64 protein-coding genes and 1 pseudogene (2 of these 65 cut by a window edge) are annotated in these 53,623 nt (G+C 67.0%); 31 read left to right on the plus strand and 34 right to left on the minus strand.

Going from position 1 to position 53,623, the window contains the following annotated elements; translation table 11 throughout:
- Window positions 1–29, minus strand: partial view of a hypothetical protein gene (locus tag AC5Y7E_RS11705; protein ID WP_499919525.1) — the start only. Its footprint begins 505 nt before the window's first position; 29 of the gene's 534 nt are visible here — the first part of the coding sequence; the start codon lies at window positions 27–29; its stop codon lies beyond the left edge, outside the window.
- A gap of 175 nt (window positions 30–204) precedes the next feature.
- On the opposite strand from AC5Y7E_RS11705, the gene AC5Y7E_RS11710 reads away from it, so the two are divergent.
- On the plus strand, window positions 205–504 hold the full coding sequence (locus tag AC5Y7E_RS11710; protein ID WP_499919827.1) for a DUF732 domain-containing protein: 300 nt from the start codon (window positions 205–207) through the stop codon (window positions 502–504).
- A complete protein-coding gene (locus tag AC5Y7E_RS11715; protein WP_499949031.1) occupies window positions 504–836 on the plus strand; it encodes an excalibur calcium-binding domain-containing protein in 333 nt (110 codons plus the stop codon). The genes AC5Y7E_RS11710 and AC5Y7E_RS11715 overlap by 1 nt, the downstream gene beginning before the upstream one ends.
- Before the next feature lie 2,079 nt (window positions 837–2,915).
- Here the strand turns inward: AC5Y7E_RS11715 and AC5Y7E_RS11720 are convergent.
- The 4 genes from AC5Y7E_RS11720 to AC5Y7E_RS11735 all read right to left on the minus strand — a co-directional run bounded on the left by AC5Y7E_RS11720 (window position 2,916) and on the right by AC5Y7E_RS11735 (window position 5,126).
- Window positions 2,916–3,374: a hypothetical protein gene (locus tag AC5Y7E_RS11720; RefSeq protein ID WP_499919521.1), complete on the minus strand. Its 459-nt coding sequence runs from the start codon at window positions 3,372–3,374 to the stop codon at window positions 2,916–2,918.
- 683 nt (window positions 3,375–4,057) lie between these two features.
- Window positions 4,058–4,441 (minus strand): hypothetical protein, encoded by a 384-nt coding sequence (locus AC5Y7E_RS11725; RefSeq protein WP_499919520.1) that lies wholly within the window; start codon window positions 4,439–4,441, stop codon window positions 4,058–4,060.
- Window positions 4,438–4,779, minus strand: coding sequence for a DUF732 domain-containing protein (locus AC5Y7E_RS11730; protein WP_499919519.1), 342 nt, complete (start codon window positions 4,777–4,779; stop codon window positions 4,438–4,440). Before AC5Y7E_RS11730 ends, AC5Y7E_RS11725 begins: the two co-directional genes overlap by 4 nt.
- Before the next feature lie 5 nt (window positions 4,780–4,784).
- Window positions 4,785–5,126 carry a hypothetical protein gene (locus tag AC5Y7E_RS11735; RefSeq protein ID WP_499919517.1) on the minus strand — a complete coding sequence of 114 codons (342 nt, stop codon included), beginning with the start codon at window positions 5,124–5,126 and terminating at the stop codon, window positions 4,785–4,787.
- A gap of 637 nt (window positions 5,127–5,763) precedes the next feature.
- Here AC5Y7E_RS11735 and AC5Y7E_RS11740 point away from each other — a divergent pair.
- Both AC5Y7E_RS11740 and AC5Y7E_RS11745 read left to right on the plus strand, forming a co-directional pair.
- Window positions 5,764–5,958 carry a hypothetical protein gene (locus AC5Y7E_RS11740; protein WP_499919515.1) on the plus strand — a complete coding sequence of 65 codons (195 nt, stop codon included), beginning with the start codon at window positions 5,764–5,766 and terminating at the stop codon, window positions 5,956–5,958.
- Between the two features lie 245 nt (window positions 5,959–6,203).
- Window positions 6,204–6,497, plus strand: coding sequence for a DUF732 domain-containing protein (locus tag AC5Y7E_RS11745; protein WP_499919513.1), 294 nt, complete (start codon window positions 6,204–6,206; stop codon window positions 6,495–6,497).
- Between the two features lie 258 nt (window positions 6,498–6,755).
- Here AC5Y7E_RS11745 and AC5Y7E_RS11750 read toward each other — a convergent pair whose 3' ends face one another.
- The 3 genes from AC5Y7E_RS11750 to AC5Y7E_RS11760 all read right to left on the minus strand — a co-directional run bounded on the left by AC5Y7E_RS11750 (window position 6,756) and on the right by AC5Y7E_RS11760 (window position 9,230).
- Window positions 6,756–7,427, minus strand: coding sequence for a hypothetical protein (locus AC5Y7E_RS11750; RefSeq protein WP_499919510.1), 672 nt, complete (start codon window positions 7,425–7,427; stop codon window positions 6,756–6,758).
- Window positions 7,428–7,933: 506 nt separating this feature from the next.
- Window positions 7,934–8,719, minus strand: coding sequence for an SDR family NAD(P)-dependent oxidoreductase (locus tag AC5Y7E_RS11755; RefSeq protein WP_499919507.1), 786 nt, complete (start codon window positions 8,717–8,719; stop codon window positions 7,934–7,936).
- A gap of 175 nt (window positions 8,720–8,894) precedes the next feature.
- On the minus strand, window positions 8,895–9,230 hold the full coding sequence (locus AC5Y7E_RS11760) for a hypothetical protein (RefSeq protein ID WP_499919503.1): 336 nt from the start codon (window positions 9,228–9,230) through the stop codon (window positions 8,895–8,897).
- A 299-nt stretch (window positions 9,231–9,529) separates the two neighbouring features.
- Here AC5Y7E_RS11760 and AC5Y7E_RS11765 point away from each other — a divergent pair, with 299 nt between their 5' ends.
- A complete protein-coding gene (locus tag AC5Y7E_RS11765; RefSeq protein ID WP_499919499.1) occupies window positions 9,530–9,658 on the plus strand; it encodes a hypothetical protein in 129 nt (42 codons plus the stop codon).
- A gap of 40 nt (window positions 9,659–9,698) precedes the next feature.
- Here the strand turns inward: AC5Y7E_RS11765 and AC5Y7E_RS11770 are convergent, their stop codons facing one another.
- From AC5Y7E_RS11770 to AC5Y7E_RS11780, 3 genes are all read right to left on the minus strand, one after another.
- On the minus strand, window positions 9,699–10,064 hold the full coding sequence (locus tag AC5Y7E_RS11770) for a CsbD family protein (protein WP_499919496.1): 366 nt from the start codon (window positions 10,062–10,064) through the stop codon (window positions 9,699–9,701).
- Between the two features lie 35 nt (window positions 10,065–10,099).
- Window positions 10,100–10,906, minus strand: a complete 807-nt coding sequence (locus tag AC5Y7E_RS11775; protein ID WP_499919494.1) for a hypothetical protein — start codon at window positions 10,904–10,906, stop codon at window positions 10,100–10,102.
- Between the two features lie 142 nt (window positions 10,907–11,048).
- On the minus strand, window positions 11,049–11,507 hold the full coding sequence (locus AC5Y7E_RS11780) for a universal stress protein (RefSeq protein WP_499919491.1): 459 nt from the start codon (window positions 11,505–11,507) through the stop codon (window positions 11,049–11,051).
- Between the two features lie 144 nt (window positions 11,508–11,651).
- Between AC5Y7E_RS11780 and AC5Y7E_RS11785 the strand changes: the two genes are divergently transcribed.
- Window positions 11,652–12,170: a hypothetical protein gene (locus AC5Y7E_RS11785; RefSeq protein WP_499919826.1), complete on the plus strand. Its 519-nt coding sequence runs from the start codon at window positions 11,652–11,654 to the stop codon at window positions 12,168–12,170.
- Window positions 12,171–12,281: 111 nt separating this feature from the next.
- Here AC5Y7E_RS11785 and AC5Y7E_RS11790 read toward each other — a convergent pair whose 3' ends face one another.
- Window positions 12,282–12,782 (minus strand): Rv2253 family sensor-like surface protein, encoded by a 501-nt coding sequence (locus AC5Y7E_RS11790; protein ID WP_499919488.1) that lies wholly within the window; start codon window positions 12,780–12,782, stop codon window positions 12,282–12,284.
- Window positions 12,783–12,874: 92 nt separating this feature from the next.
- A complete protein-coding gene (locus AC5Y7E_RS11795) occupies window positions 12,875–13,066 on the minus strand; it encodes a hypothetical protein (protein ID WP_499919484.1) in 192 nt (63 codons plus the stop codon).
- 380 nt (window positions 13,067–13,446) lie between these two features.
- Between AC5Y7E_RS11795 and AC5Y7E_RS11800 the strand changes: the two genes are divergently transcribed.
- Together AC5Y7E_RS11800 and AC5Y7E_RS11805 are read left to right on the plus strand one after the other, a co-directional pair.
- Window positions 13,447–13,653: a hypothetical protein gene (locus AC5Y7E_RS11800; protein ID WP_499919481.1), complete on the plus strand. Its 207-nt coding sequence runs from the start codon at window positions 13,447–13,449 to the stop codon at window positions 13,651–13,653.
- Window positions 13,654–13,819: 166 nt separating this feature from the next.
- Window positions 13,820–14,185 carry a DUF732 domain-containing protein gene (locus AC5Y7E_RS11805; RefSeq protein ID WP_499919478.1) on the plus strand — a complete coding sequence of 122 codons (366 nt, stop codon included), beginning with the start codon at window positions 13,820–13,822 and terminating at the stop codon, window positions 14,183–14,185.
- Window positions 14,186–14,221: 36 nt separating this feature from the next.
- On the opposite strand, the gene AC5Y7E_RS11810 is transcribed toward AC5Y7E_RS11805, so the two are convergent.
- Window positions 14,222–14,854, minus strand: a complete 633-nt coding sequence (locus AC5Y7E_RS11810; protein WP_499949032.1) for a TetR/AcrR family transcriptional regulator — start codon at window positions 14,852–14,854, stop codon at window positions 14,222–14,224.
- A gap of 76 nt (window positions 14,855–14,930) precedes the next feature.
- Between AC5Y7E_RS11810 and AC5Y7E_RS11815 the strand changes: the two genes are divergently transcribed.
- Genes AC5Y7E_RS11815 through AC5Y7E_RS11830 form a run of 4 tightly spaced genes read left to right on the plus strand, consistent with a single transcriptional unit; the run spans window position 14,931 to window position 18,338 of the window.
- On the plus strand, window positions 14,931–15,761 hold the full coding sequence (locus tag AC5Y7E_RS11815) for a mycofactocin-coupled SDR family oxidoreductase (protein WP_499949033.1): 831 nt from the start codon (window positions 14,931–14,933) through the stop codon (window positions 15,759–15,761).
- Between the two features lie 7 nt (window positions 15,762–15,768).
- Complete coding sequence (locus AC5Y7E_RS11820) at window positions 15,769–16,590, plus strand: mycofactocin-coupled SDR family oxidoreductase (RefSeq protein WP_499949035.1); 822 nt, start codon at window positions 15,769–15,771, stop codon at window positions 16,588–16,590.
- A complete protein-coding gene (locus tag AC5Y7E_RS11825) occupies window positions 16,574–17,392 on the plus strand; it encodes a carboxymuconolactone decarboxylase family protein (RefSeq protein ID WP_499949036.1) in 819 nt (272 codons plus the stop codon). Before AC5Y7E_RS11820 ends, AC5Y7E_RS11825 begins: the two co-directional genes overlap by 17 nt.
- A gap of 25 nt (window positions 17,393–17,417) precedes the next feature.
- On the plus strand, window positions 17,418–18,338 hold the full coding sequence (locus AC5Y7E_RS11830) for a cation diffusion facilitator family transporter (protein ID WP_499949037.1): 921 nt from the start codon (window positions 17,418–17,420) through the stop codon (window positions 18,336–18,338).
- Window positions 18,339–18,349: 11 nt separating this feature from the next.
- Here the strand turns inward: AC5Y7E_RS11830 and AC5Y7E_RS11835 are convergent, their stop codons facing one another.
- The 3 genes from AC5Y7E_RS11835 to AC5Y7E_RS11845 are packed head-to-tail and all read right to left on the minus strand — an operon-like array spanning window position 18,350 to window position 20,051.
- Entirely contained in the window at window positions 18,350–19,309 is a 960-nt protein-coding gene (locus AC5Y7E_RS11835) for a cytochrome c oxidase assembly protein (protein ID WP_499949038.1), read from the minus strand.
- 30 nt (window positions 19,310–19,339) lie between these two features.
- Window positions 19,340–19,684 (minus strand): DUF732 domain-containing protein, encoded by a 345-nt coding sequence (locus tag AC5Y7E_RS11840; RefSeq protein WP_499949040.1) that lies wholly within the window; start codon window positions 19,682–19,684, stop codon window positions 19,340–19,342.
- A gap of 46 nt (window positions 19,685–19,730) precedes the next feature.
- A complete protein-coding gene (locus tag AC5Y7E_RS11845; protein ID WP_499919462.1) occupies window positions 19,731–20,051 on the minus strand; it encodes a DUF732 domain-containing protein in 321 nt (106 codons plus the stop codon).
- A gap of 117 nt (window positions 20,052–20,168) precedes the next feature.
- Between AC5Y7E_RS11845 and AC5Y7E_RS11850 the strand changes: the two genes are divergently transcribed.
- The 3 genes from AC5Y7E_RS11850 to AC5Y7E_RS11860 all read left to right on the plus strand — a co-directional run bounded on the left by AC5Y7E_RS11850 (window position 20,169) and on the right by AC5Y7E_RS11860 (window position 22,057).
- Window positions 20,169–20,918 (plus strand): Clp protease N-terminal domain-containing protein, encoded by a 750-nt coding sequence (locus AC5Y7E_RS11850; RefSeq protein ID WP_499949042.1) that lies wholly within the window; start codon window positions 20,169–20,171, stop codon window positions 20,916–20,918.
- Between the two features lie 93 nt (window positions 20,919–21,011).
- Complete coding sequence (locus AC5Y7E_RS11855) at window positions 21,012–21,542, plus strand: hypothetical protein (RefSeq protein ID WP_499919824.1); 531 nt, start codon at window positions 21,012–21,014, stop codon at window positions 21,540–21,542.
- Window positions 21,530–22,057: a GNAT family N-acetyltransferase gene (locus tag AC5Y7E_RS11860; protein WP_499919456.1), complete on the plus strand. Its 528-nt coding sequence runs from the start codon at window positions 21,530–21,532 to the stop codon at window positions 22,055–22,057. The genes AC5Y7E_RS11855 and AC5Y7E_RS11860 overlap by 13 nt, the downstream gene beginning before the upstream one ends.
- Here the strand turns inward: AC5Y7E_RS11860 and zapE are convergent.
- On the minus strand, window positions 22,023–23,144 hold the full coding sequence (gene zapE / locus AC5Y7E_RS11865) for a cell division protein ZapE (protein WP_499919453.1): 1,122 nt from the start codon (window positions 23,142–23,144) through the stop codon (window positions 22,023–22,025). The two genes, AC5Y7E_RS11860 and zapE, sit on opposite strands and share 35 nt — an antisense overlap.
- Between zapE and AC5Y7E_RS11870 the strand changes: the two genes are divergently transcribed.
- The 4 genes from AC5Y7E_RS11870 to msrB are packed head-to-tail and all read left to right on the plus strand — an operon-like array spanning window position 23,143 to window position 27,245.
- The gene (locus AC5Y7E_RS11870) at window positions 23,143–23,904 is read left to right on the plus strand and encodes a pyrimidine reductase family protein (protein WP_499919451.1); all 762 of its coding nucleotides are present in this window, start codon (window positions 23,143–23,145) and stop codon (window positions 23,902–23,904) included. The genes zapE and AC5Y7E_RS11870 overlap by 2 nt on opposite strands.
- 14 nt (window positions 23,905–23,918) lie before the next feature.
- Window positions 23,919–25,484 (plus strand): alpha/beta fold hydrolase, encoded by a 1,566-nt coding sequence (locus AC5Y7E_RS11875; RefSeq protein ID WP_499919450.1) that lies wholly within the window; start codon window positions 23,919–23,921, stop codon window positions 25,482–25,484.
- 28 nt (window positions 25,485–25,512) lie between these two features.
- On the plus strand, window positions 25,513–26,823 hold the full coding sequence (gene aftC, locus AC5Y7E_RS11880) for an arabinofuranan 3-O-arabinosyltransferase (RefSeq protein ID WP_499949044.1): 1,311 nt from the start codon (window positions 25,513–25,515) through the stop codon (window positions 26,821–26,823).
- Complete coding sequence (gene msrB, locus AC5Y7E_RS11885) at window positions 26,820–27,245, plus strand: peptide-methionine (R)-S-oxide reductase MsrB (RefSeq protein ID WP_499949046.1); 426 nt, start codon at window positions 26,820–26,822, stop codon at window positions 27,243–27,245. The genes aftC and msrB overlap by 4 nt, the downstream gene beginning before the upstream one ends.
- Window positions 27,246–27,333: 88 nt before the next feature.
- Here msrB and AC5Y7E_RS11890 read toward each other — a convergent pair whose 3' ends face one another.
- The 5 genes from AC5Y7E_RS11890 to hemE form a co-directional block, all read right to left on the minus strand.
- A complete protein-coding gene (locus AC5Y7E_RS11890) occupies window positions 27,334–28,182 on the minus strand; it encodes an endonuclease domain-containing protein (protein WP_499949047.1) in 849 nt (282 codons plus the stop codon).
- A 119-nt stretch (window positions 28,183–28,301) separates the two neighbouring features.
- Window positions 28,302–29,054 (minus strand): class I SAM-dependent methyltransferase, encoded by a 753-nt coding sequence (locus AC5Y7E_RS11895; protein ID WP_499949049.1) that lies wholly within the window; start codon window positions 29,052–29,054, stop codon window positions 28,302–28,304.
- Window positions 29,051–29,746, minus strand: a complete 696-nt coding sequence (hemQ, locus tag AC5Y7E_RS11900) for a hydrogen peroxide-dependent heme synthase (RefSeq protein ID WP_499949051.1) — start codon at window positions 29,744–29,746, stop codon at window positions 29,051–29,053. The genes AC5Y7E_RS11895 and hemQ overlap by 4 nt, the downstream gene beginning before the upstream one ends.
- A 5-nt stretch (window positions 29,747–29,751) precedes the next feature.
- Entirely contained in the window at window positions 29,752–31,128 is a 1,377-nt protein-coding gene (locus AC5Y7E_RS11905) for a protoporphyrinogen oxidase (protein WP_499949053.1), read from the minus strand.
- Window positions 31,125–32,174 carry a uroporphyrinogen decarboxylase gene (gene hemE / locus AC5Y7E_RS11910; protein ID WP_499949055.1) on the minus strand — a complete coding sequence of 350 codons (1,050 nt, stop codon included), beginning with the start codon at window positions 32,172–32,174 and terminating at the stop codon, window positions 31,125–31,127. Before hemE ends, AC5Y7E_RS11905 begins: the two co-directional genes overlap by 4 nt.
- An 87-nt stretch (window positions 32,175–32,261) precedes the next feature.
- Here hemE and AC5Y7E_RS11915 point away from each other — a divergent pair, with 87 nt between their 5' ends.
- The 3 genes and pseudogenes from AC5Y7E_RS11915 to AC5Y7E_RS11925 all read left to right on the plus strand — a co-directional run bounded on the left by AC5Y7E_RS11915 (window position 32,262) and on the right by AC5Y7E_RS11925 (window position 35,117).
- Complete coding sequence (locus AC5Y7E_RS11915) at window positions 32,262–33,071, plus strand: enoyl-CoA hydratase/isomerase family protein (RefSeq protein ID WP_499949056.1); 810 nt, start codon at window positions 32,262–32,264, stop codon at window positions 33,069–33,071.
- Between the two features lie 88 nt (window positions 33,072–33,159).
- Window positions 33,160–33,826, plus strand: a pseudogene (locus AC5Y7E_RS11920) (DUF3000 domain-containing protein).
- A 1-nt stretch (window position 33,827) separates the two neighbouring features.
- Window positions 33,828–35,117 (plus strand): HRDC domain-containing protein, encoded by a 1,290-nt coding sequence (locus tag AC5Y7E_RS11925; protein ID WP_499949058.1) that lies wholly within the window; start codon window positions 33,828–33,830, stop codon window positions 35,115–35,117.
- Here the strand turns inward: AC5Y7E_RS11925 and dxs are convergent.
- The 4 genes from dxs to AC5Y7E_RS11945 all read right to left on the minus strand — a co-directional run bounded on the left by dxs (window position 35,114) and on the right by AC5Y7E_RS11945 (window position 41,913).
- Window positions 35,114–37,039, minus strand: coding sequence for a 1-deoxy-D-xylulose-5-phosphate synthase (gene dxs / locus AC5Y7E_RS11930; protein WP_499949060.1), 1,926 nt, complete (start codon window positions 37,037–37,039; stop codon window positions 35,114–35,116). The two genes, AC5Y7E_RS11925 and dxs, sit on opposite strands and share 4 nt — an antisense overlap.
- A gap of 51 nt (window positions 37,040–37,090) precedes the next feature.
- On the minus strand, window positions 37,091–38,563 hold the full coding sequence (locus AC5Y7E_RS11935) for a cation:proton antiporter domain-containing protein (protein ID WP_499919424.1): 1,473 nt from the start codon (window positions 38,561–38,563) through the stop codon (window positions 37,091–37,093).
- 138 nt (window positions 38,564–38,701) lie between these two features.
- Window positions 38,702–39,877 carry a class I SAM-dependent RNA methyltransferase gene (locus AC5Y7E_RS11940; RefSeq protein ID WP_499949196.1) on the minus strand — a complete coding sequence of 392 codons (1,176 nt, stop codon included), beginning with the start codon at window positions 39,875–39,877 and terminating at the stop codon, window positions 38,702–38,704.
- Between the two features lie 41 nt (window positions 39,878–39,918).
- Window positions 39,919–41,913 carry an APC family permease gene (locus AC5Y7E_RS11945; protein WP_499919423.1) on the minus strand — a complete coding sequence of 665 codons (1,995 nt, stop codon included), beginning with the start codon at window positions 41,911–41,913 and terminating at the stop codon, window positions 39,919–39,921.
- A 126-nt stretch (window positions 41,914–42,039) separates the two neighbouring features.
- Between AC5Y7E_RS11945 and AC5Y7E_RS11950 the strand changes: the two genes are divergently transcribed.
- Window positions 42,040–42,705, plus strand: coding sequence for a potassium channel family protein (locus AC5Y7E_RS11950; RefSeq protein ID WP_156656060.1), 666 nt, complete (start codon window positions 42,040–42,042; stop codon window positions 42,703–42,705).
- Window positions 42,706–42,739: 34 nt separating this feature from the next.
- Window positions 42,740–43,417 (plus strand): potassium channel family protein, encoded by a 678-nt coding sequence (locus tag AC5Y7E_RS11955; protein ID WP_499919421.1) that lies wholly within the window; start codon window positions 42,740–42,742, stop codon window positions 43,415–43,417.
- On the opposite strand, the gene AC5Y7E_RS11960 is transcribed toward AC5Y7E_RS11955, so the two are convergent.
- Both AC5Y7E_RS11960 and AC5Y7E_RS11965 read right to left on the minus strand, forming a co-directional pair.
- On the minus strand, window positions 43,418–44,074 hold the full coding sequence (locus AC5Y7E_RS11960; RefSeq protein ID WP_499919822.1) for a DUF3159 domain-containing protein: 657 nt from the start codon (window positions 44,072–44,074) through the stop codon (window positions 43,418–43,420).
- Window positions 44,075–44,127: 53 nt separating this feature from the next.
- A complete protein-coding gene (locus tag AC5Y7E_RS11965; RefSeq protein WP_112710439.1) occupies window positions 44,128–44,496 on the minus strand; it encodes an OB-fold nucleic acid binding domain-containing protein in 369 nt (122 codons plus the stop codon).
- A gap of 139 nt (window positions 44,497–44,635) precedes the next feature.
- On the opposite strand from AC5Y7E_RS11965, the gene AC5Y7E_RS11970 reads away from it, so the two are divergent.
- Window positions 44,636–45,334 carry an alpha/beta hydrolase gene (locus AC5Y7E_RS11970; RefSeq protein ID WP_499949062.1) on the plus strand — a complete coding sequence of 233 codons (699 nt, stop codon included), beginning with the start codon at window positions 44,636–44,638 and terminating at the stop codon, window positions 45,332–45,334.
- Between the two features lie 61 nt (window positions 45,335–45,395).
- Here AC5Y7E_RS11970 and AC5Y7E_RS11975 read toward each other — a convergent pair whose 3' ends face one another.
- Together AC5Y7E_RS11975 and dut are read right to left on the minus strand one after the other, a co-directional pair.
- On the minus strand, window positions 45,396–46,169 hold the full coding sequence (locus AC5Y7E_RS11975; protein ID WP_499919419.1) for a DUF3710 domain-containing protein: 774 nt from the start codon (window positions 46,167–46,169) through the stop codon (window positions 45,396–45,398).
- Entirely contained in the window at window positions 46,169–46,633 is a 465-nt protein-coding gene (gene dut, locus AC5Y7E_RS11980) for a dUTP diphosphatase (protein WP_499919417.1), read from the minus strand. Before dut ends, AC5Y7E_RS11975 begins: the two co-directional genes overlap by 1 nt.
- 25 nt (window positions 46,634–46,658) lie before the next feature.
- Between dut and AC5Y7E_RS11985 the strand changes: the two genes are divergently transcribed.
- The gene (locus AC5Y7E_RS11985; protein WP_499919416.1) at window positions 46,659–47,144 is read left to right on the plus strand and encodes a DUF3093 domain-containing protein; all 486 of its coding nucleotides are present in this window, start codon (window positions 46,659–46,661) and stop codon (window positions 47,142–47,144) included.
- 9 nt (window positions 47,145–47,153) lie between these two features.
- Here the strand turns inward: AC5Y7E_RS11985 and AC5Y7E_RS11990 are convergent, their stop codons facing one another.
- On the minus strand, window positions 47,154–47,456 hold the full coding sequence (locus AC5Y7E_RS11990) for a DUF4193 domain-containing protein (protein ID WP_008258544.1): 303 nt from the start codon (window positions 47,454–47,456) through the stop codon (window positions 47,154–47,156).
- Between the two features lie 181 nt (window positions 47,457–47,637).
- Here AC5Y7E_RS11990 and cei point away from each other — a divergent pair, with 181 nt between their 5' ends.
- Window positions 47,638–48,288, plus strand: a complete 651-nt coding sequence (gene cei, locus AC5Y7E_RS11995) for an envelope integrity protein Cei (protein WP_499949064.1) — start codon at window positions 47,638–47,640, stop codon at window positions 48,286–48,288.
- A gap of 9 nt (window positions 48,289–48,297) precedes the next feature.
- Here cei and AC5Y7E_RS12000 read toward each other — a convergent pair whose 3' ends face one another.
- A complete protein-coding gene (locus AC5Y7E_RS12000; RefSeq protein ID WP_499949066.1) occupies window positions 48,298–49,167 on the minus strand; it encodes an inositol monophosphatase family protein in 870 nt (289 codons plus the stop codon).
- Window positions 49,168–49,268: 101 nt separating this feature from the next.
- On the opposite strand from AC5Y7E_RS12000, the gene ppgK reads away from it, so the two are divergent.
- The 4 genes from ppgK (at window position 49,269) to AC5Y7E_RS12020 (ending at window position 53,392) form a co-directional block, all read left to right on the plus strand.
- The gene (gene ppgK, locus AC5Y7E_RS12005; RefSeq protein WP_499949067.1) at window positions 49,269–50,078 is read left to right on the plus strand and encodes a polyphosphate--glucose phosphotransferase; all 810 of its coding nucleotides are present in this window, start codon (window positions 49,269–49,271) and stop codon (window positions 50,076–50,078) included.
- 177 nt (window positions 50,079–50,255) lie between these two features.
- Window positions 50,256–51,782 (plus strand): RNA polymerase sigma factor, encoded by a 1,527-nt coding sequence (locus AC5Y7E_RS12010; RefSeq protein WP_499949069.1) that lies wholly within the window; start codon window positions 50,256–50,258, stop codon window positions 51,780–51,782.
- A 61-nt stretch (window positions 51,783–51,843) separates the two neighbouring features.
- Window positions 51,844–52,827 (plus strand): alcohol dehydrogenase catalytic domain-containing protein, encoded by a 984-nt coding sequence (locus AC5Y7E_RS12015; RefSeq protein ID WP_499949071.1) that lies wholly within the window; start codon window positions 51,844–51,846, stop codon window positions 52,825–52,827.
- A 136-nt stretch (window positions 52,828–52,963) separates the two neighbouring features.
- Window positions 52,964–53,392: a RidA family protein gene (locus AC5Y7E_RS12020; RefSeq protein WP_499949072.1), complete on the plus strand. Its 429-nt coding sequence runs from the start codon at window positions 52,964–52,966 to the stop codon at window positions 53,390–53,392.
- On the opposite strand, the gene AC5Y7E_RS12025 is transcribed toward AC5Y7E_RS12020, so the two are convergent.
- Window positions 53,326–53,623, minus strand: partial view of a DUF952 domain-containing protein gene (locus AC5Y7E_RS12025; protein WP_499949074.1) — the 3' portion only. The gene runs 83 nt beyond the window's last position; the window shows 298 of its 381 coding nt (coding positions 84–381); the start codon falls outside the window, past its right edge; it ends in the stop codon at window positions 53,326–53,328. The genes AC5Y7E_RS12020 and AC5Y7E_RS12025 overlap by 67 nt on opposite strands.

The raw sequence follows: 53,623 nt of genomic DNA on the forward strand, positions 1-53,623 counted from the left end.
GCTGCCGCCAGTAGAGCGGTCTTCATCATGTCCATAATCTGCCCCCACACCCCGTAGCGATTCGGAGGCACACTATCCCGACCTGCATCTCGCCGCGGGGGTTTTCCACAATTTGGGGTGTGAATACGCGGCCAAGCGCATAGGCTCACATCGACGAATCGGGCACGTCGCGAAACACGAACGTCCAATGGGGATTTGGAGCGCATGTTGACTCGTCCATCTTTTATCGCCACAACTACGTTGGCGGTTGCGGCGACAATCACTATCGGGCTCGCGGCGCCTGCCCGCGCAGATGACCAAGCGTTCCTAAACGATCTCAACACGAACCACATCGGGACTGGGCCGGTTACAGACCCACTCGGCATGGGTCACTTCGTGTGCACGCAAATCCGGGGCGGGATGTCACCGGAAGAAGCTGGACGCATGTCATGGGGACCGGGACTGGACCTGCCGGGCATCGTCGCCACAGCTCAGCGGGACCTCTGTCCGGACACTTTGCACTGATGCCCAGCCTGTGTCAGCTAAAGCGGCGGCTGGCCCTGAGTGAGAAGGCGCGTGATCGGCTGGCGCGTGTGATCGCCTGGATACTGATCGCCATCATCTTGGCGTGTGTGGTAATCGTCATCGTGGCCCTGGCTAGGCGAGGCGTGTCCCTTCCCCGATCCCGATCCACCCACCCGACCACCATTCCGAGCCGGCCAGCGGTCTACTACAAAAACTGCGCCGAAGCCCATAAGGATGGCCGCTGGAACATACCAGCGGATGACCCAGCCTACCGGCCTGCACTCGATAAGGACCACGACGGCATCGCGTGCGCGTCCCGCGCCCGGCGATGAGTACACCCCGCAGGCACAGCCCGGTTGCGGCGGGGTCTCATGGCGCTACGGGCATGAGGCGTGCAGGATGCCGTCGGCGCTGGAAGTCGCAGGCGGGCAGGCAATCTAGGGTTGCCATACTGCCATTGCGGCGCCGTGACAAAGGGCTGCAGAGCTTTGGACCGCCCGCGCTTCGTCCGACCACCCACAGTCGCAAACCGAGCTTCAATTGGGTTTTCCTGTCGATGTTGGAGGCCGCCGCGGCCCCGCCGACAACGGGAGCACTTCCCACAGGGAAGCTGCTCAACCGCTGGCACTCTCGGCGAGGCGCGCCCGGGTCAATGGCCCCGGCACTCCGCGGCGGCTGTGGCCCGAGGCTCGGCTAGAGGATCCGGTTCGGTCATCGCGCGCCACCTTCCAGGCTGTCGGCCAGCTCTCGCGCGCGATTGATTGCCTCTACCAGGCTGTCGCGCATCCACTGGCCAACCTCTGGCGGCGTCCATGCGTCACCGGAGCGGACCTGCTCTCGGGCCAGCGTCCAGGAGACGGCCGGTGGATTTCGTAGCTCACCGTCATCTACGCGGACCTCGGCACCGCCACCGTCGAGTAGGTAGACAGCGCAAGTGCGGTGCCCGTCAGTGAAGCCGTCGACAAGGATGGGGTTACGTGGTGCTGGCGGGGGTCGCCGAAACAGTCGGTCAAAGAACTTCACCGCGCCATCGCCCACAGCTCGTCGCGTCGGCGGCACTGGTCGCAGCGAATCACGTTGGCGCTCATCGGTCCTGGGTCCGCGCGGCATCCCAGTCAACAACGACTGCCGTCGGTGACCTCTCGCATTGCGTCGAGGTTGTTGAGCAGGGCTTCGACGTAGCGCCGGTTGGCCACATAGTTTGTCTGACGCGTCAGGCCGTAATCGTTGCCGTACGGCGTGATCGCCGCACTGATCCATAGCTTGCGGTCTGGCCGGCGGGGGCTGCCGCTTCGATGATGTCTTCAACGGTGTGCATCGGGTCCTCCGTGAGGGTCGTTGACGGGGCGGTCGCCCCGCGCTGCCTGGTGACACTACCCGGCGACCGAGCTCACAGCAACAACCATTTCTCCCACTCCGGCATCGCCTCTATCGGCTTATGTGTTGACACATACAGGTTTTGCGTATGTGTCAACACATACGCCTACGATTCCAGCAAACACATCGGCATGTGTTGACACTTGCGCGCTCAACGCGCGCTACCAACCGGGCGACCCATGCTGAGCACCGAGTCCCGATCGAGGCGGATCAGTCGCGGCCCGAGGCGGTAACCTTCGATGAGTCCGTCTCGAAGCCAACGCCTAACGGTTCTGGGATCGACCCCGTGCCACAGGGCTACCTCGTTGATGGATGGATGTAGTGACAGTTCCGGCATCGCCGGACTTTGCGGTGTTTGCATGGTCAAGATTGTCTAGGTGGGGCGGGGACATTCCGCAGGGTGGAACCCGGCTCAGATGAGTCTCGGCTAATGCGTGAAACGCCACACTACGGCCATGACGTGCGGTTATCGTGTGCCAGCGCGAATTTTGCAGGGGTTGGCAGGTCAACGCCCGTTTATGGGCTAGAAACCCCGCCTGACCTGCCATTCAATCTAGAGGCGCCAATTCGGCCCCTGACTTTATGGCGAGCGTCGCGCGGCACCGTCCACTAGAAGCGCCCATCAGTTCCACTGAACGCCAATCGATTCGGCGGATTAAATGAATGGGAGTCGCGACGGGTCGACTTGAAGCTTGCGCTGGCGCCGGTAGCGTTCACGCTGATAGTCGCGCTCGGCAGCCTTGCAATCCGCACAGCGGCACCGCAGGTGTACCTAGTTCGGCCATGCTCCACCGTCAAGTGTGCTCTCTATTTTGTTGGGGGTGGTTACATCTCGGGAGGGAGGGTGCTACGGAGAGTCGAGGACTCCCGGCCATTTTCGCCGAGCGATTTTTGGTTCAAATGTGTGCGCGGATTTCGTGGGCGAAAACGCGCCGCAGCCTCTGGCTCGTCCGGATGGTCGTTGCTGAGATTTTGCGTCCCCCGGCCCCCAGCTATGAAGTGAACGACGCCAGAAATTACAGCGCAAGAGGGTCCTAGTCGTAGTCGTTAGGTGGTTCCATGGCTGGCGGGTGTCCGAGCAGCACTTGGGTTAGATCTGCCCACGGCACGCGATGAAAGTAGGCCTGTTCGACGGGATGGGGCTTCTTCGAATGACCCCAACCCGACTTCTCCGCTGGGCGCCCTTCGTACAGAACGCCGTCGACGCCGATAGCGTATTTTGCTTTGCCGCTACGTGTTACGTAGACAACCCATCCGAGTTGTGATGATTTCTTCTCGTGAAATCTGAAGCCCGGAGTGGCGTAGTAGAGCGGAATCCGAGTTGGCCGTATGCCGCGCGCCTGCGCTTCTCTCACGAAGTCACTCAAAAACCGTTTCTTCTCGGACGCCTCATCTTGCAGTTGACGACTTCGCGCCTGCTCAGCAGCAACACGTTGCTTAGCCTTCGCATTTAGTGCTGCTTGCTGACGTTGCATGTCCTCGTATAACCCCATACCCGCATTCCTAGCAGACCAAGTCGGGCTAGGGAGCCGTGATTGCCGCGACACGCGTCCTCACTGCCGACACCCAGACTGCGTCAGGTCTTGCCGGTGACTCGCTCGACCCAGCTAGACCGTTCCCATTCGGCCGCAACTTTAATGGAAGCTTGAAAGCATGGCGTCTCGTAAAAGTAGCTTCGGCACAGCCACTTTGGCTCTTCTGTCTATGGTCGCAGGGATTGGGGTCGCGACGCCCGCCCGCGCAGGCGACCAATCGCTCCTAAACGACCACAATTAAAATCACATCGGGACTGGACCGGTACCGACCCAGCCGGGATGGGTCACTTCATATGCACACAGATCTGCGGCGGCATGACACGTGCGCAGGCGGCGCGGATAACGTGGGGGCCGGGCTTGGACATGCCGGGCATCGTCGACACGGTCTAACATGATCTCTCCCGTTACACGGAACCCGGCCGCGAATTCGCGTCTAACTAGTTGTTCGGGCCGCCCCTACTGTCCAAGGGCGGTCCGAACCTTTCGCTAACTTCCCAGTTGTCGCGGGGGCGCAGCCAGTTGCCTGGCTATCAGTAGTGGGAACTACTCGGGGTGGCGACCGATGAGAACCGTGACGCCGGGCCGGAACGGGGCGAGATGGCAATTTCGCCGAGTGAGTCGCTGATTATCTCGGACAACCCTCAGCAGATGTCGAAGGTTGTCCCTGAACTACTGCCGGGGGCGCGTTCCTCGATCTGCCGGTACACCAGTTGCCCGACGCACGTGCCGAGATCCTTGGCCACCAGATCGATCCGTTCGGGTGCCGGCATCGCCGCGGCTTGACGACTGCCGTGGCCGGTGGCCTGCGGTCCGCCCCACGAGTCCCACGTGATGTGCTGGATGGTGCTCATGGCGGTGCCTCCCAGGTCGAACCCTGCTGGCCGTGGGCTGCCGAGCCCCTCCGCGTACGGCAAGCCCGCTGGCTTGGCGATGCCCAGCGTGGGGGTTTGGTCGGCGTGAGCCAGTGGTGCCAGACCCAGTCCGGCGGTAGCGACGGCGACCGCCGCTATTGGGTGTCGCATCATGCTTTGACTCCTGGGCAGTAGTACTTGATCGCGGCGTTGATCACGATGTCGGTCTGCCGGTCGGACCCGTCACCGGCGGTGGACCGGACCTGGTCGCGGGTGGCTCCCGCGTTCAGTCGGGAGCAGATGGCCTTAGCTCTGGTCACCGCGTATTGGACATTGCCGGGATCGACACCGCCGGCCCGTAGGTCGTTCATCATGTACTGCGCTTGGCCTTCTCCGCAGTCTTCAGTGCACGGCGAGGCATGGGCCGGGGCGATGGCGATTGCGGCGGCGACGGCGAGGCCGGTCACTGCGTTGGCGGCGAGGATCGCGAAAAGGCTGCTGCGGCTGGTCATGTCGGTCACCACATACCGTGGTGTGACTGACCGTTGGTGTACCAGTCGGCCCAGTACCCGCTTGCGTTCGGGTGGGCGTGGTATTCCGCCTGTACGCCACCGACCAGGTTGTCGCACGCGATGAACTGGTTCTCGCCGGCGCCGGCGTTGGCTCCGACTGCCGACAAGCATTGCCGCTGTGGGTAGCCCGCGGCCTGCTTCATCTCGGCGTTGCCGATCTTGATCCATGCGTGCGCTGGGTGGCTGTTGTGGTCCCAGCCGCCTTGGGCGGCGTTGGCGGGGGCTGCGATACCGATTGCGAAGGCGATAAGTGCGCCGGCGGCGAGGGCGGTGAGGGTGGTTTTCAATGCGGTTTCTCTTTCCTCAATGGGTTGGGGCTAGCACCAGTTGCCTCGGCGGTAGCTGCCGTTCCAGTGGCAGCCGTTGTGCCAACCCGGCGGGTATCCGTTGCCGTAGACCCAGCCGCCACCGTGGGGGCTTGGGGTTGATGTAGCCGCAGGTGCCGTCGTTGGGCATCCAGGCGTGGGCTGTCGCTGCGGAAGCACCGACAGTTACCCCCTGAGCTACGGTCCCGACCCGTAGTTCACGTGGACGCTAACAGATGGTCAGGTATGCAACCGGAGATTCAGCAAACCCCGTTGTAGCTGCGATGCGGCGCCTGCGCGGGATTTGGCGTTGTTCCGGGAATTCGCCACGGGCAGGCAGGTATACCGGCTATATCACCGGCCCAAAACGACGCAAGCTTATCGGCATGAACCATTTCATCGACCTGTACGACAGGTCGGCCTAGGGCCGGACAGAGTCAGCATTGGCCGAGAGAATGCCGACTGGTTCCAGCCTGAGCGTGGCGACCAAGTCTCAGTTGGACGTGCGGTCATGTGGCGGCGGCGCGGATAGACCATGGTCCGGTCCTTGAAACATCCCGACTTAAAGAACTGCCGAGAACGCTCCGGCGCGGGCGCTCAGGTGCGTACTGTGCGGCTTATGACCGGCCCGCTGATCTACTACAAGCCCTGTTCCATCGGGGGCATGTACTTCCGTGAATGCCTGACATGCGGCGCCATCGTCAAGAACGAAGGCCTCCACACCCTCTATCACGAGCAACAGACCAGCCCCCAACGATGCCCTAAATGCGGGCTACTCGACATCGGTCGCCATATCTGTCCCGAACAGGGCTGACCGTCATGTCGCCGGAACACAACTGCCCGTGGCCACCGGTGTCAGCGGCCGAATCACATTGCTCCGGCACGATTTACCTGGTGCGCAATTGCGAGGCACTGCAACCGCGGAAACATCGAGGCTACGCTTCAGCGCATCTCCCTCGGGCGCGTGCGGGGCGTAGACACGCACGCGGGAAAGCAGATTCGGTTGCGCGGAAAGACCACCGCTGGTGACCATTGGTGCAGAGACGAAGGGAACCGCCCATGAGGAAGTACGTAACCGCCCCCATCGCCTGCTGTGTGGTCGCCGTCGGCATACCTGGCCACGCAAGCGCGTCACCGAACGATGACAGCTTCCTCGTCGCCCTGCGTGACAACAACGTCGTGGTGCCGCTGTCCGTAGACCCGATTCAGACTGCCCAGACCGTCTGCACGGACCGGAAGAATGGGCAGCCAACCGACGCGATTGCCCGGACAGACCGCGTCGCGCTCTTTACCAATGCCGCCGCGTTCGTGGACCTGGCAATCGAGTACTACTGCCCGCAGTACCCGTCGTGACCGTGGCGCGATGATCATTCACGCTCAAATCCGCTGAGGGTGAATCAATCTCGCGGCGCGAGCGTCCGGAGACGAGAAATCTCTGCGGGGATGTTTCCGCAAAGCTGCGCGATGGGTAGGCAGTGTTCAAGCAACGCGGCGGGGCTAGCACTGTGGCGATGCTAGCTCTCGGTGGTCAATAAAGCGGCCGCCGAGGGCGCTCCACCTTCAGCGCCGGTCAGGCGGCAGTCCTGCGGGCAACGAGATGCTTTCCGTGCATCAGTACTCGAGGCCGAAGCCGCCGCGCAAGTCCTTATGCGCGGCCTCTAGGGTGCGGTCGCATAGGCCCACGAGTGCGTCGAGGTCCAGATCCGATTCCCTGCCCAACCGGTCCAGCCACACCGTCTCCACTTTTCTCAGCTCGGACCACTTCAGTTCGCCCTCGTAGTACACGGTGACGTCTTCCTGTGGGGCGGGGCACGCGGTGGTCTGCGCCAATTGTCGCTTGCACGAATCCAATTGGGTCAGCGAATAGCCGTGTTCGCGGAACTGACGGTCCCACTCGTCGAGCAGGAGACTCACCATGTCGCGCACCGGCGGAGCGGCATAGACCATCAGCTCGGCTACGCCGTCGTCGAGGCCCAGCCGCATGCGGAAGTCATAGAGCTCCCGGATGGCCTCGGCGCGCCGCTGGCTGGCGATCTCCTCGGCGGTGCCGGCACCCTCGTACTGGGCTGCTCGCTTGACGTAAATGGTCGCCGAGATCAGCGACTTCAACACGGCCTTCTTGTCATCGGCCGCCCGCTTCTCGAAGTCGAGGACACGTTCGTGGCGGCGGTCCTCCGCCTTGTTCCTGGCGTCGATGCGCTTGGTCCAGATCGCGACGGCGGCGCTCGAAATCACCGAGGCGAGAGGTACGAGCGCATTGGCCACTAACGTCGTCCAGTTCATTTGTCGACCCTTACCCGCAGTACCCAGGGGGCGGCGCCGGGGCGCCACGCGGTGCGCTGTCCTGATTACACAGCCCTGACTCCGAGTGTGGATGTTGGGCCGCGGTGGGGTTTGGTCCCGTGGGATTTGGCGGGGCGGGGTCTGCGTTGGCGGTGACCGCGGCCAGCACCATGACAGCCATTCCCAACCCAGATGCGAGAACGGTTCTGGCGGCCAATTTCATCAGTTTGGACTCGGTGTTGCGGTCGAGGTGCTCGGTCGGGCTCATGATGTTCCTTTTTGTGGAGGCAGCCCCCGGTGGGCCGCCCGGCAGGTAGGACCGTCTCGCCGATCGGACAGTTCTCCGGCAACGCTTTCCGCGCATCGCACAGGGCGGAGCCGGAATTCCGTGTGGCAGTGGGGTGGGCCCAAACCTAGATCGAGGCTATTCGGCAGGCCACGAGGTATGTCGCGTTTTGTCGAAATGATCGGCCAGCGCATGACGGCTCCGTCATGTGCCTCCGTAATCAAATGGTGGCGACGTAGCCGCCGTCGATCCGGTAGTCGGATCCGGTGATATTTCCGGCGCGGCCGCTCGCCAGGAACAACACGAGGTCTGCGACTTCTTCGGGAGTGGTGAACCGTCCCGTCGGTGCGCTGCTGGCGAGTTCCGCCCTGACCTCGTCGGCCGTCTGACCTTTCATCGCACCGAACTCATCGGCCATCCCGCCCCGCTGCGTCCACTTGCCGGTCGACACTGCACCCGGACTGACCGAATTGACGCGAATGTTCTTTGGCGCCAGATCTTTTGACAATGCCTTAGCGAAATTGGCGACGGCCGCCTTGGCGGCACAGTAGTCGTAGGTGTTGGGGCCGGGGGCATAGGCGCTGATCGAGCTGACGATGACGATGGAACCTCCGCCGCGCCGCTCGATCTCAGGCAGCGCCGCGCGCGTCGGGCGCACCACGCCCATCAGGTTCAGCTCCCAGGACTTCCGCCATTCGTCGTCGGAAATGCCGACGAGTCCGCCGGCGCGAACCGTGGCGCCGCCGACGTTGTTGATCAACACGTCGATCCCGCCGCGGCAGGCCGCGGCGGCGATCAATTCTTCGGCGGCACCGGGCCGGGTAAGGTCCACCGACACGTACGACACCTGCCCGCTCTCCTCGAGCAGGGGCAGCTGCTTGCCTGGGGTGCGTGACCCGGCTACCACATGCGCGCCAGCGTCGACGAGGGCTTTGGTGACCGCGAATCCGATCCCCTTGCTGGCCCCGGTGACGACGGCGATCTTGCCCGACAGATGCAGCTCCATGTGCGCTCCTTCATCCGCCGTGCCGCGCAAGACGCTACTCCGCAGTTACCGCTGGTGGCGGCGCTTTGCCGCGCGCATGCTGGCAGCGGTTCGACGAGCCGAGTCCAGAAACGGCTTTGTTCGACACAGGCCGGCCGACGATCTTCCGTCGTGAGCCCTTCGACGGCGGGCACCCTTATCGCCGGGTGCGAACGGCGGGGCAGTCGCCGCGCCAACAGGCTTGGTTGCGTCTGATTTCCTCGTTGCGGACCAACACCACTAAGGCCACCCCGAAGAGCACCAGCAGGGGCACGAACACCAGTGGGTACGCGGAGACCACGGCTAAGCCGACGAGCGTGGCCGGCACCACCGACAACATCACGGTCGTCGGACCCTGATCGCGCCGATCGACGCTCCGCGCGATCCGCACGAGGGCCGCGAAGGTCGCAGCGGCCCATGGATGCTGGTCCGACCACCTACCGTACGAGCGATGGGTCTTCAGGCCGCAACCCGTGCAGATTTGCCCGTTCACCCGCTCATGGTGCCACCGGGCCGGTAGATCTGCACCCCCACAGCGAGACTCCTCGGGGACGGTGACAGTTTCGATGACACCTGGCCTCACGGAGGCGAGTCAAAGCCTTTGTGTCACTGGCGATAGGCGATGCAACCCCACGTCATAAACGGCGGCCGAATTCAGGCTTTCGAGCCGCCGGCAAAAGCCCTTTTCGGCGGTTTGGTCAATATTGCACACGTGTCCAAAGACCGCGATAGCATCAGCTGGCCGGCGGTATTTATTGCCACGGTTGTTCCTACCCGCAGAAAGGCGAACCGATGAGCGCAAGCAAGAAGAAGATGCTGAAAGCTGCCGCAGCCGTCGCGGTGCTAACGGGTGTGATGCTGGGGGCGTCAGGCTGCATAACGATCGACCTCGGAGCACCAACCTCGGCCATGGAGAAATAGCCCGGCCGACCAACGCGGCTGCGGCTCGCGAGTTAACGAGCTATATCCGACGACGCCGTCGAGGCATTTGTCGTCGCGGTCGCGGGCGGAACGCGTCCTTGACCTTTTCACCCGCGTCTCTGAGGTGAGCGGCCCGCTGATCGGCTCTCCCCTCGGCCTCCAGCCTCGGGTCGTTGATCGCCCGGCCGAACGCCGCCTTCAGCTTTCCCGCGACCTGGTTTACCTTGTTCCGGGCCTTATTCGCACCGCTCACCAGCGTTACCTTCTCTTCCGGTTCCGAATTTTGCGCCAAGAAAGCGGCTACCCCTTTTCGTCCTGGTCCACTCCGCCAGGCAACTGTGGACGAGACCGGAAGCCCAGCGTCGAGCTGGCCGCTGCCGTCGCACAAAAAGCGCGCGCGCTGCATGCACTGGCTTGATCGCAGAAAGGCGTCTAAGCCAATCAGCCTGATTGGTCTATGACGGCAAATTTCAACCACAGGTGCTTCTTCACCGCGCGTATGTGAGCTAATGCAACGACGACCAAACTACTCGATGCACCGCCCAAAACCCCCATGAACAGTGCCATCAACACTTTATGATGGGGGGCGAATTCCCATCGTTGGAGAATCGGCGCTGCCAATCCTTCGTAAATCCCGACTAATATTGCGAACGATACGACCGGCATTTTGAACAACAGCAACCGTTGCTGCGCGGTCATCAGTTGGATGCCTAGCTTCGGCAAAGCTTTCATCGACGATGAATAAGCAGCACCCGTCAGCAGGATGCTGCCCGCCGCCGAAACGAACCCAAAAAGTATCAGATTCACGACCATCGGGAAGGTCAGAAACCCAGCGATGCACAGCTGTATCCAGAAGATGATCGCTAGTAGAACGCCACCCCAGATCCCAACAATGAACGGGTGGAGCACGCGCACTACAACCGCGTCATCGAGCCGGATCCTCACTCGGGGAAAGACGATCCAGTTCAATAACAAACAAACTACCGAGGCTCCGACGAACCCTATGACCAACCCGTAGATGCCGATAATAAGCATTTTGTTGGCGAAGGCCACGAACTGCTCGGCAACCGTCGCAGTCCGAGAAGCTCGGCCCACCCTGGGCCCGCCCTGCGAGAACACAGATAACAGCGGAACCGTGATGCCTTCGAGAATTGCGAATAGCCAAACTAAATGCCAGGACAAGTTCACGTCGGCTTTTATGTAGTCCCCCGCGCCTAATGCGCGCCGCTTGGCGCCAGTCGCGTTCATCGGCCATGCCCTTCACTTGCAGGTGTCGGCACTTATAGCTATGGCCCAGATATTATCGCTTTAACCCGGCGGACGGACTACTTCAGCCGTGTTTGTCCCTAGCCGCGAAACGCGGATTCACTGAGAAATCCGGGCCAAGGTTTCAGTCGGTGGTGTGGACGATCAACACGTCGGTCTTGACCTTGCGGGAGACTTCGGAAGGAACCGAGCCAAGCAGTCGCCCGGCGACGCTACTGAGTCCGACATTGCCGATGACCAGCAGGTCGGCATCGACCTCTTTGACCAGCTGCACCAGCGCGTGGACGGGGGCACCGACGACCGACTTCTCCTCGACGTCCTTGGCCCCGGCTTGGTGTGCCCGCTCCCTGGCGTTCTGCAGGATCGCGTAGAAGGGCGCCTCGCCCACCGTCCGGTAGTCCTGGCCGTGGTCGCTTCCCGGCGGGATGGCGTAGCGGCCCTTCTCCTCGGGGACGGGGAGATGCGCGGTGACAACGATCAATTTCGCGCCGTGATCCGCCGCGATAGCGCCTGCGCGGTCCACCGCGCGCAGCGACGAGTCCGAGCCATCGGTGCCGACCACCACGGTCTGATAGGCGCTCATTTCCCGCCCAGTGTAAAGCCGACAACCGCACCTGAGAGGCAAAACCGAATTGTTCGCGGCCGTCGCATGAACCGAAACAGCCCGCGCCCGATCCGCCCGCCTTCCCAGATGCGCTATCTTCGCGCAGTGACCAGGCCTGCGCACATGGGCGCCCTCGCAGCAACGCTGGCGGTGACAGCGTGTTTGACCGCGCCCCACGGAACCGCCGACCCGACGCCTCAACAGTCGCCTTTCCCCACCGGAAAAGCCGGTACCACCATCCACGTCACGGAGTACAGCACCGCGACCGCCGACGTCACGCTCAACAACGCGACGTGGGTCTCGTCCGGCTGTTACGGCGGGGGTTGCAACGTCATCGAACTCACCATCGCCGGCAAGTCCGACACTCCGTTCCGCTACGCCCAGACCACCGTGACCGCTGCCTCCTCTCCGTGGCGGCAGGACCCGAACCGGGATACCGAGGGCGGCTCGTCCCTGATCGATTACCAGCAGATCAACAAGATGCCGCCGCTGCGCGCCGGCAGCGTCACCAACGGCCAAACCGCCCACGGGTTCATCGCCTACGCAGGCAGCATCAACCAGGGCGACGTTTACATCGAGTTCAACGATCCCGATGCACCGGCGGCACCCACCCCATTAGCGGGCTGGAAAGTCCACACCTGAGCGCAGCCACGATCGCGAGCGCGATTCCCTGACATCAGACACGTTGCGCTGCAAGGGAACACGTCGAGACTGGTTGCCAACCCCGTGGGCCGCGTTCCCGAAGGGGCCGACTCACACGCGCTCGGCCCTCATCTCCATGTCAATCGTCCCTTGGCACGCGCCGCTGAGGATGTCGGTGTGCATGATGCCGGCGAGCGACCCGTCGGGTTGGGGCGTGTAGCGCACCGCGGCCCGGGCGGGATTCCATTGGATCGTGGTATCGGGCATCATGCAGTCCCATTGAAAATCGTTGACCTGCGACCAAGACTTTCCGTCCCAGGTGAACTGAACGGGCTGCGGAACCGTCGGGTTGGTGGGCGGAGGGCCACTGACGATGGTGGCGACGCACTTCCCGTCGCTGCAGGTCGAGCGGAAACCGTAGGTCTCGGTGTGCTGGGTTTCCGGGTCGCCGACCGCCATGCTGGTCCCGGCCTTGGGGCCGACCATGAACGTGATTGCGTACTGCCCGTTCCAGGACGGATTGTCGGCGAAGGCAGCCGGGGGAGGCGACAGGGCAATCGCGAGCGCCGCGGCGGATGAACCTGCGAAGCCCTTCAGGCGGTGTGGGGTCATGATTCCTCCTCCGGGGCCGATCCGATTGTCGTATGCGGGACCGTCGCCGACAAGGTCTTTGCCGATTGCGGCCGAGAGATCGAAAGGCCGCCTTACCAGCCCCACTCGTCGTCTTCGAGGACATCCACGGTCAAAGCGTTGTCGGCGGGGCCCTTCGTCCCGTAGGTGAAGGTGAGCAGGGTGCGGTCGTCGTCAAGGGCTTCGGTCGCGATGACGGTAGCGTGCCCGACCTTCATGCGGATCCGGTCTCCCGGCTTCAACTCGTCAACACGTTTGAGGGCCACGCTCAATCCATCAGTGCGTTGCGGCGGCGCGGTCCCCCGCAAAAACGTTGGAGGGCAGTGCCTCTCACGGCGCCTTGCGCGGTGTCGTTGGTGGTTTTCGGCGGTTCGCCGAGCAAAGTCTGGGATCTCACGGTCGAGTAGTCAGCGGCATCGGGCTGAGGTGGCCGCCAGTGCCGGAATGATCGCAGATGACTCTCTTCAATCGCCAGGTCATTATCTTTCACCGCGACCCCCTCGGGGTAAAAACGCCGAGGCGCCGTCAGATGTGGCGCGCCCGGGGAAGGTTACCAATCGGCCCCGACGGGCGCGCTGGGCCGCCGCGCCCAGGCACGTGGACCGGCCGTGTCGCGTGGCGCGGCGGCCGGAGCAAGATGTGAGACGTGAGTTGGACGAGGTATACGGGCAGAGCGCTCGCCGATGACACCCTGGACGGCGACGCGCTGCATGCCGAGCTCGAAGACGGCATCCGCGTGGGCAATCCGCATCTGACGGATGTTCGGCTCGAGCGGGCCACCGCGACCGAAGCTTTCGACGCGCGCCGGCGCTGGTATGAAGTCACCTACCTGGCCGAAGACCCGGAAGGGTAGCCCGCAGGAGCAGCGGTGCGGTCAACCATTGGCGTTGTCGTCGGGCTGACCCCTCAGGCCGGCACTCAGCGTCCGACAAGAGGACAGGCGATTCGACTATTGTCGATTCACGTCGTCCTTGACCGAACGCCGATCGGCCGCGCAGAGAACGGAGGCCCCGAGTCCGATGAAGGTTGGTTCCGGGAAGTGGCCGACCGTCTGCGCGATCGTCCTGTCCACCGCCGCGCTGGCCTCTGCGGCGCCGGCGGCAGCGGATGATACCGACGACGCGTTCATCGCGGGCCTGTCGAGGGGCGGAATCACCATGCCCGACAACGATGATGCTATTGCGATAGCCCACACGGTGTGCACCAGCATCGCCAACAACCCGAACGCATCGGTGCCGGCGATTCAGCTGGCCAGGCAAACGGACCTTTCCGTCAAGCAGTCCGCCTACTTCGTCGGCCTGTCGATAGCGACCTATTGCCCGGAATACAAGGACGATATCGACCCCTCCGTGACCTGGCTGCTGCCGTTGCCGCCGCTCATGTGATCGAGGGCCGTTGCAGCACAATGGGTTTCGCGGTGCTCAGCGCTGCACCGCCCGTGCGGGACCGTCCTCATACGCGCTGGTCAACCAGAACACCGCGCGTTCGATACCCGGCACGATTTCGGTGACGTCGATCTCCCCCTGCGTGAATCGGGTAAGGAACCCGTAGACCACGCCGGTGAGGATGAGCTCGAGATCCTTGGCGAAGCCCGGCTCCGCTTGCGCCAGTACGGCTTTGACGACCGGAACGACCGCGTCGACGCCACGCTGAATGAGGCGCCTTCCGCCAGGGCCGGATCGTGCCTGGAAATAGGAGCGCAGCATCAACGGATGTTGCTCCCACGGCTCGAAGATGGTCCGCATCACGTGCATCAGGTCCACGTAGATCGACTCGCCGGGCAAATCGTCAATCAGCGCCGGCAGGCGCGCATAGCGTTTGGCATCCATCCACCCGTCCAGGGCGGCGACAATGAGCTCGTCACGAGTGGGGTATCGCTTGTAGATGGTCGCCAGGGAGACTCGGGCCCGTCGGGCAACCTCGCGCAGCTGCACCGCCTCATAGCCCTCGCTGTCGAGCATCTCGACCACGATCTCCAGGATCGGGTCGGCTCGCCGCCTGGAAGCGTCGCCCGGCGCAACCACGCGGGGCCCTTTTGCCGTCACGGTAACCATGTTACTGTGCGGTGGCGAGTAACGGCGTTACTCGGCGCGATCTGCGCGGACGAAACAAAGGAACGAGGACCGCTCCGTGGGTTCACTAGACGGCAAAGTCGCCTTCATCACCGGAGTGGCGCGCGGCCAGGGCCGCAGCCATGCGGTGCGACTCGCGCGGGAAGGCGCCAACATCATCGGCATCGACATCTGCGCGGACATCCCCGCCAACGGCTATCCGATGGCCTCGCATCAGGAGTTGGACGAGACCGTTGCGCTGGTCGAAGAGGCGGGCGGCAAGATGCTGGGCACGGTGGCCGACGTCCGCGACTTCGAGCAAGTCAAAGCCGCAGTGGATGCCGGCGTGGAGCACTTCGGGCGCCTCGACATCGTGCTGGCCAACGCGGGAATCGCACCGCTGGCGTTTCGGCAGTTGAGCATCGAGGAGGAACTCGCCCAGTGGCGGGCGGTCACCGGCGTCAATCTCGACGGGGCGTATCACACGGCGTGGGCGGCGGTCCCGCATCTGCTGTCCGGTAACCGCGGCGGGGTCATCATCTTCACCAGCTCGACCGCCGGCATCAAGGGCTTCGGAGGTCTGCAGGGCGGCGGCCTGGGCTACGCGGCATCGAAACACGGGATCGTCGGGTTGATGCGCACCCTGGCCAATGCCCTTGCACCGCTGAGCATTCGGGTGAATACGGTGCATCCGACCGCCGTCAACACGATGATGGCGACCAACGACGACATGACCGAATTCCTGGAACACAACCCCGGTGCGGGTCCCCACCTGCAAAACCCGATGCCCGTCGGCATGCTGGAACCCGAAGACGTCAGCGCCGCCATCGCCTACCTGGTCTCCGACGAGGCGAAGTACGTCACCGGCGTGACATTCCCCGTCGACGCCGGCTTCTGCAACAAGGTCTGACACACCGATGACGACCAACAACGCAGCGGGCCGCGTCGCGGGCAAGCGGGTCTTGATCACCGGGGCCGCACGCGGCATGGGACGTTCGCACGCGGTGCGCCTCGCCGAGGAAGGCGCCGACTGCGTCCTGATCGATATCTGCTCCACGCCAGAGGGTTTGGAGTATCCACTGGCCACCGAAGACGACCTGCACGAGACCGCGCAACTGGTCGAGAAACACGGCCGCCGCGCGATCACCCGCATCGTCGACGTGCGTGACGAGGCCGCCATGAAGGCGGCGGTCGACGCGGCCGCCGCCGAACTCGGCGGACTCGACGGAGCGGTCGCCAACGCCGGCGTGCTCACCGTCGGCACCTGGGACACCACCACCGCCGAGCAGTGGCGGCTGGTCCTCGACGTCAACCTCATCGGCGCCTGGAACACCTGCGCGGTCGCGCTGCCCCATCTGGTCGCGCAGGGCGGCGGGAGCCTGGTCAACATCAGCTCCTCGGCTGGCATCAAGGGCACCCCGCTGCATGTGCCCTATACGGCGTCCAAGCACGGTATCGTCGGGATGACGCTGGCCCTGGCCAATGAGCTTGCCGCGCAGAACATTCGCGTCAACACCGTGCACCCAACCGGGGTGGCCACCGGAATGGCTCCGCCGAACATGCACACGCTGATCGCCGAGCAGCGACCCGACCTGGTGCCCATCTTCCTCAACGCCCTGCCCGCACCGCTGATCGAAGCGTCCGACGTCAGCAACGCGGTGCTGTACCTGATTTCCGATGAATCTCGTTACGTCACAGGACTCGAACTGAAGGTCGACGCCGGTGTCACCATCAGATAAGGCTCCAACGCGCGACAGGGCGCGACGTGAACGCGGGCTGCGCACCTTCGCCGAGGTGATGACGATCGACCCGCCGGATGGCGACACTCCGTGCGCGGGCGGGCTGATCGATTTCGTCTTCGGCGAGGTGTGGCCGCGCCCGGGGCTCAGCCGCCGCGACCGACGGTTCGTGACCCTGGCCTGCGTCGCGGCCGCCGACGCGCAGGCGCCCCTCGAGCAGCACGTCTACGCCGCACTCAACAGCGGTGACCTCACCATCACCGAAATGCGGGAAACCGTCCTGCATTTCGCCGTCTACGCGGGCTGGCCGAAGGCGTCGCGGTTCAATATCGCGGTGGATCTGGAATGGGCCAAGATCGCCGAGGCGCGCGGCGCGCCGCCCCCTCCCCCGGAGCCGTTGCTACCGCTGCTCACCGCCAGCGATCCCGAGCAACGGCTCAAAGGCGGCGAGGAGTCATTCAAGGAGATCAACTGCCTACCGTTCGCGCCGACGCGCGACAACCCGTATTCGGGAGCGGGCATTTTGAACTTCGTCTTCGGCGAGATGTGGCTGCGACCCGGCTTGGGAATGAAGGAACGCCGTCTTATTACCGTCGCCTGCGTCGCCTTCCAGGATGCCGAAATCCCGATCGTGTCCCATGTTTACGCGGCACTCAAGAGTGGCGACGTCTCGTTCGAGGAGATGGACGAACTCGCCCTGCAGTTCGCCGCGTACTACGGCTGCGCCAAGGCCGACTACCTCAACCAAGTGATCGCCGAACAGAAACAACGGGTAACGGCCGAGCTGATCAAGGGCGCCTGAACCGCGAGTGCGGCATGCTGGCGGTATGCATGTCATCAATGGAGTCCGTGACCCGGCTGCAAGCTTTCCCCTGGACACCGCCGCCGACGACGCCGGCGAGCGCCGGCAGGCCAACCGCGCCGTCGCCGTCAGCGCCGTCGGGCTGGCGCTGACCGGACTGGTCGAGTTGGTCATCGCGCTGCTGTCCGGCTCGGTGGCGCTGCTGGGCGATGCGCTGCACAATCTGTCGGACGTCTCCACCAGCGCCCTGGTGTTCATCGGCTTCCGCGCCTCGCGCAAACTGCCCACCGAGCGGTACCCCTACGGCTACGAACGCGCCGAAGACCTCGCCGGAATCGGTGTGGCCCTGGTGATCTGGGGCAGCGCCGTCGTCGCCGGCTTCGAGAGCGTCACCAAGCTGCTTCGACACGGTGGCACCGGTTACGTGGGCTGGGGCATCGGCGCGGCGGTCGTGGGCGTGGTCGGCAACCAGCTGGTGGCCCGCTACAAACTGGTGGTGGGCAGGCGAATTCGCTCGGCGACCATGGTGGCCGACGCCAAGCATTCCTGGCTGGACGCGTTGTCGTCGGCAGGCGCGGTGCTCGGACTGGTGGGCGTGGCGCTGGGCTGGGGCTGGGCCGACGCGGTCGCCGGGATCGTCGTCACCGGGTTCATCTGCCATGTCGGCTGGGAGGTGACCGCCGATATCGCGCATCGCCTGCTCGACTGCGTGGACCCCGACGTCATCACCACCGCCGAGGCCGTCGCCGCCTCAGTCCCCGGCGTCACGCACGCGCACGCGCGGGCCAGGTGGACCGGGCGGACCCTGCGCGTCGAGGTGGAAGGCTTTTTGAACGCCGACACTCCGCTGGCGGCCGCCGACCAGATCGGCCGCAGCGTCGCCGCGGCGCTGGCGCCTCGGATTCCGGAGATGCAGAGCTTCACCTGGACGGCGCGGGCCGCCTAGGTGGCCGGACGTCAGCCGCGACGGAACCGCTCCCGCAGCTGCGGGTCGTTCTCCCACCAGAGCGCCGAGGGCGCAGCGCCTTCAGTCTCGGCGTCCTCGGCGCTGTGCGCCTTCGCCTCGGCCTCGTCCAACTCGGCGTCGACGGCGACCGCGTGTGCCCTCTCGTCGCGGGACATCGCGCGCATCAGCAGCAGCACAAACGGCCACCCCACCAGATCCCCGAGGATCCACAGGACGCCGGCGCCGATCGTCTGGTCGAGACGCGGGTCGGGACCCCAAGACCGTTGTAGCCCTGCATAATACGCCGCACCGATCAACGAGCCCTGCCAGACGACCAGTCCCAGAACGCCGTCACCGAGCGCCTCGGCGACGGTGATCAACAGCGAGATCGACTGCGGATACCTGCGCGGCACGGGGTCTTCCTGCAGCCGGGCATAGAAGTAGCCAAAGCCTGTAGCCACCAACAAGATTCGCGTGGGCGCACCGACCCACTCGTCCCGCAGGGCCGCGGTGTACCACGGCGTCAAGTACAGCAACCAGGGCGTGGCGAGCATCGCCATCGACGTGGTGGCCGGATGCGCGAGCGCGCGCGCGAACCGGGTGGCCAACAGCCGATCGATGCGGTCGCGGCCCGCCGGCCCAAGGGCGTCGCGAAAAACGGTGACCGGCTTGGCCTGTGCGATGAAGAACGGCACGACGTAGAGCAGTAACAACACCTGCAGCGCGCGCACCCAGAACAGGACGTAGGCATAGGCACCGAGGGCGCTGATCGTGGCCAGCAGCCACACCAGCATGCCGACACCGAAGCACGCGGCGTTCGCGGCACGCACCGCACTTTCGGTGTCGCGACCGCGCCGGTAGCACCAGGCGTATCCCGCGGTGAGCACCGCGACAAAAGCCGCGGGGACGAGGTCGAAATGCCAGGTCTGAACGGCCGCGTCCCATGTCAGCGGTCCGGGATCGACGCGCACGGCCACCAGCCTATTGCGGCCCGGATTGATTCAGTTGCCTGCGGCGCCGTCCGGCTTCGGACCGCGGTCCTCGCCGGTGATGTACTTCGGGCAGTAATGGGCGGCCGAGAGGTAGGTGAACTTGGCCGCGGCGGCGCCCTGGAAGGCCGGATTCTGGTTGCGCAGGTCCGTCACGATCTTCGCGTCGGACTGGCCGTCGTCGAGCAGTTCGCACACCGACTTGCCGATGGTGATCGCGTTGCCGCCGTCCTGATACGTGATACCGGCGTCGCGGAGGTCTTTGAGGAAGTCCTGATCGTTGTCGACGTCCGCGTGCGCGGGCACAGCCAGGACGATCGTGGTTGCGAGGCCGGTCAGCCCAAGGAGAAATCGCATAACGCAGTGATTGTCGCAAAGCCGCCCGTAATCGGCATCTCGGGCGCTACGAGCCGTTCGGCGCGCTCGGCGTGATGACGCTCGGGCAGTACGTGGTGGCGGCGATCGCCGCGAACTGGTTGGCCTTGTCCTGGCTCAGTGCGGTGTTCTTGGACAACAGCGTCTTGACCACGTCGGGCATCGGCGTGCCCTGACCGACGGTGTCGCACACCCATCTGCCCGCACCCACGGCCTTGCCCGGGTCGGCGAACGTGATGCCTGCCGCCTTCAGCGAAGCGATGAACGAGTCGTCGGTGCTGTCGGCATGCGCCGGTGCGGCCATGCCTATCGCGACGGCCAGACCACACAGCGTGAGCAGTGGCTTCATGACTGACGAATTCTCCCAGAGCGGTCCACTTGCCCGCACCGTTTTGAGCGGCGGATATGGGCAACGACGTCAACCCATGGTTGACTCCAACGGGTGCGTCAACTTAGGGTTGACGATATGTCCGAGCCTGTCCGCATCGCCTATCCGATCCGCCTCGACGAGTTGATCAACGCCATCAAGGCGACCCGCCCGGATGTACTGGATCAACTCGCCGACGCCGTCTTGGCCGCCGAGCATCTCGGCGAGATCGCCGACCATTTGATCGGCCACTTCGTCGACCAGGCCCGCCGCTCCGGAGCGTCCTGGACCGACATCGGCAAGAGCATGGGCGTCACCAAGCAGGCCGCCCAGAAGCGATTCGTGCCCCGCGCCGAGCCCGCCGCCCTTGATCTCGAACAGGGCTTCGCGCGCTTCACCCCGCGGGCTCGCGGCGCGGTCGTGGCCGCCCAGAACGCCGCGCACGAAGCGGGCAACAGCGAGATCACCCCCGACCATCTGCTGCTCGGCGTGCTCAGCGACGCGGCCGCCCTTGCGACGGTGCTACTGCGTCTGCAGAACGTCGACACCGAGGCGCTGCGCGCCGCCGCGACCGAGTCGATCGCCGCGCTACGCGTGAATGCCGAACCGCCACAGCTCATTCCATTCAGCGGGCCGGCGCGCAAGGCGCTAGAGCTGGCCGTGCGCGAGGCACTTCGGCTGGGCCACAACTACGTCGGCACCGAGCACCAACTGCTGGCGCTGCTGGAGCTCGAGGGCGGGGACGGCCCGCTGCACCTTGGCGGAGTCGACAAAGACCGGGTCGAGGCGGATCTGCTCACGGCGCTGCAATCCCTCGCCGGCGGCGAAAGCGCCGCCCGCGAGGGCTGATCAGTGCGGCCGACCGCTCCCTTCCGCATCAGCGCGTGTGCGATCATGCGAAGGTCCCCCACAACGGCGTCAAGGAGGCACGACATGGCGAAGATGCACCGCTGGCTGCTGGTGGTGTGCGCCTTTCTAGTTGCCGTCGCCGGCGTCACCGCTGCCGGCATCGCCGCGATTCCGATGCCGCGCGCATGGGCCGGTGACGCGCCGATCGGCCACATCGGTGACACGCTTCGGGTGGACAACGGCACGTTCATCGCCGACGTCACCGTGAGTGGTGTGGCGCCCTGCGACCCGCCGCCGGGATTCGGCTACACCCGCGAAGGCACCTTCAGAGGCTTCCCGGGGAGCACCGTCGACCGCGCGGACGTGACGGTCCGTGCGATCCGCGTGCCCAATCCGTACATCATGGCGACCGTCCTGAGTTTCAACGGAGTGACCCCGACCGCCGACGCCTATAAGCCGCGAGCCTCCGACGCACCCGACGCGCTGGACAACGTGCTCGTCAACGCCCCGAACGGGGCGATCGTGCGCGGCGGCGTGTACTGGGACGCCTACCGCGATCCCGTCTCCGCCGTCGTCCTGCTGGACAAGAAGACGGGTTACCACCTCGCGCAGTGGAACCTCTGACAGGAGCGTTTGAGGTTGCGTCGGCCGATTCCGGTGACGCCGTAGAGCTGGCCGCCGTTGCGGCACAGACCTTTCCGCTGGCATGTCCGCCCGCCGCGAGCCCGGACAACATCACGTCGTTCATCGAGGCCAACCTGTCGGCCGACCGATTCGACGAGTATCTCAAGGATCCGGATCGCGCCCTGCTCACCGCCCGCCACGACGGCCGAATCATCGGTTACGCCATGCTGGTTCGTGGCGCGGGCGCCGATGCCGCCGAGCTGTCCAAGATCTACGTGCTGCCCGAGTACCACGGCGTCGGGGCGTCGACCGCGCTGATGGGCCTCGCGCTGGCCACCGCCGGCGACTGGGGCGCGCGGCGCGTGTGGTTGGGCGTCAACCAGGAAAACCAACGCGCACAACGATTTTACCTCAAGAGCGGGTTCACCATCGCGGGCAACAGGACGTTTCAGCTGGGCACCGACGTCGAGAGCGACTACGTCATGATCCGCGAACTGGGTCCGCCGCGGCGGTGAGCGCCAGGAGCCGAGAAGTGGCCCGCAGATACTTCTTTCGGTATCCCCCGGCCAGCATCTCCTCGCTGAAGATGGTGTCCAGCTTGGCGCCCGAGGCCACCACCGGAATCCCCGCGTCATAAAGCCGATCGGTCAGCGACACCAGCCGCAGGGCGACGTTCTGATCGTCGATGCCGTGCACTCCGGTCAAAAACACCGCGCTGACCCCCTCGATCAGCGTCAGATACCGCGACGGGTGCATCGTGGCCAGGTGCGCACACAGTGCGTCGAAATCGTCGAGCGTCGCGCCGTCGACACGCGCGGCGCGCGCAACCACCTCGTCGTCGGACAGCGGCCGCGGCGCCGGTGGCAGGCCGCGGTGCCGATAGTCGGGCCCCTCGATCCGCACCGTCGTGAAAATGCTTGCCAGCGTGCTGATTTCGCGCAGAAAATCCTGCGCGGCGAAGCGTCCCTCGCCGAGCTGCTCGGGCAGCGTGTTGGAAGTGGCGGCCACCGACACGCCGCGCTCGACCAGCGACGAGAGCAGCCGCGAGATCAGCGTCGTGTTGCCCGGGTCGTCGAGTTCGAATTCGTCGATGCAGACCGCCGTGTAGTTGGCCAGCAGGTCGACGCACTCGACGAAGCCGAACACGCCGGCCAGCTGAGTCAGCTCGCCGAAGGTCGCAAACGCCTTGGGAGCCGGGCCATCCGGTGGCCCACCCGGCCCCTGGCCCGGCAGCTGGTAGTAGGCCGACGCCAGCAGGTGCGTCTTGCCCACGCCGAACCCTCCGTCGAGGTACAACCCGACCCCGGGCAGAATCTCCCGCCGGCCCAACAGCTTTCGCCGTCCGGCGCGCCGCTCGACGGCTTGCCGGCAGAAGTCCTCACACGCCAGCACCGCGGCGGCCTGCGTCGGCTCCGCCGGATCGGGCCGATAGGTCGCGAAGCTCACTTCGGCGAAGGTCGGCGGCGGCCGCAATTGGGCGATCAGCCGTTCCGGCGACACCGTCGGATGCCGATCCACCAGGTGAGCAGGCGTGGCCGAAGCGCCCGCAGAGGTGGACCCGTGCATGCAGGAACTGTAACGGCGTGCTGCAATCAGACCCATGCCCGACTCCGGCGCCGCACTGTCGCTGCTCGCTTCGGTACGCGGACTCGGCGACGACGACCTCGCCGCGCTCTACGGCTACCCCGAGCACGACGGGACGTGGGTGCGGGCGAACTTCATCACCAGCGTCGACGGTGGGGCCACCTCGGGCGGCAGCAGCGGCGCGATGGGCGGCGCGGGCGACCGGTTCGTCTTCAACCTCCTGCGTGAGCTTGCCGACGTCATCGTGGTGGGGGCGGGCACCGTGCGGATCGAGGGTTACTCCGGCGCGCAGGTCGGCGTCGCCCGGCGCCAGCGGCGGCAGGCCCGCGGTCAAAGCGAGGTCCCGCAGCTGGCGATCGTGACCGGATCGGGCCACCTCAACCGCGACATGGCGGTGTTCACCCGCACCGAGGTGCAGCCGCTGGTGCTCACCTGCGCGGCCGCCGCGGAGCAGACGCGCCGCGCGCTCAGCGGCCTGTGCGAGGTGCTCGACTGCTCCGGCCGCGATCCCGAGAAAATCGACCAGGCCGCCCTGCTGGCGGCCCTCCGCGCGCGGGGCATGCGGCGCATCCTCACCGAGGGCGGACCGACGCTGCTGGACTCGCTGATGCAGCGCGACATGCTCGACGAGCTGTGCCTGACGATCGCGCCCTGCCTGGTCGGCGGCCAGGCGCCGCGCATCGCGACCGGCCCGGGCCAGCTGCTCACCCGGATGCGGTGCGCCCACGTCCTGACCGACGACGCCGGCTACCTTTACACCCGCTACGTCAGGGCCTAGCTACTGTGGTCGGCATGAGTCGGCCGTCCACGTGCGCCACGATCCTGGTTGCGCTGACCGCGTTGCTGGCAGGCTGCGTCCCGGGCCTGGCCGCCGATCCGCGGTTCGCCACCAATTCCGGTGCGCGGCCGCAGGGGGCGGCGACCTCGAAGCCGGCGCCCAGCGGCCCGCCCGCGATCGCCGCACCAAAGAACGACCTGGCGTGGCACGACTGCACCTCACGGGTGTTCGCCGACGCGGCGGTCCCCGCCGCCGCGGGCGTCCAGCTGGATTGCGCGACCTACGACGCCGACCTGGATCCGGTCAACGGAGGGGGCGGCAGCCTCAGCATCGGCGTTGTGCGCGCCCGCTCCAACCAGACACCCCAGGACGCCGGGCCGCTGGTGTTCACCACCGGCTCCGATCTGCCGTCCTCGACGCAATTGCCGGTCTGGCTGTCACGGGCGGGCGGCGGCGTGCTCGCCACCCACCCCATCGTGTCCGTCGACCGCCGGGGCATCGGGATGTCGAGCCCCATCGACTGCCGCGACAAATTCGACCGGCAGCAGATGCGCGACCAGTCGCAGTTCCAGAGCGGCGACGACCCGGTGGCCAACCTGTCCGAGGTCTCCAACACCGCCACCACCAACTGTGGCGACGCCGTCGGGATCGGGCCGAACGCGTCCTCCTACGACGACGCGCACGCCGCGTCCGACATCGAGCGGTTGCGCACCGTGTGGGACGTGCCGGCCCTTGCGCTGATCGGCATCGGCAACGGCGCGCAGGTGGCGCTGGCCTACGCGGGCTCGCGGCCGGACAAGGTGGCCCGCTTGATCCTCGACTCGCCGGTTGCGTTGGGCACCAACGCCGAGGCCGCCGCCGAGCAACGCGTCAAGGGCCAGCAGGCCGCCCTCGACGCCTTCGCCGCGCAGTGCATCGCGGTGAACTGCGCGCTCGGTGCGGACCCGAAGGGCGCCGTCAGCGCACTGCTGGCCGACGCCCGCGCGGGCAAGGGGCCCGGTGGCGCGTCGGTTGCCCAGGTGGCCAACGCCATCACCGTCGCGCTCGGCTATCCCGCCGGCGGCCGCGTCAACGCCACCACCAACCTGGCCAACGCGCTCGCGGCCGCCCGCTCCGGCGACGCCAACGCGCTGAACAATTTGATAAACCACGCCAACGCCATCCAGGACTCCGACGGCCAGTTCGTCAACGTGTGCAGCGACGCGGTCAATCGCCCGACGCCGGACCGGGTGCGCGAACTCGTCGTCGCCTGGGGCAAGCTCTACCCCGACTTCGGCACCGTCGCCGCGCTCAGCATGGTCAAGTGCGTGCACTGGCCCACCGGCTCGCCGCCGCCCACACCGAAGACACTCAAGGTCGACGTGCTGCTGCTCGGTGTGCAGAGCGATCCGATCGTCGGGACCGACGGCGTCGCGGCGACCGCGGCCAGCATCATCAACGCCAGCGCCGCCAGCAAGCGGGTCATGTGGCAGGGCATCGGCCACGGCGCCAGCATCTTCTCCGGCTGCGCCGTTCCGCCGCTGATCGGCTACCTCAACAGCGGCAAATTGCCCAACACCGACACGTACTGCCCGGCCTGACGCTGCTTTCCGGCGTCCGTGGGCGCCGGTGTACGGTGCGCTGGTGACGGCAGCTGAATCGACCCGAACGGGCTTGCGTGAGCGGACCCTGGCCGCCTTTGGTCCCCGCACCGGCCCGCTGAGCACACCGACCGTCCTGCGGATGGCGCTGTGGCCGGTGGCCATCATGTCGGTGTTGCACCGCAGCATCATCCTCACCCTCAACGGCAATATCACCGACGACTTCAAACCGGTGTACCGCGCGGTCCTCAACTTCCGGCACGGCTGGGACATCTACAACGAGCACTTCGACTACGTCGACCCGCACTACCTGTATCCACCCGGCGGCACGCTGTTGATGGCGCCATTCGGATACCTGCCCTTCACTCAGTCGCGCTACCTGTTCATCCTGATCAACACCGTGGCCATCTTGATCGCCTGGTACCTGCTGCTGCGGATGTTCAAATTCACGCTGGCTTCGGTGGCCGCGCCCGCCCTGCTGCTGGCCATGTTCTGCACCGAAAGCGTGACCAGCACCCTGGTGTTCACGAACATCAACGGCTGTGTGCTGCTGGCGGAGGTCCTGTTCTTTCGCTGGCTGCTGGACGGGAGGGTCGGACGCCAATGGTGGGCCGGCTTGGTGATCGGGCTGACGCTCACGCTCAAACCCGTGCTGGGCCCGCTGCTGTTGCTGCCGCTGCTGAATCGGCAGTGGCGGACGCTGGTGCCGGCCATCGCGGTCCCCGTCGTCGTCAATGTGGCCGCATGGCCGTTGGTGAGCGATCCCATGGACTTCGTCACGAAAACGGTGCCCTACTTCCTGGGCACCCGGGACTATTTCAACAGCTCCGTCGAGGGCAACGGCGTGTACTTCGGCCTGCCCACCTGGCTGATCGTGTTCATGCGAATCCTGTTCACGCTGCTGATGATCGGTGCGATGTGGCTGTTGTACCGCTACTACCGCACCCGAGACCCGTTGTTCTGGTTCACCAGCTCCTCGGGTGTGTTGCTGCTGTGGTCGTTCCTGGTGTCGTCGCTGGCCCAGGGCTACTACTCGATGATGCTGTTCCCGTTCTTGATGACGGTGGTGCTGCGGAATTCGCTGATCCGCAACTGGCCGGCGTGGCTCGGGATCTATGGCTTCATGGCGCTGGACGACTGGCTGATCTACAAGTACATGAGATACGGCCGCGCCTTGCATTACCTGAAGATCACCTACGGCTGGTCGCTGCTGCTGATCGTCGCGTTCACCGTGCTGCTCTTCCGCTACCTGGACGCCAGGGCCGAGAACCGGGTGGACGACGGCCTCGATCCCGCGTGGCTGACGCCCGAGCGCGAGCGAGCTAGCGTGGAGGCATGACCTCCCCCGACGTGTCGCAGCCCAAGGTGCAACTGAGCGACGACGAGTGGCGCAAGAAGCTCAGCCCCGAAGAATTTCACGTGCTGCGCCGAGCCGGCACCGAGCGGCCCTTCGTCGGTGAATACACCGACACCAAGACCGAAGGCGTGTACCAGTGCCGGGCCTGCGGCGCCGAATTGTTCCGCAGCACCGAGAAATTCGAATCGCATTGCGGTTGGCCGTCGTTTTTCGACCCGGCCAAATCCGACGCCGTGATTCTGCTGCCCGACCATTCGATGGGCACGACGCGCACCGAGGTGCTGTGCGCAAACTGCCACAGCCACCTGGGGCACGTATTCGCCGGTGAGGGCTATCCGACGCCGACGGATCAGCGCTACTGCATCAACTCGGTGTCGCTGCGGCTGGTGCCGGCGGGCGGCTGAGGGCGGCTGGTTTTTCGTCGCGGCGGCGGTTCTCCCGCCCGCGACATTTAACCAGTTGCGACGACACGCCGAACTCGATCGCAACGCTTTACATCTCGCGGCAACCTCGACGGATGAGTGCGTCGCGCACGCGCCGCACGACGTCTTCGGGTTTGTCCTCGGCGATCACCCGGACGACGATCCAGCCGAGCTCTTCAAGCTTGCGTACCCGCCACTGGTCTCGGGCGTACTGGCGACGGTCGGCGCGGTGATGATCACCGTCATACTCGGCGGCCACTTTGTATCTCTCCCAAGCCATATCGAGCACACCAACCGTTCGCCAGTTCTCGTTCACGGGTATCTGCGTCTCGGGTGCGGGCAGCCCGGCATCGACCAGCAGCAGGCGCAGCCAAGTCTCCTTGGGTGACGCGGCGCCGGGATCGATGAGCGGGAGCGCCGCGCGTAGGCGTCGCAGGCCCCGCGCGCGCGGGTACCGCTTGGCCAGCAGCGACACCTGCTCGACGCCAAACGGCGTCGCGCGCATCAGCGCGTCGAGTCGCGCCACCGCCTCGCCCCTGGGCAGCCGCCTGGCCAGGTCGTAGGCCGTTCTCGCCAAAGTGGTCACCGGCAACCCCGCGATGCGGGTGATCTCGTCCGGCTCAACTCGCTGATTGCGGGTGATCACGCCGGCCGGAGCATGCGGGTTACGCCAGATCAACTCGATGGGTTCGTCGTCGTCGATCCAATTCGAGCCGTGCAACTTCGCCGCGGCCAGTCCGGCGATCACGGCGCGGCGGCCCGACCACAGCCATGCCGCAACACATCGCGTTCGCAATGGCGGTGCGGCGTCGCCTGACAGATAGACGTCGGGATAGATCGCACGGTGCTGGGTTCGCAGCTGATATGGGCTCAGGCTTCCGCGGCGCACAGCCTCGCTGCCTCTGAACACGTCTTCCACGCAATGAAGACGCGCTTGCCCGCTGCGGGGATCCACCAGACTTAAGCCAGCGCGACACGCGTCGGCGTGTCGTCGCAGCGGTGTAAGTGTCGTGACAAGAAGTGGGCGCCGGGCGCCCGTCAGTCCACCCGCGTGGCGTGCACTTCCCAGAACGGGGCGTGCGCCCGGCCGCCCTCGAGCCACGGCTCGATCACGCGGAAGCGCTCCAGCAATTTCTCCGCCTGATCGGCCAGGTCCGGGTTGCGCTGTGCCATCGCCTCGATGGACTCGACGCTGACGTTGACCCGGTAGGTGGTCGTGCCCAGGTAGGTGATCTCCCAGCCGCCGTCGGGAAGCACGTCGCGAAAGTCGTTCTCCGACAACGACCTCAGCATCTTGAAGCCGTTGACGTTGTGTTCACCGAACTCGAACATGTACAGCCGGGCGCCCGGCTTGGTGGCGCGGTGCAGTGCCTGCACATAGGACCTGCGCAGTTCGGCCTCGGTGCTGAAGGTGTGATAAAACGCGCAATCGACCACCGTATCGAACCGGCCGTCGAAACCGTCCAGCTTCGTCGCGTCGGCCAGCTCGAAATTGACCGACACACCGGCCTTTTCGGCGTTCTGCCGAGCCCGCTCGATGGCTCCCGCCGAGCCGTCGATGCCGGTCGCCGAATATCCCTTGGACGCGTAGTAGATCGCGTGGTGGCCCGGACCGGTGCCCGGGTCGAGCACCTCGCCCTTGATCGCGCCCAGCGCGACGAGCTGCTGGACCACCGGCTGCGGGCCGCCGATGTCCCACGGTGTGGCGGCCGGCAGGCCGTGCCGCGTCCGCTGATCGCGGTACATCTCCTCGAAGCGGGTGGGATCGGTCGGATCGAAAGGCGTTGTCATGGCAGGGCGTTCACCAGCTGCTCGACCGCAACCCGGGGGCCGGTGAAGAACGGCGTCTCCTCGCGGGTGTGCCGGCGGGCGTCGGTGGCACGCAGTTCGCGCATCAGGTCGACGATGCGGTGCAGTTCGGGAGCCTCGAAGGCCAGCAGCCATTCGTAGTCGCCGAGCGCGAACGCCGGGACAGTGTTGGCGCGGACGTCCTTGTACTCACGCGCGGCCATGCCGTGTTCGGCGAGCATGCGGCGGCGTTCCTCGTCGGGCAGCAGATACCACTCGTAGGACCGCACAAAGGGATACACGCAGATGTAGGCGCCGGGTTCCTCGCCGGCCAGGAACGCCGGGATGTGGCTCTTGTTGAACTCGGCCGGCCGATGCAACGCCACGCTGCTCCACACCGGCGAACTAACCCGCCCCAGCGCGGTGGTGCGCCGGAAATCGGCGTAGGTGGCCTGCAGCGCCTCGACGCGTTCGGCGTGGGTCCAGATCATGAAGTCGGCGTCGGCGCGCAGGCCCGCGACGTCGTAGAGGCCGCGCACCACGACGCCGCGCTCCTCCTGCTGCTTGAAGAACGTCGACGCCTCATCGATGACGTCGTCGCGCTGGTCACCGAGCTCACCCGGCTCAACGGAGAACACCGAGAACATCAGGTAGCGGATCGTGGAGTTGAGCGAGTCGTAGTCGAGCTTGGCCATGGAACCTATCGTGCCACCTGCGCGTCCAAGTCTCCGATGGCCCTGATCACACGATCGACCGCTCGCCCGGCCGCGCCGACGCAGGCCGGGACGCCGATGCCGTCGAGGTAACTGCCGGCCACCTCGAGCGTCGGCGGCAGGCCGGCGCGCACCTCGGCGACCAGGTCGCCGTGGCCGGGCCCATATTGCGGCATCGCGTCGATCCAGCGCTGGATGCGGACGTCGACGGGGTCGATGGTCAGCCCGAACACCGTGGTCAGGTCGCCCAATGCCCACGTCAGCAGCTCGTCGTCGGACGTGTCGGCCGCTACGCGGTCGCCGAACCGGCCGAACGACAGCCGCAGCAGCTGCGCATCGCCTCGGACGCCCCACTTGCGCGACGACAGCGTGATGGCCTTGGCCCGCAACCGCTCACCGGTGGCCACCAGCACGCCCGAACACTCCGGGAACGCGGTATCGCCCGGCACGGCCAGCGCCATCACCACCGACGAGGCGCTGGTGATGCGCCTGGCCGCGGCGGCGCTGCGCGGGGCGATCCCGGCCAGCAGGCGGGCACACTCCCCCGCCGGCGCGGCCAGGATCACCGCATCGGCGGCCCAGCGAGCGCCGGTGTCGTCGACCACCGACCAGCCGGCGCCGGCGCGCTCGAGCCGCGACACCGCGGCACGCACCCAGCGCGGCCGAGCGCGCGCGGCCAGCTCGTCGATCAGCAGCCGGTAGCCGCCCTCCAGCGACCCGAACACGGGCGCGCCGGAGGCCGGCGGCAGCGCCTGCCGGACGGCGTCGGTCAGGCTGGTGGCGCCGCGGTCCAGTGCGGCCGCCACCGTCGGGGCGGCCGCACGCAGGCCGATGGTGGCCGCCGAGCCCGCATACACCCCGCTCAGCAGGGGATCCACCGAACGGGACACCACCTGGTCGCCGAATCGCTCACCCACCAGGTCGGCGACCGCGGGGTCGCTGCCCGGTTCCCACACCATCGGACGGGCGGGTTCGGCCTCGATGCGGGCCACCGTGGCCGCGTCGACCAGTCCCGCCACCGACGCCGCCGACGACGGGATCCCGACCACGGTGCCCGCCGGCAGCGGGCGCAACCCTTGCCCGCTGTAGACCAGCGGGCGCGCGCCGGTCGAAACCCGCTGGCGCTCGGACAGATTCAGCTCGGCCAGCAGGGCCGGCAGCTCGGGGCGACGCAGCACAAAAGCCTCGGCGCCCAGATCCATCGGCACCCCGCCGACCAGCTCGGTGCGCAGGACCCCGCCGAGCCTGTCTCCCGGATCGACCAGCGTGATCGTCGCGCCGTCGCCGGCGGCCATGCGGAGCCGATAGGCCGCTGTCAGGCCCGAAACTCCGCCCCCCACAACACAATACGAGAGGGGACTCATAGGGAGTGGACCAGCGACACCAGATCGGTCAGCACGCCGGGATCCGTTTCGGGCAACACGCCGTGGCCGAGGTTGAAAACATGACCGGCAGCTCCCGCGTCGATCGCGCGGCGGCCGTCGTCCACGACGGCGCGTGCGGCACGTTCCACCACCGGCCAGCCCGCCAACACCACCACCGGATCGAGGTTGCCCTGCAACGCCGTACCAGGTTGCACGCGGGCGGCCGCGTCGGCCAGCGACGTTCGCCAATCCACGCCCACCACGTTCGCACCGACCGACGACATGGCGCCCAGCAGTTCGGCGGTGCCGACCCCGAAGTGGGTCATCGGCACGCCGTAGTCGGCGAGCGCGGCGAAAACCCGGGCGCTGTGCGGCTGAACGTAGGTGCGGTAATTCGCCAGGGACAGCGCCCCGGCCCACGAGTCGAAGACCTGGATGGCGTCCACCCCGGCCTCCAGCTGCACTCGCAGGAAGCCCACGGTGATGGCGGTCAGCTTCTCCATCAGCGCATGCCAGGTGTCGGGCTCGGAAAGCATCATCGCCTTGGTGCGTGCGTGGTGGCGACTGGGGCCGCCCTCGATCAGATAGGACGCCAAGGTGAACGGCGCACCCGCGAAGCCGATCAGCGGCACGTCGCCAAGCGCGGACACCAGCAGCGACACCGCGTCGGAAATCGGCTGAACACGTTGCCGCTCAAGGGGTTTGATTGCAGTCACGGCGGCGGCGGTGCGCACCGGCGACTCGATGACCGGCCCGACCCCGGCGACGATGTCCAGGTCGATGCCCGCACCGAGCAGCGGCACCACGATGTCGGAGAACAAGATCGCCGCATCGACGTCGTGGCGGCGCACCGGCTGCAGGGTGATCTCGCAGACCAACTCGGCGTCGAAGCAGGCCGACAGCATGTCGGTCTGGGCCCGCAGCGCCCGGTATTCGGGCAGCGAACGGCCGGCCTGGCGCATGAACCACACCGGCACCCGGTTGGGTTTGCGGCCGGTCACGGCCGCGAGATACGGCGACTCGGGAAGGTCGCGGCGAGTACTCATCAGCCTCAATGCTGCCATGGCCGAAGGACACCGGACGCCGCTGCGTACTATCAACGACCGCAACCGTTTGAACGTCAGGAGCATCGGATGCCAGTGAGTCAGCCCCCAGCGAGTTACGCCGAGTTCCCCAGCCTGCGCTGCGAGCTCGGCGAGAACGGCGTGCTGACGCTGGTTCTCGACTCCCCAGGGCTGAATTCGGTGGGGCCGCAGATGCACCGCGACCTCGCCGACATCTGGCCGGTGATCGACCGCGATCCCGCCGTGCGCGCCGTCCTGGTGCGCGGTGAAGGCAAGGCCTTCTCCTCCGGCGGCAGTTTCGACCTGATCGACGAGACCATCAACGACTACGAGGGCCGGCTCCGCATCATGCGCGAAGCCCGCGACCTGGTGCACAACCTGATCAACTGCGACACCCCCGTCGTGTCGGCGATCCGCGGACCGGCGGTGGGCGCGGGTCTGGTGGTGGCCCTGCTCGCCGACATCTCGGTGGCGGGCCGGACCGCGAAGCTGATCGACGGGCACACCAAGCTCGGCGTGGCGGCCGGCGACCACGCGGCGATCTGCTGGCCGCTGCTGGTCGGCATGGCCAAGGCCAAGTACTACCTGCTGACCTGCGAGACGCTGCTGGGCGAGGAAGCCGAGCGGATCGGGCTGGTGTCGGTCTGCGTCGACGATGACGACGTGCTGACCACCGCCACCCGCATCGCCGAAAACCTGGCGCAGGGCGCGCAGAACGCGATCCGGTGGACCAAGCGCAGCCTCAACCACTGGTACCGCATGATGGGCCCCACCTTCGAGACCTCGGTGGGCCTGGAATTCCTCAGTTTCAGCGGTCCGGACGTGCAGGAAGGCCTGGCCGCCCACCGCGAGAAACGCCAGGCGCGTTTCACCCGCTGACCGCGCCTGAGCTGCACATATAGCTTTGGTGGAGACCTGGTAACGGCTTGGTCGCGGCGGGTTTGAAACCCGGCGCGCCTGTCGCGGCGTGTCGGCCAGTAGGTCTACCGTCGATCCCTGTGACCCGTGCCGTGACGACGCAGAACGGTCGGGATGAACAGGAGCGGCGCCAAGTGACCTCATCCGAACCGGCCCCATTCCGCGAAGCGGTAGCGGCGATGAACGCCGTGGTCGTGCGGCCGGAGATCGAGTTGGGTCCCATCCGGCCGCCGCAACGCTTGGCGCCCCACAGCTACGCCCTGGGCGCCGAGGTCAAACATCCCGATCGCGACATCATTCCGGAGCGGTCCGACGGCGATGCCTTCGGACGGCTGATCCTGCTGTACGACCCCGAAGGGGCCGATGCGTGGGACGGCACCATTCGCATGGTCGCCTACATCCAGGCCGACCTTGACCCCAGTGAGGCGGTCGACCCGCTGCTGCCCGAAGTAGCGTGGAGCTGGCTAGTCGAGGCACTGGAGTCACGCATGGAACAAGTCGTCGCCCTGGGCGGCACCGTCACCGCCACCACATCGGTGCGCTACGGAGACATCTCCGGGCCGCCGCGCGCCCACCAGCTCGAGCTGCGCGCGTCCTGGACCGCGACGTCGCCCGCGGTCGGAGGGCATGTCGAGGCGTTCTGCGAGGTATTGGAACACGCGGCGGGCCTGCCACCCGCGGGAGTCACCGACCTGAGCTCGCGGTCACGCGCCTAGCATGGCCGAACCGTCGGCCGACGGGCCGGGCAGCAGCGCGCCCGGCGACGTGGGCGCCGACCCCGCCCCGCTGCCACATCCGGCCGAAGGCGTCCCGCCCGTCTCGGTGAGCGTCCGCGAGATCGAGGCCGCCGCGCAGCGACTGGATCGCGGGCACGGCCCCTTCGCGGTGGACGCCGAGCGGGCCTCGGGCTTTCGCTACTCCAACCGCGCCTACCTGATCCAGATCCGGCGGGCCGGTTCCGGAACGGTGCTGATCGATCCGGTGAGCCACGGCGCCGACCCACTGCAGGCCTTGCGGCCGGTGGCCGAGGTGCTGGGCACCGACGAGTGGATCCTGCACTCCGCCGATCAGGACCTGCCGTGTCTGGCGGAGGTGGGCATGCGGCCGCCGGCGCTGTACGACACCGAACTGGCCGGCCGGCTGGCCGGGTTCGAACGGGTGAACCTGGCGACCATGGTCGAGCGGCTGCTGGGCGTCGGGCTGGCCAAGGGCCACGGCGCGGCCGACTGGTCCAAGCGTCCCCTGCCCGCCGAATGGCTCAACTACGCCGCCCTGGACGTGGAACTGCTGATCGAGCTGCGCGCGGCGATGGCCGGCGTCCTGGCCGAGCAGGGCAAAACCGATTGGGCCGCACAGGAATTCGACTACCTGCGCGACGCGGGTCTGAAGGATCCGGGTGCTACGGTGCGACCGGATCGGTGGCGGCGAACGTCGGGCATCCATCGGGTGCGCGATCAGCGTGGCCTGGCCGCCGTCCGAGAATTGTGGTTGACCCGCGACCGGATCGCGCAGCGCCGCGACATCGCGCCGCGCCGCATCCTGCCCGACTCGGCCATCATCGATGCCGCCCTGGCCAACCCGACGACCATCGAGGAGCTCGTCGCCTTGCCCGTGTTCGGTGGGCGCAACCAGCGGCGCAGCGCCGCGACGTGGCTGGCGGCGCTGGACGAGGCCCGGCGAACCAAGAACCCCCCGGCCGAAAGCGAACCGCCCAATGGGCCGCCGCCGCCGGCGCGGTGGAGCAGGCGCAAGCCGGAGGCCGCCGCCCGGTTGGAGGCCGCCCGCTCGGCGCTGTCGGAGGTCTCCGAGCGGGTCCACGTCCCCACCGAGAATCTGGTGTCGCCGGACCTGGTGCGACGGCTGTGCTGGGACTGGACGCCCGCGCCCGACCCGTTCGACGCCGTCGAGACGTTCCTGCGCGCCGGCCAGGCCCGGCCCTGGCAACGGGAATTGGTGGACCCGGTGCTGGCCCGGGCACTGCAGGCGTCGGAAGGCACCGACAACTAGTCGAGGTGCTCGCGGATCTCGGCCTCGGTGACGCCGCTGCCCAGCGCCGCTACCCAGCCGGTGATGCGACGGGCCACGTCCTGATCGGTCAGCGCCAGCTCCGAGAGCAACTCCCCGCGGGAGGCGTGCTCGTAGAACCGCTGCGGCAGTCCGACGTCGCGGCACGGAACGTCGATCTCGGCGCGGCGCAGGGCGGCCGACACCGCCGAACCCACCCCGCCGTTGACCCCGTTGTCCTCGCAGGTGACGACGAGCTTGTGTTGGGCCGCCAGCTCCAGCACGCTGTCCGAGACCGGCAGCACCCAACGCGGGTCGATGACCGTGACGCCGATCCCCTGGTCCTGCAGTCGCCCGGCCACCGCCAGCGCCATCGGCGCGAAGGCGCCGACACCGATCAGCAGCACGTCGTGGTTGCACCCGCCGGCCGGGACCGCGAGCACGTCGACACCCGAAATGCCCGATCCGCGGCGCTCGACCGCCGGGATGTCCTCGCCCACATCGCCTTTGGGGAAGCGCAGCGCGGTGGGGCCGTCGTCGACGTCGAGTGCCTCACCGAGTTCCTCGCGCAGCCGGGTGGCGTCCCGGGGTGCGGCCACCCGCATACCGGGCACGATGCCCAGCATCGACATGTCCCACATGCCGTTGTGGCTGGCGCCGTCCGCACCGGTGATGCCGGCCCGGTCGAGCACCATGGTGACCGGCAGCTTGTGCAGCGCCACGTCCATCATGATCTGGTCGAAGGCCCGGTTGAGGAACGTCGAATAGATGGCCACCACCGGGTGCATGCCCCCCATGGCCAGGCCGGCGGCCGACGTCATCGCGTGTTGTTCGGCGATGCCGACGTCGAACAAGCGGTCCGGGAACTGCTGCCCGAACGGGGTCAGCCCGGTCGGGCCGGGCATGGCGGCAGTGATGGCCACGATGTCGCGGCGCCTCCTGGCGTAGCCGATGAGGGCGTCGGAGAACGCCGCCGTCCAGCCGGGCCCGGCGACCTTGGTCGCCCGCCCGGTGACCGGGTCGATGACGCCGCAGGAATGCATCTGTTCGGCTTCGTCGTCCTCGGCCGGGGCGAAACCCATCCCCTTGCGGGTCACCACGTGCACGATCACCGGGCGGCCGAAGCCGCGGGCGTGTCGCAGCGCGGCCTCCACCGCGCGTTCGTCGTGCCCGTCGACCGGCCCCACGTACTTCAGACCGAGATCGGTGAACATCAGCTGCGGTGACAACGAGTCCTTGATGCCGGCCTTGACGCTGTGCATGACGCGGTAGGCGATCTTGCCGACCAGCGGCAGCGCGCGCAGGGCGTCGCGGCCCTTCTCCATGGCCTGCTCGTAGGCCGGCTGCAGCCGCAGCGAGGCGAGATGGTCGGCGACCCCGCCGATCGTCGGGGCATAGCTGCGGCCGTTGTCGTTGACCACGATGATGACCGGGCGACCGGAGGCGGCGATGTTGTTCAGCGCCTCCCAGCACATGCCGCCGGTGAGCGCGCCGTCGCCGACCACCGCGACCACATGGCGATTGCGGTGCCCGCTGAGTTCGAACGCCTTGGCCAGGCCGTCGGCGTAGGACAACGACGCGCTGGCGTGGCTGGACTCGACCCAGTCGTGCTCGCTTTCGGCGCGCGACGGATATCCCGACAGCCCGCCCTTCTTGCGCAGGCTCTCGAACTCGAGCGAGCGGCCCGTCAGCATCTTGTGGACATAGGCCTGGTGGCCGGTGTCGAAGATGATCGGATCGTGGGGCGAATCGAACACCCGGTGCAGGGCGAGCGTCAGCTCGACCACGCCCAGATTGGGGCCCAGATGCCCCCCTGTCGCAGCAACCTTGTGAATCAGGAACTCGCGAATCTCGGCGGCCAGTTCGCGAAGTTCGTGTTGGGAAAGGTGCTGCAGATCAGCGGGCCCGCGGATCTGTTCCAGCATCCAGTCAGTCTACGCAGCGCCCGCGACAACAACAGGCGACGTGGCGGGCGCTCACCACTTCTGCGCGGGTCCGAACAGTTCGGCCAGGGCGTCATGAAGTTCGGGATCGGCCAGGATGACGACCTCGTCCCCGGCCTCGAGTTCGGTGTCGCCCCGCACCGGCACGAGGCCGGTGGTGCGCACCACGATGCTCACCCAGATGTCACCGACCTGGTCACCGAGACCCTCGACGGTGGAACGCTCGGCGACAGAACCGGTCGCGACGCTGAAGCGATGGACACCCCGCGGTTCGTCGGCGAGTCGCACACCTATCTGCCAGGGCCGGGTCTCCACGGTGCGCATGGGCAGGTGCAACAGTCTGGCGACGCCAGGCACGGAGCTGCCCTGCACCAGCACCGAGAAGACGACGACGATGATCACGATGCCGTACAGGCGTTCGGCGTCGGCGAGGTGAGCGGCCCGCAGGAACTCGCCCAGCAGGATGGGCACCGCCCCCTTGAGCCCGGCGAAAAGAACGAAGCTGCGCTCGTTTCGGCGCAATCGGACTCCAACCAGGCAGGCGCCCACCGCCAACGGCCGAATCAGCACGGTCAGGGCCACAGCGAGGACGAGCCCCGGCACCCATACCTCGGGATGGCCGAGGACATCGAGGTCGACGGTCAACCCCAGGACGGCGAACGCGACGATTTCCGCCAGACCGGCCAGGGCGGCGTGGAATCGCTGGATCTCCGGCTTGTAGGGGGCGCGGGCGTCGCCGATCACGATGCCGGCGACGAACACGGCCAGAAATCCGGAGCCGTGCGCGAGCGTGGCAATGCCGTACAACATCAGACACGATGCCAGCGTTCGCAGCGAGTAGAGACCTTCACTCGGCAACGCGACGCGGCGCATGAAGACGAGTAGGACACGACCGCCGAGCACCCCGACGGCCAGGCCGACCGCCATTTGCAGAACGAATTGCGTTCCCACGCCGGCGAATCCGGCAGCGCTGAGACCGCCGGCGGCGATCAGGCTGGACATCAGGGAGATGCCGACCGGATCGTTGGCGCCCGACTCGCCCTCCAGGATGGTGCCGCTGCGGCCCCTGATCTCGCGTTTGCCCAGCACAGAGAAGACCACGGCCGGATCGGTCGGAGCCACGGCTGTGGCCACGAGAACCGCGGGAAACCAGCCGATTCCACATACGTAGTGCAGCACCAGTGCCGCGCCCGCCGCGGTGAGGGCGGTGCCCACGACGCCGACCGACAGGATGGGGACGGCCGCTGCGCGGAAGCGCGAAGGCCCGATGTGCATGCCGCCGTCGAACAACACCAACACCAACGCGATGGTGATCACCCGTTCCACGATTCGCTCGGAGGGGGGCTGCACCGCGGGCACAGCGTGCACCGCGACGGCAGCTCCGACGAGCACGAGCAGCGCGACGGGGATCTTGACCCGCTCGGTCAGTCGATTCGCCAGCACCGCGGCCAAACCGACTGCGCTGGAGAACAAAACCAACAGCGCGTAACGAACGGTCTCGTTCACACGCGCACCTTTCGGTCGGTCGACAATGTTTAAGACACCGCCGACCAGACTTCCCGGCACACCGCGACGCAGTCTAGCCGGTGATCAGATCCGCCCGCGCCGTATTGCGGTGACGGCCCGAGCGGCCGTCGAACATCCCTAGCGCGTCAGCAGCGCGACGCATTCGGTGTGATGGGTCAGCGGGAACGCGTCGAACACCCTGATCTTCTCGACGGAGTAGCCGTGGCCGCGGTAGATTCCGATGTCGCGCGCGAAAGATGCTGCCTCACAACCGATGTGCACCACCCGAGGGACGTCCGCGGCGGCCAGCAGATCGATGACCTCGCGCCCGGCGCCCGCCCGCGGCGGATCCAGTACCGCCACGTGGGCGCGCCCCCGCTGCGCCAGCAGCGCGCGGCGCACCGAGTCGGTGACGATGTGCACCTGGGTCAGACCGGCCAGGGTGACGCGGGCGGCCCGGGTCGACGCGCGCGAGGTGTCGACGCTGAGCACGCGTCCGGAGTGCCCGACGGCGTCGCCGAGCACCGCGGCGAAAACGCCTGCGCCGCCGTACAGATCCCACGCGCGCATCCCGCTGCTCAGCTGCGCCCAGTCGGCGACCAGCCGGCTGTAGACGTCCGCCGCGGCGCGGTGCGCCTGCCAAAAGGCGGTCACCGGCACCTGCCAGCTTCGCCCGGCCACGCGTTGCAGCGCCTCGTAGCGACCCTCGATCACTTTGGTCGCGGTCTGCCTGCCCTGCCTGATGGTGCGCACCACGTGGCGCACGCCGTCGTCGTCGACGGCAACGTGCAGCTGGGCTCCCGGCGGCCACCTGGTGTCGGCGATCCCGTCGAGCATGCCCGCGGGCAGCTGGGCGCAACGCAAGTCGGTCACCAATTCCTCGCTGTGGTACCGGTGGAAACCCGCGCGACGGTCGGGGCCCACGCCGAGCCGGACGCGGGTGCGCCACCCGGTCGGCGCGGAATCCAGCGGCTCGGCCTCCCCACTCCAGGCATGCCCGCCGAGGCGCTCGAGCTGATTGGCCACGACTTCGCCCTTGAGTCGGCGGGCCACCTCGGGAGCGGCGAACGCCAGGTCGCAACAGCCGGCGCCGCCAACGCCGGCGATGGGGCACAGCGAGGTGACGCGGCCGTCTGTCGGGTCGACGACCTCGACAACCTCTGCGTGCCAATAAGATCCGCGATCCGCGGTGACCCGGACGCGAACCCGCTCACCGGGCAAGGCATAGCGGACGAACACCACCCGGCCCTCATGGTGCGCGACGCAACTGCCGCCGTTGGCCGGGGCATCGGTGGTCAGGGTCAGCTCCCCGATCGGGGGCGGCCCCGCGCGCGGCGCGCGAGTCGATTCGCGGGTCAATCGAAGATTCCCCGACGAGCGTCACCCGGCGCCACGTGCGGCTGCAAGGTTTTCCGCCGCTCGGACGAACTCAACTGCCACGGAACCGAAGTCACCATGACGCCCGGCATGAACAGCAGGCGGCCCTTGAGTCGAAGGGCGCTCTGGTTGTGCAGAACCTGCTCCCACCAATGGCCCACCACGTACTCGGGAATAAATACCGTCACCACCGTGCGCGGCGACTCTTCCCTGGCCCGCTTGACGTATTCCAGGACGGGACGGGTGACTTCGCGATACGGCGAGGCGATGACCTTGAGCGGGACGCTGATATCGCTTTCCTCCCACTTGTAGACCAGATCGCGGGTTTCCGCGTCGTCGACGCTGACCGTCACTGCCTCCAGCACATCGGGCCGGGTGGCCCTCGCGTAGGCCAGCGCACGCAACGTCGGCAGATGCAGCTTCGACACCAGCACCACGGCGTGGTTTCGACTGGGCAGCACCACGTCTTCCTGGGCGGCGGCCTGCTCCGCCAATTCGCGGTTCACCGTGTTGTAGTGCCGGTGAATCATTTTCATGATCCCGAACAGCAAGCTCATCGCGAACAGGGCGATCCACGCCCCGGCCGCGAACTTGGTCACCAGAACCACCAGCAGCACCGTGCCGGTGGACAGCAAGCCGACCGTGTTGACCACCCGCGAGCGCATCATCTTGCGCCGCGCCCGCGGATCGGTTTCGGTGCGCAGCAGCCGGGTCCAGTGCCGGACCATGCCGATCTGGCTCAGCGTGAACGAAATGAACACGCCGACGATGTACAGCTGGATCAACGCGGTGACCTCACCGCGGAACGCGATGATGGCCAGCAGCGCCGCACCGGACAGGAACAGGATTCCGTTGGAGAACGCCAATCGGTCTCCGCGGGTGTGCAATTGGCGTGGCAGGTAGCTGTGCTGCGCCAGGATCGAGCCAAGCACGGGAAAGCCGTTGAACGCCGTGTTGGCCGCCAACACCAGGATGAGGGCGGTCACCGTCGCGATCAGCAGGAAGCCGATGTGGAAGCTGCCGAACACCGCTTGCGCCAACTGAGTGACCAGGGTCTTCTGATAGTAGTCCGCAGGCGCGCCGGTGAGCTGTCTCGCGGGATCCTCGACGAGCTTGACCCCGATCTTCTCGGCCAGCACGATGATGCCCATCAGCAGGGTCACCGCGATGCCCCCAAGCATCAGCAGCGTCGTCGCGGCGTTGCGCGACTTGGGTTTCTGAAACGCCGGCACCCCGTTGCTGATCGCCTCGACACCGGTCAGCGCCGCGCAGCCCGACGAGAACGACCGCGCCACCAGGAACGCCAACGCGAAGCCGACGACCTGGCCGTGCTCGGCATGCATTTCGAAACCCGCCGATTCGGCGCGTAGCGGATTGCCCAGCACGAAGATCCGGAACAGGCCCCAGCCGATCATGACGAGGACTCCGACGATGAACGCGTACGTCGGGATGGCGAACGCGAGCCCGGACTCGCGCACGCCACGCAGGTTCAGCGCCATCACCAACAGGATGGAGACCACGCAGAAGAACACCTTGTGCTGAGCCACGATCGGGATGGCCGACCCGATGTTCGCCATCGCGGACGCCGTCGAGACCGCAACGGTCAGAACGTAATCCACCATCAGCGCGCTGGCGACCACGAGGCCGGCGGTGTCGCCGAGGTTGGTGGTGACCACCTCGTAGTCGCCGCCGCCGGACGGGTAGGCATGGACGTTCTGCCGGTAGCTGGCCACCACCACCAGCATCACCGCGGCCACCGCGAGCCCGATCCACGGCGTCAGCGCGTACGCCGTCACTCCGGCCACCGACAGCATCAGGAAGACCTCCTCGGGCGCATACGCGACCGAGGACAGCGCGTCGGAGGCGAACACCGGCAAGGCGATCCGCTTGGGCAGCAGCGTGTGACTCAGCCGGTCGCTGCGAAACGGCCGACCGATAAGCAACCGACGGGTGGCGGTTGAAAATTTGGACACGAGAGCCAAGGGTAAGCCCCGGCGGGTTTGGCGGTAGCGTTCGTAGGAGAATGTTTGCCGACCGAATCGGCTGGCCGACGTGGGTTGCCGATGAGGGGCGCAGGACGCGGTCGAGAGGACTTCAAGTTGCGAGTAGTGGTGATGGGCTGCGGGCGGGTCGGCTCCTCGGTCGCCGACGGGCTCTCGCGGATCGGTCACGACGTCGCCGTCATCGACCGTGACAGCACCGCCTTCAACCGGCTCAGCCCCGAATACGCCGGCGAGCGGGTGCTGGGACAGGGATTCGACCGCGATGTCCTGCTGAGGGCACGTATCGAGGAAGCGGACGCGTTCGCCGCGGTGTCGTCCGGCGACAACTCCAACATCATCTCGGCGCGGCTGGCCCGCGAGACGTTCGGCGTCAAGCGGGTCGTGGCGCGCATCTACGACGCCAAGCGCGCCGAGGTCTACGAGCGGCTGGGCATTCCCACCATCGCGACCGTGCCCTGGACCACCGACCGCCTGCTCAACGCGTTGCTGCGTGAGTCCGAGACGGCCAAGTGGCGCGATCCCACCGGCACCGTCGCCGTGTCCGAGGTCGTCCTGCACGAGGACTGGATCGGGCATCGCGTCACCGACCTCGAGCAGGCCACCGGCGCCCGGGTCGCGTTCCTGATCCGCTTCGGGGCCGGGGTGTTGCCGGAGCCCAAATCGGTTATCCAATCCGGCGACCAGGTGTACGTCGCCGCGATCTCCGGTCGCGCCGCCGAGGCGGTCGCCATCGCCGCGCTACCACCCAGCGAAGACTTGTGATGGATTCCAACGAGCGGCTTGAGGAGCGGCGCACATGAAGGTAGCTGTCGCCGGCGCCGGCGCGGTTGGCCGCTCGGTCACCCGCGAACTCATCGGCAACGGCCACGATGTGACGCTGATCGAACGTAATCCCGATCACGTCGACGTCGACGCCATCCCGGCCGCGCACTGGCGCCTGGGTGACGCCTGCGAACTGAGCCTGCTCGAGTCGGTGCGCCTGCACGAGTTCGACGTGGTGGTCGCCGCGACCGGCGACGACAAGGCCAACGTGGTGCTGAGCCTGTTGGCCAAAACCGAGTTCGCGGTACCGCGGGTGGTGGCCCGGGTCAACGATCCCCGCAACGAATGGTTGTTCACCGACGCCTGGGGGGTCGACGTGGCCGTGTCGACGCCGCGCATGCTGGCCTCGCTGATCGAAGAGGCCGTCGCCGTCGGTGATCTGGTGCGGCTGATGGAATTCCGCAGGGGCCAGGCCAACCTCGTCGAGATCACGCTGCCCGACGACACGCCGTGGGGCGGCAAGCCCGTGCGCAAACTGCAGCTGCCGCGGGACACCTCGCTGGTGACCATCCTGCGCGGCCCCCGGGTGATCGTTCCCGAGGAGGACGAGCCGCTGGAGGGCGGTGACGAGCTGCTGTTCGTGGCCGTCGCCGAGGCCGAAGAAGACCTGCAGAAGCTGCTACTGGGCAGCCATAGCCCGGCCGGCGAGTAGTCAGTCGGTGACGGCGCCGGGTTCGATGTCGACCGCGGGAACACCGGCAGCGGCGATCGCCCGCTGCGCCGACTTGATCGCGGCATAGGTGGCCAACGCGGCCAGCACGGTCAGCGGCCAGCCCATCGCGATCCGCGCCACCGCCAGCCAGCCGGTCCGATCGGCGTCGTAGAGCAGACCCTGAACGACGAACCGGGCGGCGAACACCAGCACCCAGCCCACCGAGGCGATGTCGAACGCATAGACGGCCCGGGGGACGTCGCGCCAGCCGTCGCCCCGCCCGGTGGCCCAACTCCACGCATAGCCGACGGCGGGCCGGCGGATCAGCACCGACGCCGCGACGACCACCGCCCACACCAACGACATCCAGATGCCCAGCAGGAAGTAGCCCTTGGACTCCCCCAGCACGTAGGCGATCAGCGCGCACAGCGCGACGCCGAAGAAACCGGACAAGGCCGGCTGTGCGGATTCGCGGCGAATCAGGCGCCACATCAGAATCAATGCGGCCACCCCCAGCGCGGCCACGATCGCGGGAACCAAACCGGAAACGCTCGAGACGATGACGAACACCACCACCGGCAGCGACGAATAGATGACGCCGCTGATCCCGCCTGCCTGAGCCAGCAGGCGTTCCGGGTCGATGCGGTTACTGGTCATGCTTTCCGACGCGGCCGGCTCCGGCGGGGTCGTCCCCAGATCTTCGGGGTCGGTCACCGCTGAATTTCGTAGTGCGGGTTGTAGATCGCCTTCGTTCCGTTCTCCAGCTTGCCGAGGCGACCACGCACTCGCAGCGTGCGGCCCGAGTCGATGCCCGGTATGCGACGCTGTCCCAGCCATACCAGCGTGACGGTGTCGCTGCCGTCGAACAGTTCGGCGCGTACCCCGCCGGAGCAGGCCCTGCCGTTGCACTCGACGCTACGCAGGGTGCCCACCATCGTGACCTCCTGGCCACGCTGACAATCGATCGCGCGTTGCGCGCCGGTGCTTGCGACCTCGTCGGAGAGTTCCTCCGAGTCGAGTTGTTCCGGATCCTCCGTCAACCGACGGGTGAGTCGGCGCAGATACCCTTGGGCCCCCATGGCCACTCCTGACAAATGCTGATAAGCCTCGACGCTTCCATTTATGCCAACGGACACCGTAGACCTCTTGGTTCCCCAGCGCCAACTGACTCAAACGTCGTGTTGGAGTGCGGTTGAACGGCGGGGCACTATCTATAAGGTGGTGGTCGATCTGCGCGGTGTCACGACGGTGTTGTTGCCCGGCACCGGCTCCGACGACGACTACGTTCACCGGGCTTTTTTCCGCCCCTTGTCCCAGGTCGGCGCGCTGTTGGTAACCCCGGCGCCACGGCCGGACCGGTTGATCGAGGGCTACCTGACGGCGCTGGACGACGTCGCTCGCACAGGGCCGATCGCGGTGGGTGGGGTCTCCATCGGCGCCGCGGTGGCGGCCGCCTGGGCGCTGGCCAATGCCGATCGGTCGGTCGCGGTGGTGGCCGCACTGCCGGCCTGGGCCGGCGCGCCCGGGTCCGCGCCGGCGGCACTTGCGGCGCGGTATTCGGCGTCGCAGTTGCGCGCCGACGGGCTGGCGGCGACCACGACCCAGATGCGGGCGTCCAGCCCCCCGTGGCTGGCCGACGAGCTCACCCGGTCGTGGGGCGCGCAGTGGCCGCATCTGCCCGACGCCATGGAAGAGGCTGCGGCGTACGTCGCGCCGAGCAGTGACGAGCTGGCCGCGCTGGCCGTGCCGCTGGGTGTCGCCGCCGCGGTCGACGATCCGATCCACCCGCTGCAGGCCGGCCTCGACTGGGTCGCGGCGGCCCCGCGCGCGGCGCTGCGGACGGTGACGCTGGATCAGATCGGGGTCGATCCCGCCGCCCTGGGCGCGGCGTGTCTGGCCGCGCTGGCCGAGCTCTAGCCCGATGGTGGCGACCCGCAGCGCCCGGCTAAGCCGCGCTCGCGATCGCCACGTAGCCGGCTCAGCCCCCGGTGGTGGTGCGCAGCTGTTGCATAGCGGACCCGTCGACGCTGCGGCGTGCGGCCGGGTCGGTGGGCGGTGCCTGCTGCCCTTGCGCCTGTTGGGCGTCGACCTGCTGTGCAGCCTGTTGCGCAGCGGCCGCTTCGCGCAGCTGCTGGGCCATCGGCTCGGGCAGCTGCACGGCCAGCGGTGTCCGCACCGGCAGCGGCGTATCACCGCGCCGAACCACGGTGTCCGCCAAGGCCGCTCGCGCCTCCTGCTCCAGGGCTTCCATCGTCTCCTGGGAGCCGTTGATGACGCAGCGGATCATCCAGCGGTAGCCGTCGACGCCGATGAAGCGCACCACGCCGGCTGCGGTGCCCACGACTTCGCGTCCCCACGGCCCGTCCTTGATGCTGACTTGGGCCGAGTCGTTGCGCAGCGATTCGGCGAGCTCGCCGGCCACTTCACGCCACAGGCCAGCGGTCTTGGGCGCCGCGTAGGCGGCGATGGTGAAACGCCCGTTCGCCGTGACGACCCAGACTGCGCTCGGCACACCGGTTTCGGTCAGCTCGACCTGCAGCTGGCCGGCCTCCGGCATGGGGATCAGCACCGAGCCCAGGTCGAGCCGGGCCAGCTCGGCGACCGCGGGATCGTCGAAGTCCTCGATGTCGAACGGGCCCTCGAGCTCTTCGGGGGACGGTTCGTCGGCGTCGCCGGCAGCGACGTGGTCCGCCACCGGTGTGTCGGCGCCGGAGGCGTCCTCGTCTTTGGGTGTGCGTTTACCGAATGCCATCACAAACTCGCATGTCCGCCGGAGGAACCGTGACCACCGTCGCCACGGGATGTTTCGGCCAGCCCGGCCTCGTCGAACGACGAGACCTCGACCAGCTCCACTAATTCGACCCGCTGCACCAACAACTGGGCGATGCGGTCGCCGCGGTGCACCACGATCGGCTCGCTCGGGTCCAAGTTGATCAGCGCAACCTTGACCTCGCCGCGATACCCCGCGTCGATGGTGCCGGGGCTGTTGACGATCGAAAGTCCAACTCGCGCAGCCAGTCCCGACCGTGGGTGCACCAAGCCGACCATGCCGAACGGGATGGCCACCGCGACCCCCGTGCGCACCAGGGCGCGCCGCCCGGGCTCCAGTTTGACGTCTTCGGCGCTGTAGAGATCGATGCCGGCGTCGCCCTCGTGGGCGCGGACGGGCAGCGGAAGCTCTCGGTCAAGACGGACGATGGCCAGACTGGTCGACACGGGGCCAAAGACTACCCTTGACTGCGTGTCCGAGACGCGCGTCGCGCCGCACAACGTGCGGTATCGCGAACGATTGTGGGTTCCCTGGTGGTGGTGGCCGCCGGCCTTCGCGCTGGCGGGCATCGTCGCTTTCGAGTTCAACATGGGTGTCACCCGCCAGTCGGTCTGGTGGCCGTACGCGGCGTTGTTCGCGGTGGCGGCCGCGGCACTGCTGTGGCTGGGCCGCATCGAGATCCGGGTGACCGAAGACCCGGCGGCGCCTGGCGAAGTGCAGCTGTGGGCCGGCCCGGCGCATCTGCCGGTCACCGTGATCTCCCGATCCGCCGAGATAGCGCCCTCGGCCAAGTCCGCCGCGTTGGGCCGCCAACTCGACCCGGCGGCGTACGTCCTACACAGGGCATGGGTGGGGCCGATGATCCTGGCGGTACTCGACGATCCGGACGATCCGACGCCGTACTGGCTGGTGAGTTGCCGTCACCCGGAACGGGTGCTGTCGGCCCTGACACGGTGAGCGCAGCGATCAGGCCGCGCAGTCGGTACAGATCATCACGCCGTTCTTCTCGCTGGCCAGCCGACTGCGGTGTTGCACCAGGAAGCAACTCGAGCAGGTGAACTCGTCCGCCTGCTTGGGAACGACGCGCACCGACAGTTCTTCCCCGGAAAGGTCGGCACCCGGCAGTTCGAAGTTCTCAGCTGATTCAGATTCGTCGACATCGACGACGGCCGAAGCCGCCTCGTTCCGTCGCGCTTTGAGCTCCTCCAGCGAATCCTCCGAAACGTCGTCGGTCTCGGTGCGCCGTGGAGCGTCATAGTCGGTAGGCATTGCCCTGTCCCCTCACATGCCCTCGTTGTCCAAGCATCGCTTTGTACCAGCGTCGAACGCATCCACCAAATGATTCGTGCCCGTATCGCGACCCATTAAGGTGTGATTTACGTCACACAGCCATTTTTACCCTTGCGCTCGTCTCTGAACAGTGGGTTTAGCGTGCGGTTAGAGTGCAGCTGTGGTCACGCAAATCACCGAGGGTACAGCGTTTGACAAGCACGGTCGGCCCTTCCGGCGCCGCAACCCCCGGCCCGCCATCGTCGCGACCATAGTTCTCGCAGTGGCCACCGCCGTGATCTGGACGATCGCGCTGACGCGACCCGCCAAGGTGCACGAGGCCGCGGTGTGCAACCCGCCACCCCAGTCGGCCGGGTCGGCGCCGGCGCAGCTCGGTGAGCAGGTGTCGCGCAGCGCCATGATGGACGTCACTCCCGCCAAGCTCGCGGACACCAAGGTTCGCGTCCTCAACGCCAGCGGCCGCGGCGGCCAGGCCGGCGACGTCGCGGGCGCCATGAAGGACCTCGGCTTCGCGCAACCGACCGCCGCCAACGACCCCCTTTATGCGGGCACCAGACTCGCCTGTCAGGGCCAAATCCGTTTCGGCACCGCCGGACAGGCCACCGCGGCCGCCGTGTGGCTGGTGGCGCCGTGCACCGAACTGTTCAACGACAACCGCGCCGACGACTCGGTCGACCTGTCCCTGGGCACCGACTTCTCCGCGTTGGCCCACAACGACGACATCGACGCGGTGCTCGCCACCCTGCGTCCCGGCGCCACCGAGCCCTCAGATCCCGCGCTGCTGGCCAAGATTCACGCCAACAGCTGCTGACGCGGGCGGTCAATCCAAGATCGGATCCAGGCCGTCGAAGCGCCGCAGCACGGACAGCAGTTCCTCCGCGATTCCGGGCGCGGCGGCCAGCGCCAGGCCGGCCCCGGCTACGCCGGGCGCGGGCAGCACCACCCGGGCCCCCGCCTCCGACGCGATCAACGCACCCGCCGCGCGATCCCACACCTGCAGACCGTGCTCGTAGAAGGCGTCGAGCCGGCCCGACGCGACCATGCACAGATCCAGTGCCGCCGAGCCGATCCGGCGAACATCGCGGACCACCGGCAGCATGCGCGCCAACAGCGCGGCCTGCGCCGCGCGGCGCTGCCGCGAATAGCCGAAACCGGTGCCCAGCAACGCCATTGACAAATCGTCGACGGCCGAGCACCGCAGCGCCTGCGTCCCCTCGCCGTCGGTGACGTGCGCACCCAGGCCCACCGCCGCCGAGTACACCCGGTGCGCGACGACGTCGGCGACCGCCCCGGCCACCGACTCGCCGTCGACCTGTGCGCCGACCGACACGGCGTAGGCGGGGATGCCGTAGACGAAATTCACTGTGCCATCGATGGGATCGAGCACCCAGGTGACCGAACCGGCCGGCGCGCCCGCCGGATCAGCAGGACCGCCGCCCTCCTCGCCGAGAATGGGGTCTCCGGGCCGCAATTCGGCCAGCCGGTCGCGCAACAGCCGTTCGGTTTCCGTGTCGACGACGGTCACCGGATCGGTCGGGGTGCTCTTCGACCGCACGGCGCCGCTGCCGTCACTGCCCGCATCGGCGCCGAAAACCTCTGCCCGCCGACGCCTCACGAACGCGGCGGCCTCCGCGGCCAACGTTTCGGCGACCGACCGCAGCCTCGCGAGCTCGTCATCGGAAGGGGTCACCGGTCTATCGGATCACAGTCGCCCCACTCGCGCAGACGCCACGGGCCGCGCCGTCGCGGCGTTAAGGTGAGCGGACAGCCCAGTGACGTCGAGGAGATTCGATGACCAGCACCGACTCGATCACGGATACGCCCGGCGCCGCCGCCGGCGACGGCAGGCCACAGCGTCGCGGATTCGGTATCGACGTCGGCGGCAGCGGCATCAAGGGCGGCATCGTCGACATGGACACCGGGCAGTTGATCGGCGAGCGGGTCAAGCTGCTGACCCCGCAGCCCGCCACACCCTCGGCGGTGGCCAAGACGATCGCCGAGGTGGTCAACGCTTTCGGGTGGACCGGCCCCCTGGGCGTGACCTATCCCGGAGTCGTCACACACGGCATCGTGCAGACGGCGGCCAACGTGGACAAGGCATGGATCGGCAGCAACGCGCGCGACATCATCAGCGCCGAGCTGAACGGTCAGGACGTCGTCGTCCTCAACGACGCCGACGCGGCCGGGCTGGCCGAGGAGCATTACGGTGCGGGCAAAGGGCAGTCGGGCCTCGTGGTACTGCTCACCTTCGGCACCGGGATCGGCTCCGCGGTGATTCATAACGGGACGCTGATCCCCAACACCGAGTTCGGCCATCTCGAGGTCGGCGGCAAGGAGGCCGAACAGCGGGCGGCGTCCTCGGTGAAGGAGAAGAACGACTGGTCCTACAAAAAGTGGGCCAAGCAGGTCACCAAAGTGCTGGTGAGCATCGAGAACGCGGTGTGGCCGGATCTGTTCATCGCGGGCGGCGGGATCAGCCGCAAGGCCGACAAATGGGTGCCGCTGCTGACCAACCGCACCCCGGTGGTCGCCGCGGCCCTGCTCAACACCGCCGGGATCGTCGGCGCGGCGATGGCCGCCACCTCGGACGTCACCCACTGATTTCGCCCGGCAGAGCCGCAGTACCGCGCACTGTCGTTACAATGGTGCTCGGCGAACGCCCAACCGAATAGCGTGCGACTACTCACGCTGATACCAACGCCGACATCGACATAGCAGACACTTTCGGTTAACCATGCCCAATACCCACCGAAGGTGAGCCCAAACGAAGGGGTGTAAGTGGCAGCGACGAAAGCAAGCCCGGCGACGGACGGGCCGGTGAAACGCACCGCCACGAAGTCTCCGTCGTCCCCCGCCAAGCGACCGGCGGCCAAGGCTGCCAACGGCTCGGCGCCCGCCAAGCGGGCCGCCAAATCAGCGTCGCCGTCCACCAAATCCAAGGCCGAAGCGGCCGCCGACTCCAAGACCCGCGCCGCGGCCAAGGGCGACGCCAAGGCGCCGTCGGCGCGCGGAAGCAAAGGCGCCAAGGCCGCGCCGGCGGATCCCGACGCCCTCGATTCCGACGGCGCCGTCGAGGATCTCGACAACGAACCCGATCTCGAGGGCGAGCCCGGTGAAGACCTCGACATCGACACCGACCTGAACCTCGACGACCTCGAGGACGACGTGGCGGCCGACGGCCAGGACGCCGACGAGAGCGAAACCGAAGCCGCCGAGGGCGAGGAAGAGGTCGTCGCGAAGCCGGCCACGGGTGGCGAGGCCGCGGCAGAGGACGACGAGGAGATCGCCGAACCCAGCGAAAAGGACAAGGCCTCCGGCGATTTCGTGTGGGACGAGGACGAGTCCGAGGCGCTGCGGCAGGCACGCAAGGACGCCGAGCTGACGGCGTCGGCCGACTCGGTTCGCGCCTACCTCAAGCAGATCGGTAAGGTCGCGCTGCTCAACGCCGAGGAAGAGGTCGAGCTCGCCAAGCGGATCGAGGCCGGGCTCTACGCGACCCAGCTGATGACCGAGATGACCGAGCGCGGCGACAAACTGCCCGCCGCGCAGCGTCGCGACATGGTGTGGATCTGCCGCGACGGCGACCGCGCGAAGAACCATCTGCTGGAAGCCAACCTGCGCCTGGTGGTGTCGCTGGCCAAGCGCTACACGGGCCGAGGCATGGCGTTTTTGGACCTCATCCAGGAGGGCAACCTGGGTCTGATCCGCGCGGTCGAGAAGTTCGACTACACCAAGGGTTACAAGTTCTCCACCTACGCGACCTGGTGGATCCGTCAGGCCATCACCCGTGCCATGGCCGACCAGGCCCGCACCATCCGCATCCCGGTGCACATGGTCGAGGTGATCAACAAGCTAGGCCGCATTCAGCGCGAGCTGCTGCAGGACCTGGGCCGCGAGCCCACTCCCGAAGAGCTCGCCAAAGAAATGGACATCACGCCCGAAAAAGTGCTGGAGATTCAGCAATACGCCCGCGAACCGATCTCGCTTGACCAGACGATCGGCGACGAGGGCGACAGTCAGCTGGGCGATTTCATCGAGGACAGCGAGGCCGTGGTGGCCGTCGACGCGGTCTCGTTCACGCTGCTCCAAGACCAGCTGCAGTCGGTGCTGGAGACGCTGTCGGAGCGCGAGGCGGGCGTAGTACGGCTGCGCTTCGGTCTCACCGACGGCCAGCCCCGCACCCTGGACGAGATCGGGCAGGTCTACGGCGTGACCCGCGAGCGCATTCGCCAGATCGAGTCCAAGACGATGTCGAAACTGCGCCACCCCAGCCGCTCCCAGGTGTTGCGCGACTACCTGGACTGAGCGACACACCAGCGGCCCAACCCGCTCCCCGGCGCAACAAACGTCGGTACCGTACTGATCCATGCGTGGATGGATCCTCGAGGAATCACCGGGCGAGTACCGCTGGGGCGAGGTCCCGACTCCAGAGCCGGGACCGGGCGAGGTCCGCATCGAGGTCCGGGCATCCGCCCTCAACCACATTGATCTCTGGCTGACGCGGGGCATGCCCAAACCGAGATCGTTCCCGCACGTGTCGGGCTCCGACGTCGCCGGTGTGATCGACAAGGTCGGTCCGGGTGTGGGCGATTGGCAGCCGGGCGATGAGGTCGTGATGGAAGCGGGCATCACCTCCCACCAGGCGATCCTCACCCGCGGCATCGACAGCATCGTCGACCCGGGGACGCACCTGCTCGGTGAGCATCAGTGGGGTGGTCATGCCGACTATGTCGTTGTCCCGGCGTGGCATCCGGTTCGCAAGCCGAAGCACCTGTCGTGGGTCGAGTGCGCGGCGTATCCGGTGTGTCACGTGACGGCCTGGCGGATGTTGCGCAAGGGCCGCGTGCGGGCCGGCACGAAGGTGCTCGTCGTCGGCGGCGGCGGGGGCGTGGCCGTCGCATCGCTGCTGATCGCCAACTACCTGGGCGCCGAGGTGTACGCGACGTCGCGGGACGAGGCCAAGCGCAAGCGCGCCAAGGAGCTCGGCGCAGTCGAGGCGTTCGATTCCGCCGGGCCATATCCGGTCAAGGTCGAGGTCGTCGTCGACAGCGTCGGCGCCGCGACCTGGGAACCGGCGCTGCGGGCACTCGACAACGGCGGTCGCTTCGTGACCTGCGGCGCGACCGGCGGGGTCGAGGTGCCGCTGTTGCTGCCCCGGCTGTTCTTCAAGCAGCAGGAGCTGATCGGTGTGACGACGGGATCCCACCTCGAGTTCGTCCAGGTGACCGATCACATCGCCAGGGGTCTGCCGGTGGTCGTGGACGAGGTATTTCCCTTCGACGCCTATCCCGATGCGCTGACCAAGCTCGCCAAGTGCGAGCAAGTCGGCAAGCTCGTCCTGGAGCACTGAGGTCTCGGTCAAGCCTTACGACGAGAATCGTTGTCCCGCAGGCTGTTTCGGCGCCCAGCGAGCGCTTTGGCCAAAGGGCCGCTGCCACCCGGAAATTCGGCTGCGCCGACGGCGTCGCCGCCGTACGGTGACTCCCATGTCGACCAATCGCAAAGTCATTTCCGGGGAATCCGCCTTCGAGTCGGTGGTGGGTTATTCGCGCGCGGTGCGGGTCGGCCCGCATGTGGCGGTGGCCGGAACAACCGGTGTCGGGCCCGCCGGGGACATCGCCGCCCAGGCACGAGATGCGTTGCGCCGCATTGAGATCGCTTTGCACCAAGCGGGCGCCGCACTCGCCGACGTGGTGCGCACCCGCATCTATGTCACCGACATCTCGCGCTGGCGCGAGGTGGGGGCCGTGCACGAGCAGGTCTTCGGTGCGATACGGCCCGCGGCCACCATGGTCGAAGTTTCGGCGCTGATCGCGCCCGACCTGTTGGTGGAGATCGAAGCCGACGCCTACGTCGACCGCCCGGCGGAGCCGCCGGCGATCGGTGCGAAGGTGCCGTCGTCGGCCGGCGGGTAGGCGGTGACCCGGACCACGGCGGCCACCGGCAACGGGCCGTACAGGTGCGGGAACAACATGGAGTCCGGGTCGGTTGGTACTCCTTGTTCCCACCGCACGGGCGCGTCGAGCCGGGCGGGGTCGATGTGCAACAGAACCAGGTCGCCGCGACCGCGATAGAGACGGTTGGCCGGCAGGTGCACCTGCTCGGGCGTCGACAGATGGATGAACTCGCCGCCACCGGCGGTGTCC

The organism is Mycobacterium sp. NGS17 (genome assembly GCF_059813205.1).

Coding starts and splice junctions, on each gene's coding strand:
- AC5Y7E_RS11710 (WP_499919827.1), top strand. CDS start 205: ATGTTGACTCGTCCATCTTTTATCGCCACAACTACGTTGGCGGTTGCG.
- AC5Y7E_RS11715 (WP_499949031.1), top strand. CDS start 504: ATGCCCAGCCTGTGTCAGCTAAAGCGGCGGCTGGCCCTGAGTGAGAAG.
- AC5Y7E_RS11720 (WP_499919521.1), bottom strand. CDS start 3,374: ATGGGGTTATACGAGGACATGCAACGTCAGCAAGCAGCACTAAATGCG.
- AC5Y7E_RS11725 (WP_499919520.1), bottom strand. CDS start 4,441: ATGATGCGACACCCAATAGCGGCGGTCGCCGTCGCTACCGCCGGACTG.
- AC5Y7E_RS11730 (WP_499919519.1), bottom strand. CDS start 4,779: ATGACCAGCCGCAGCAGCCTTTTCGCGATCCTCGCCGCCAACGCAGTG.
- AC5Y7E_RS11740 (WP_499919515.1), top strand. CDS start 5,764: ATGACCGGCCCGCTGATCTACTACAAGCCCTGTTCCATCGGGGGCATG.
- AC5Y7E_RS11745 (WP_499919513.1), top strand. CDS start 6,204: ATGAGGAAGTACGTAACCGCCCCCATCGCCTGCTGTGTGGTCGCCGTC.
- AC5Y7E_RS11750 (WP_499919510.1), bottom strand. CDS start 7,427: ATGAACTGGACGACGTTAGTGGCCAATGCGCTCGTACCTCTCGCCTCG.
- AC5Y7E_RS11755 (WP_499919507.1), bottom strand. CDS start 8,719: ATGGAGCTGCATCTGTCGGGCAAGATCGCCGTCGTCACCGGGGCCAGC.
- AC5Y7E_RS11765 (WP_499919499.1), top strand. CDS start 9,530: ATGAGCGCAAGCAAGAAGAAGATGCTGAAAGCTGCCGCAGCCGTCGCG.
- AC5Y7E_RS11770 (WP_499919496.1), bottom strand. CDS start 10,064: ATGCAGCGCGCGCGCTTTTTGTGCGACGGCAGCGGCCAGCTCGACGCT.
- AC5Y7E_RS11775 (WP_499919494.1), bottom strand. CDS start 10,906: ATGAACGCGACTGGCGCCAAGCGGCGCGCATTAGGCGCGGGGGACTAC.
- AC5Y7E_RS11780 (WP_499919491.1), bottom strand. CDS start 11,507: ATGAGCGCCTATCAGACCGTGGTGGTCGGCACCGATGGCTCGGACTCG.
- AC5Y7E_RS11785 (WP_499919826.1), top strand. CDS start 11,652: ATGGGCGCCCTCGCAGCAACGCTGGCGGTGACAGCGTGTTTGACCGCG.
- AC5Y7E_RS11790 (WP_499919488.1), bottom strand. CDS start 12,782: ATGACCCCACACCGCCTGAAGGGCTTCGCAGGTTCATCCGCCGCGGCG.
- AC5Y7E_RS11805 (WP_499919478.1), top strand. CDS start 13,820: ATGAAGGTTGGTTCCGGGAAGTGGCCGACCGTCTGCGCGATCGTCCTG.
- AC5Y7E_RS11810 (WP_499949032.1), bottom strand. CDS start 14,854: ATGGTTACCGTGACGGCAAAAGGGCCCCGCGTGGTTGCGCCGGGCGAC.
- AC5Y7E_RS11820 (WP_499949035.1), top strand. CDS start 15,769: ATGACGACCAACAACGCAGCGGGCCGCGTCGCGGGCAAGCGGGTCTTG.
- AC5Y7E_RS11830 (WP_499949037.1), top strand. CDS start 17,418: ATGCATGTCATCAATGGAGTCCGTGACCCGGCTGCAAGCTTTCCCCTG.
- AC5Y7E_RS11840 (WP_499949040.1), bottom strand. CDS start 19,684: ATGCGATTTCTCCTTGGGCTGACCGGCCTCGCAACCACGATCGTCCTG.
- AC5Y7E_RS11845 (WP_499919462.1), bottom strand. CDS start 20,051: ATGAAGCCACTGCTCACGCTGTGTGGTCTGGCCGTCGCGATAGGCATG.
- AC5Y7E_RS11850 (WP_499949042.1), top strand. CDS start 20,169: ATGTCCGAGCCTGTCCGCATCGCCTATCCGATCCGCCTCGACGAGTTG.
- AC5Y7E_RS11855 (WP_499919824.1), top strand. CDS start 21,012: ATGCACCGCTGGCTGCTGGTGGTGTGCGCCTTTCTAGTTGCCGTCGCC.
- AC5Y7E_RS11870 (WP_499919451.1), top strand. CDS start 23,143: ATGCCCGACTCCGGCGCCGCACTGTCGCTGCTCGCTTCGGTACGCGGA.
- zapE (WP_499919453.1), bottom strand. CDS start 23,144: ATGGGTCTGATTGCAGCACGCCGTTACAGTTCCTGCATGCACGGGTCC.
- AC5Y7E_RS11875 (WP_499919450.1), top strand. CDS start 23,919: ATGAGTCGGCCGTCCACGTGCGCCACGATCCTGGTTGCGCTGACCGCG.
- msrB (WP_499949046.1), top strand. CDS start 26,820: ATGACCTCCCCCGACGTGTCGCAGCCCAAGGTGCAACTGAGCGACGAC.
- AC5Y7E_RS11895 (WP_499949049.1), bottom strand. CDS start 29,054: ATGACAACGCCTTTCGATCCGACCGATCCCACCCGCTTCGAGGAGATG.
- hemQ (WP_499949051.1), bottom strand. CDS start 29,746: ATGGCCAAGCTCGACTACGACTCGCTCAACTCCACGATCCGCTACCTG.
- AC5Y7E_RS11905 (WP_499949053.1), bottom strand. CDS start 31,128: ATGAGTCCCCTCTCGTATTGTGTTGTGGGGGGCGGAGTTTCGGGCCTG.
- hemE (WP_499949055.1), bottom strand. CDS start 32,174: ATGAGTACTCGCCGCGACCTTCCCGAGTCGCCGTATCTCGCGGCCGTG.
- AC5Y7E_RS11915 (WP_499949056.1), top strand. CDS start 32,262: ATGCCAGTGAGTCAGCCCCCAGCGAGTTACGCCGAGTTCCCCAGCCTG.
- AC5Y7E_RS11925 (WP_499949058.1), top strand. CDS start 33,828: ATGGCCGAACCGTCGGCCGACGGGCCGGGCAGCAGCGCGCCCGGCGAC.
- dxs (WP_499949060.1), bottom strand. CDS start 37,039: ATGCTGGAACAGATCCGCGGGCCCGCTGATCTGCAGCACCTTTCCCAA.
- AC5Y7E_RS11955 (WP_499919421.1), top strand. CDS start 42,740: ATGAAGGTAGCTGTCGCCGGCGCCGGCGCGGTTGGCCGCTCGGTCACC.
- AC5Y7E_RS11960 (WP_499919822.1), bottom strand. CDS start 44,074: ATGACCAGTAACCGCATCGACCCGGAACGCCTGCTGGCTCAGGCAGGC.
- AC5Y7E_RS11965 (WP_112710439.1), bottom strand. CDS start 44,496: ATGGGGGCCCAAGGGTATCTGCGCCGACTCACCCGTCGGTTGACGGAG.
- AC5Y7E_RS11975 (WP_499919419.1), bottom strand. CDS start 46,169: ATGGCATTCGGTAAACGCACACCCAAAGACGAGGACGCCTCCGGCGCC.
- AC5Y7E_RS11990 (WP_008258544.1), bottom strand. CDS start 47,456: ATGCCTACCGACTATGACGCTCCACGGCGCACCGAGACCGACGACGTT.
- ppgK (WP_499949067.1), top strand. CDS start 49,269: ATGACCAGCACCGACTCGATCACGGATACGCCCGGCGCCGCCGCCGGC.
- AC5Y7E_RS12015 (WP_499949071.1), top strand. CDS start 51,844: ATGCGTGGATGGATCCTCGAGGAATCACCGGGCGAGTACCGCTGGGGC.
- AC5Y7E_RS12020 (WP_499949072.1), top strand. CDS start 52,964: ATGTCGACCAATCGCAAAGTCATTTCCGGGGAATCCGCCTTCGAGTCG.